37 protein-coding genes and 1 pseudogene (1 of these 38 running past the window's edge) are annotated in these 57,671 nt (G+C 72.3%); 18 read left to right on the top strand and 20 right to left on the bottom strand.

The features are described 5' to 3' along the window. The 8 genes and pseudogenes from ACH01S_RS33700 to ACH01S_RS46300 form a co-directional block, all read right to left on the bottom strand. Positions 1-456, bottom strand: partial view of an NAD(P)/FAD-dependent oxidoreductase gene (locus ACH01S_RS33700; protein ID WP_067901370.1) — the 5' end (the start) only. Its footprint begins 648 nt before the window's first position; 456 of the gene's 1,104 nt are visible here — the first part of the coding sequence; it begins with the start codon at positions 454-456; the stop codon falls past the left edge of the window. After that, the gene (locus tag ACH01S_RS33695) at positions 443-1,525 is read right to left on the bottom strand and encodes a hypothetical protein (protein ID WP_067901367.1); all 1,083 of its coding nucleotides are present in this window, start codon (positions 1,523-1,525) and stop codon (positions 443-445) included. Before ACH01S_RS33695 ends, ACH01S_RS33700 begins: the two co-directional genes overlap by 14 nt. Then, on the bottom strand, positions 1,522-2,751 hold the full coding sequence (locus ACH01S_RS33690; RefSeq protein ID WP_067901364.1) for a metallopeptidase TldD-related protein: 1,230 nt from the start codon (positions 2,749-2,751) through the stop codon (positions 1,522-1,524). Before ACH01S_RS33690 ends, ACH01S_RS33695 begins: the two co-directional genes overlap by 4 nt. Further along, the gene (locus ACH01S_RS33685) at positions 2,748-4,988 is read right to left on the bottom strand and encodes a lantibiotic dehydratase (RefSeq protein WP_067901361.1); all 2,241 of its coding nucleotides are present in this window, start codon (positions 4,986-4,988) and stop codon (positions 2,748-2,750) included. Before ACH01S_RS33685 ends, ACH01S_RS33690 begins: the two co-directional genes overlap by 4 nt. Then, the gene (locus ACH01S_RS33680) at positions 4,985-6,397 is read right to left on the bottom strand and encodes a hypothetical protein (protein WP_067901359.1); all 1,413 of its coding nucleotides are present in this window, start codon (positions 6,395-6,397) and stop codon (positions 4,985-4,987) included. The genes ACH01S_RS33685 and ACH01S_RS33680 overlap by 4 nt, the downstream gene beginning before the upstream one ends. Beyond that, positions 6,397-8,703, bottom strand: coding sequence for a lantibiotic dehydratase (locus ACH01S_RS33675; protein ID WP_218010488.1), 2,307 nt, complete (start codon positions 8,701-8,703; stop codon positions 6,397-6,399). Before ACH01S_RS33675 ends, ACH01S_RS33680 begins: the two co-directional genes overlap by 1 nt. After that, on the bottom strand, positions 8,700-10,475 hold the full coding sequence (locus tag ACH01S_RS33670; RefSeq protein ID WP_067901356.1) for a hypothetical protein: 1,776 nt from the start codon (positions 10,473-10,475) through the stop codon (positions 8,700-8,702). Before ACH01S_RS33670 ends, ACH01S_RS33675 begins: the two co-directional genes overlap by 4 nt. A 12-nt stretch (positions 10,476-10,487) precedes the next feature. Beyond that, positions 10,488-10,565, bottom strand: a pseudogene (locus ACH01S_RS46300) (Xan family putative trans-acting RiPP leader peptide); the annotation flags it as partial. A gap of 543 nt (positions 10,566-11,108) precedes the next feature. Here ACH01S_RS46300 and ACH01S_RS33665 point away from each other — a divergent pair. Together ACH01S_RS33665 and ACH01S_RS33660 are read left to right on the top strand one after the other, a co-directional pair. After that, on the top strand, positions 11,109-12,098 hold the full coding sequence (locus tag ACH01S_RS33665) for a YbgA family protein (RefSeq protein ID WP_246236826.1): 990 nt from the start codon (positions 11,109-11,111) through the stop codon (positions 12,096-12,098). A 73-nt stretch (positions 12,099-12,171) separates the two neighbouring features. After that, the gene (locus ACH01S_RS33660) at positions 12,172-12,792 is read left to right on the top strand and encodes a hypothetical protein (protein WP_067901355.1); all 621 of its coding nucleotides are present in this window, start codon (positions 12,172-12,174) and stop codon (positions 12,790-12,792) included. Positions 12,793-12,816: 24 nt separating this feature from the next. Here ACH01S_RS33660 and ACH01S_RS33655 read toward each other — a convergent pair whose 3' ends face one another. Both ACH01S_RS33655 and ACH01S_RS33650 read right to left on the bottom strand, forming a co-directional pair. Continuing rightward, on the bottom strand, positions 12,817-14,274 hold the full coding sequence (locus ACH01S_RS33655) for a serine/threonine-protein kinase (protein WP_148344496.1): 1,458 nt from the start codon (positions 14,272-14,274) through the stop codon (positions 12,817-12,819). Between the two features lie 7 nt (positions 14,275-14,281). Next, the gene (locus ACH01S_RS33650) at positions 14,282-15,751 is read right to left on the bottom strand and encodes a DUF4407 domain-containing protein (protein ID WP_067901351.1); all 1,470 of its coding nucleotides are present in this window, start codon (positions 15,749-15,751) and stop codon (positions 14,282-14,284) included. Positions 15,752-16,062: 311 nt separating this feature from the next. Between ACH01S_RS33650 and ACH01S_RS33645 the strand changes: the two genes are divergently transcribed. The 4 genes from ACH01S_RS33645 to ACH01S_RS33630 all read left to right on the top strand — a co-directional run bounded on the left by ACH01S_RS33645 (position 16,063) and on the right by ACH01S_RS33630 (position 22,350). Continuing rightward, positions 16,063-17,490, top strand: coding sequence for a hypothetical protein (locus ACH01S_RS33645; RefSeq protein WP_067901350.1), 1,428 nt, complete (start codon positions 16,063-16,065; stop codon positions 17,488-17,490). A gap of 67 nt (positions 17,491-17,557) precedes the next feature. Beyond that, the gene (locus ACH01S_RS33640) at positions 17,558-18,523 is read left to right on the top strand and encodes an ATP-binding protein (RefSeq protein ID WP_067901347.1); all 966 of its coding nucleotides are present in this window, start codon (positions 17,558-17,560) and stop codon (positions 18,521-18,523) included. Beyond that, entirely contained in the window at positions 18,520-20,571 is a 2,052-nt protein-coding gene (locus ACH01S_RS33635) for a hypothetical protein (protein WP_067901346.1), read from the top strand. The genes ACH01S_RS33640 and ACH01S_RS33635 overlap by 4 nt, the downstream gene beginning before the upstream one ends. A 24-nt stretch (positions 20,572-20,595) precedes the next feature. Next, positions 20,596-22,350, top strand: coding sequence for a hypothetical protein (locus ACH01S_RS33630; protein ID WP_148344495.1), 1,755 nt, complete (start codon positions 20,596-20,598; stop codon positions 22,348-22,350). A gap of 10 nt (positions 22,351-22,360) precedes the next feature. Here ACH01S_RS33630 and ACH01S_RS33625 read toward each other — a convergent pair whose 3' ends face one another. The 6 genes from ACH01S_RS33625 to ACH01S_RS33600 form a co-directional block, all read right to left on the bottom strand. Further along, positions 22,361-25,576, bottom strand: coding sequence for an SAV_2336 N-terminal domain-related protein (locus tag ACH01S_RS33625; protein ID WP_067901341.1), 3,216 nt, complete (start codon positions 25,574-25,576; stop codon positions 22,361-22,363). Continuing rightward, the gene (locus tag ACH01S_RS33620) at positions 25,573-26,523 is read right to left on the bottom strand and encodes an AAA family ATPase (RefSeq protein ID WP_067901339.1); all 951 of its coding nucleotides are present in this window, start codon (positions 26,521-26,523) and stop codon (positions 25,573-25,575) included. Before ACH01S_RS33620 ends, ACH01S_RS33625 begins: the two co-directional genes overlap by 4 nt. After that, positions 26,520-28,472: a hypothetical protein gene (locus ACH01S_RS33615; RefSeq protein WP_067901337.1), complete on the bottom strand. Its 1,953-nt coding sequence runs from the start codon at positions 28,470-28,472 to the stop codon at positions 26,520-26,522. The genes ACH01S_RS33620 and ACH01S_RS33615 overlap by 4 nt, the downstream gene beginning before the upstream one ends. Further along, a complete protein-coding gene (locus tag ACH01S_RS44940) occupies positions 28,469-29,920 on the bottom strand; it encodes a lipase/acyltransferase domain-containing protein (RefSeq protein ID WP_067901334.1) in 1,452 nt (483 codons plus the stop codon). Before ACH01S_RS44940 ends, ACH01S_RS33615 begins: the two co-directional genes overlap by 4 nt. 150 nt (positions 29,921-30,070) lie before the next feature. Beyond that, a complete protein-coding gene (locus ACH01S_RS33605) occupies positions 30,071-30,418 on the bottom strand; it encodes a hypothetical protein (RefSeq protein WP_067901332.1) in 348 nt (115 codons plus the stop codon). Between the two features lie 182 nt (positions 30,419-30,600). After that, positions 30,601-33,336 (bottom strand): tetratricopeptide repeat protein, encoded by a 2,736-nt coding sequence (locus ACH01S_RS33600; protein ID WP_148344494.1) that lies wholly within the window; start codon positions 33,334-33,336, stop codon positions 30,601-30,603. A 166-nt stretch (positions 33,337-33,502) separates the two neighbouring features. On the opposite strand from ACH01S_RS33600, the gene ACH01S_RS33595 reads away from it, so the two are divergent. Beyond that, entirely contained in the window at positions 33,503-33,853 is a 351-nt protein-coding gene (locus tag ACH01S_RS33595) for a hypothetical protein (protein ID WP_067901326.1), read from the top strand. 44 nt (positions 33,854-33,897) lie between these two features. On the opposite strand, the gene ACH01S_RS45530 is transcribed toward ACH01S_RS33595, so the two are convergent. Beyond that, the gene (locus ACH01S_RS45530) at positions 33,898-34,560 is read right to left on the bottom strand and encodes an SHOCT domain-containing protein (RefSeq protein WP_067901324.1); all 663 of its coding nucleotides are present in this window, start codon (positions 34,558-34,560) and stop codon (positions 33,898-33,900) included. Positions 34,561-35,386: 826 nt separating this feature from the next. Here ACH01S_RS45530 and ACH01S_RS33585 point away from each other — a divergent pair. Genes ACH01S_RS33585 through ACH01S_RS33550 form a run of 8 tightly spaced genes read left to right on the top strand, consistent with a single transcriptional unit; the run spans position 35,387 to position 48,550 of the window. Then, the gene (locus ACH01S_RS33585) at positions 35,387-35,854 is read left to right on the top strand and encodes a hypothetical protein (RefSeq protein WP_067901320.1); all 468 of its coding nucleotides are present in this window, start codon (positions 35,387-35,389) and stop codon (positions 35,852-35,854) included. 4 nt (positions 35,855-35,858) lie between these two features. Beyond that, entirely contained in the window at positions 35,859-37,880 is a 2,022-nt protein-coding gene (locus tag ACH01S_RS33580; protein ID WP_067901317.1) for an Hsp70 family protein, read from the top strand. Beyond that, on the top strand, positions 37,861-39,411 hold the full coding sequence (locus tag ACH01S_RS33575; RefSeq protein WP_067901315.1) for a tetratricopeptide repeat protein: 1,551 nt from the start codon (positions 37,861-37,863) through the stop codon (positions 39,409-39,411). Before ACH01S_RS33580 ends, ACH01S_RS33575 begins: the two co-directional genes overlap by 20 nt. After that, positions 39,408-41,102, top strand: coding sequence for a hypothetical protein (locus tag ACH01S_RS33570; protein ID WP_067901312.1), 1,695 nt, complete (start codon positions 39,408-39,410; stop codon positions 41,100-41,102). The genes ACH01S_RS33575 and ACH01S_RS33570 overlap by 4 nt, the downstream gene beginning before the upstream one ends. After that, positions 41,074-41,304, top strand: a complete 231-nt coding sequence (locus ACH01S_RS33565) for a hypothetical protein (RefSeq protein ID WP_067901309.1) — start codon at positions 41,074-41,076, stop codon at positions 41,302-41,304. Before ACH01S_RS33570 ends, ACH01S_RS33565 begins: the two co-directional genes overlap by 29 nt. A gap of 39 nt (positions 41,305-41,343) precedes the next feature. Then, positions 41,344-43,110 carry a tetratricopeptide repeat protein gene (locus ACH01S_RS33560; RefSeq protein ID WP_067901306.1) on the top strand — a complete coding sequence of 589 codons (1,767 nt, stop codon included), beginning with the start codon at positions 41,344-41,346 and terminating at the stop codon, positions 43,108-43,110. Positions 43,111-43,121: 11 nt separating this feature from the next. Then, on the top strand, positions 43,122-44,921 hold the full coding sequence (locus ACH01S_RS33555; protein ID WP_067901303.1) for a TIR domain-containing protein: 1,800 nt from the start codon (positions 43,122-43,124) through the stop codon (positions 44,919-44,921). Next, positions 44,918-48,550: a hypothetical protein gene (locus ACH01S_RS33550; protein WP_067901300.1), complete on the top strand. Its 3,633-nt coding sequence runs from the start codon at positions 44,918-44,920 to the stop codon at positions 48,548-48,550. Before ACH01S_RS33555 ends, ACH01S_RS33550 begins: the two co-directional genes overlap by 4 nt. Before the next feature lie 22 nt (positions 48,551-48,572). Here the strand turns inward: ACH01S_RS33550 and ACH01S_RS33545 are convergent, their stop codons facing one another. Beyond that, on the bottom strand, positions 48,573-49,082 hold the full coding sequence (locus tag ACH01S_RS33545; protein WP_148344493.1) for a RipA family octameric membrane protein: 510 nt from the start codon (positions 49,080-49,082) through the stop codon (positions 48,573-48,575). A 177-nt stretch (positions 49,083-49,259) separates the two neighbouring features. Here ACH01S_RS33545 and ACH01S_RS33540 point away from each other — a divergent pair, with 177 nt between their 5' ends. After that, the gene (locus ACH01S_RS33540; protein ID WP_246236823.1) at positions 49,260-49,745 is read left to right on the top strand and encodes a hypothetical protein; all 486 of its coding nucleotides are present in this window, start codon (positions 49,260-49,262) and stop codon (positions 49,743-49,745) included. A gap of 51 nt (positions 49,746-49,796) precedes the next feature. Here ACH01S_RS33540 and ACH01S_RS33535 read toward each other — a convergent pair whose 3' ends face one another. Beyond that, entirely contained in the window at positions 49,797-50,660 is an 864-nt protein-coding gene (locus tag ACH01S_RS33535) for a hypothetical protein (protein ID WP_067901297.1), read from the bottom strand. Next, on the bottom strand, positions 50,657-51,001 hold the full coding sequence (locus ACH01S_RS33530; RefSeq protein ID WP_067901294.1) for a PadR family transcriptional regulator: 345 nt from the start codon (positions 50,999-51,001) through the stop codon (positions 50,657-50,659). Before ACH01S_RS33530 ends, ACH01S_RS33535 begins: the two co-directional genes overlap by 4 nt. Positions 51,002-51,506: 505 nt before the next feature. Between ACH01S_RS33530 and drmD the strand changes: the two genes are divergently transcribed. Together drmD and ACH01S_RS33520 are read left to right on the top strand one after the other, a co-directional pair. After that, the gene (gene drmD, locus ACH01S_RS33525; protein ID WP_218010487.1) at positions 51,507-54,698 is read left to right on the top strand and encodes a DISARM system SNF2-like helicase DrmD; all 3,192 of its coding nucleotides are present in this window, start codon (positions 51,507-51,509) and stop codon (positions 54,696-54,698) included. Then, positions 54,698-57,671, top strand: a 2,974-nt coding sequence (locus ACH01S_RS33520) for an Eco57I restriction-modification methylase domain-containing protein (RefSeq protein WP_067901291.1), incomplete at its 3' end; no start/stop codon positions are given. The genes drmD and ACH01S_RS33520, both read left to right, overlap by 1 nt.

Raw genomic sequence — 57,671 nt, 5'->3', positions numbered from 1 at the left:
GTAGCGCGCGCCGTCCACCGCCAGGGCCGCCTTCTCCAGCAGGTAGCGCCGGTCGTCGGGCAGGCGGAGGTCGGGCGCCAGGTCCGCCGCCTGGGCGGGTGAGATCCACTGGGCCGCCGTGTCCGCCGCGGGCAGGTGCGGGGACAGCCGGTCGGCGTCCTCCGGCCGGAGCGCGTGCAGGATCGGCTGGGGGGCGCTGAACCGGTGGTGGACGGGTTCCAGCCGGTCGACGTCGTCCCGGAGGCTGTGCGCGGCCTGCCGGAGCCAGCCGTGGAAGACGTGGTCGGCGGCGTACCGCGGTGCGGGCGCGGCCGGTCCGGCGGCGCGGGAGGTGGCGTGGCCGGGCGCCGGGCCCGCGTCGAGGACGGTCACCGCGGCGCCGGTCGCGGCGAGTTCCTCCGCCAGGCAGGCGCCGACGATGCCGCCTCCCACCAGCGCGAAGTCAGAGCGTTTCAACGGCGCACCTTCCTTTCGCCGCGAGCTCGCGGGCGGTGGGCAGCAGCAGCGGCGGTGTGGTGACGTGGGCGTCGGCGCAGGCGACCGGCTTGGCGTCCGCGACCGCGCCCCGGACCGTCCGCAGGAGGGTCTGCGGGCGGGCGCGCAGCCGGACGGCGAAGCACCGCTCGGGCCGGTCGGAGGCGCGGGCGACGCAGATCAGCGAGAGGAGGCCGTCGGGGTCGTAGCGCCGCAGGCTCTCGATCGGCCACCGGAGTTCGAGCGAGGCGTCCGGCACGGGAGCGCGCGGGGCCGCCAGCCGGAGCCGGGTCTGCGGGGCCGGGTGCAGGGCCTGCCGGTCGTGGTCCCACACGGCGCGGCCGCGCGGCGCGCCGGACGCCGCCTCGATCCGGAGCGGCGCGAGCACGCCCTCCTCGACCAGCCGGATCGCGTCGGCGGGGTGGCCCGCGTCGTCGGCGGCCGCCTCGGGATGCGCCGAGGGCAGGTCGGTCAGGGTCAGCGTGCCCAGGAGGCGGCGGCCGTCGAGGCGGTCCGTCCGGGCGCGCGCCGCGCGGGACGCGAGCAGCAGCGCGGTGCCCGCGGCCGGGACCGCCGCCACCGCCGGGCGCATCACCAGGGGGAGCGCCCGCCACCCGTGCGGCGGTTCGCCGGGGCGCACGTCGTACGGCGGGACGGCCAGGCCGCCCGGCACGTCCGGCCCGCGACCGGCGGCGACCGCGCCGCACGGGGCGGCGAGCCCGGTGAACAGGGGGCCGAGGGAGGTCTCGATCCGCGCGAGGACGCGGAGCTGCCGCCACCCGCGTCCGGGCAGGTCCCGCACCTCGGCGAGCACGCTCTGGACCGGCGCCCGGGCGAGCGCGGACACGGCGGCGGCGAGCAGGCCGCGGGCCGCGTCCACCGCCGTGTCGACCGCTGTGTCCCCGCCGTCCTCGCACGAACGCCGGGACGCGCGGACCGCGCCCGCGCCGTCGCGGGTCACCGACACCTGGTCGGCGGACAGCCGCAGGTTCGGCCCGCCGGGGCCCGGGCTCAGCGTGCCCCGCGCGAGGACGACGAGTTCGTCGCTCATGGCCCGGCCACCTCGATCGAGACCGTCCCGGCGGGCAGCACCATCCCGGCGTTGGCGAAGGTCACCGGCAGGGGGAACTGGCCGAGCTTGCCGCAGCCGCGCCGGGCCCGGGCGTCCTCGACGACCGTGGGGTCGGCGGGCCGCAGGGCGGCGAGCGCGGTGCGGGCGTTGCCCGCGAGCCGGAGCCGGGGCAGCCGCAGCGGCGGCGCGTCCGGGCGGTGCAGCGTCGGGGCGAGGGCGAGGAAGGAGAAGTCGCCGGTCGCCGGGTTCACCGTCTCCGGCCGGAGGCCGTACGGCTCGATCCACTCGCGGTCCGGCGGTTCGGCGGGCGCGTCGGCGAACGCGCAGGTGTGGGTCATCCGGGGGATGGCCGGGTGCCGGTAGTCGAGGCGGCGCCCGTGGCCGGTCGGCCGGAACCGCGCGTCGAATCCCGCCGTGACCCGGTCGGTCATGGCCCGCGCGACGACTCCCCGGCGGATGAGGACGGCCTCGGTGCAGGCGCTCCCCTCGTCGTCGATCCGCGCGCGGAAGCCCGCCGCCGCCCGCACCGCGCCGTCGGCGACGGTCAGCCACTCCGGGCCCAGCCGGACGCCGGGCCGCAGGTAGACGACGCCCGAGCGCAGCACGTCGGCCTCCATCGGGTGCCCGACCAGCTCGTGGAAGAAGGCCCCGGCCCGGCCCGGCGCCAGCAGCACGTCGGCGCGTCCCGGGACGGCGTCGGCGCGGCGGCGGGCGGCGCGGTCGCGGAGCCGGTCCACGATGCGCTCGGCGCCCGCCAGCGCGGAGGTCAGCGGGCCGGTGAGGTCCCAGGGCGCCGCTTCGGCGAGCCCCTGCTCCAGGACCGCCTCCACCGCGCACATCCTGCGCTCGTCGGTGCCGCCGCCGCCCTCGGCGCCCGCGGCGACGTGCTGGTGCAGGCCGCTGAGGACGAGCGTGACCCGCGCGTCCCGGCTCAGCTCGCGCAGGGCCGCCTCCGCCCGCGGCCCGACCCGCGCCAGCGGGCGCTCCAGCACCCGCGCGGCGGTCTCGGCGGTCTCGGCGCTGAACCGGCGGCGCGGCGCGCGCAGCAGCGCGTCGCCGTCGGCGAAGCGGTGGCGCACCTCCCCGGCGCCGCGATGCTCGTCGAAGCAGGCGCCGCGCCGCGTCACGGCCGTGCGCCGGACCTGCCCGTCCGGCCGGAACCGCAGGCTGAAGCGCAGCGAGTGCTCCGCGAAGGTCACGATCACGGCGCGTCCCGACCGATCGCCTGGACGCGCAGTTCGCAGACGTAGCGGCGGCCCTCGGCGTCGCGCAGCCACAGCTCGTCCGGGCCGGGGACCATGGCCTCGGCGGTCAGCGTCCCGCCCGGCGGGGCCACGTGCCCGAGCAGGTCGGCCGCCAGCGGCGACTCCAGGTCGATCAGGTACGGCTTGCGCTCGCGGCGGCTGCGCACGAACACGAACCGGCACCCGGTCCGGCGGGCCAGCCGCCGCAGCGTGAGGAAGCGCGCCTCCGCGGTGGCGGCGGCCGCCTCGGCGGCGCCGACGTGCCAGCGCGCCCGCTGGACGACGACGTCCGCGACGCGTACCTCCTCGTCCCGGCCGTCGAGGCCGGAGGCGAACACCGGGTGCTGCACCTGCGGGTGGGACAGGGCCGCGTACGGCGGGTACTTCGCGAAGTCGCTGAGCGGGAGGTAGGCGCGCAGTTCCCGCTCGTCCGGGCCGGTCAGCCGGACGCCGTCGCGCTCGACCCGGACCGTCAGCTCCTCGGCGCGCAGGAGGTCGTCGCGGCCGGCGTCGGTCCAGGACGGGGCGCGCAGGGCGACCTCGCGGCCCGGGAACCGGTAGTAGCCCTTGTTGCGGCGGCCGAAGTCGAAGCCCACGAGCCGGTCGCCGTGCTCGGCGAGCCAGGCCGCGGCCTCGGCGGCGAAGCTCGCCGGGTCGGGGTGCATCACGTCCAGCCAGCCCGGGATCTGCAGGTGGTGGTGGATCCTCGCGACGACCAGCCCGGCCGCCGGGAGGCCCGCGACGTCCCCGGCCCGCGGGCACAGGTCGATCAGCGCGTAGCGGTCGCCGTCGAGGGTGGCCGCCTCCCGCAGGAGCCGGTGCAGGTCGTCGGCCCCTCGGTAGCGCGGGGCGTGGTCGGCCTGGAAGGCGCTGCCCCGCGGCTGGAACAGCTCGGTCGTGCGGTGCGCGTAGGCCGCCAGGCTCATCTCCGACGTCCCGTCCGGCGAGGGGTCCTCCGCGCGGATCGCGGTGGCGACCTGTCGCGCGGCCTGCCGCTGCGCGGCGTGGCCGTGGACGGTGCAGACCTCCAGAACCGGGCCGAGCCGCCGCTCCCAGTCGCGCAGCAGGTCCTCGCCCACCTCAAGGGAGAAGTTGGAGGAGCACTCCTCGTACACGATCGCCCGGTCGGCGTAGGTACGGCCCGCGCCCCGCCTGGCGGACACGCCGGTGCAGGTCTCGAACAGCCCCTCCAGCTCCTGGAGGATCCCGACCTTGGCGGGGAACGGCTCGGTCTCCAGCGCGGCGCGCAGCCGCTCCAGTTCGCGGAGGCGCCGGAGCCACAGGTCGCGGGCGGGCGCGGCGGGCAGCTCGCCGAGCTGCCGGGCGAGCGCGCCGAGCGGGTCGAGGTCGTAGGGCCCCGCGCCGAGCGCGACGTCCAGGACGCCGGCCGCGACCAGTTCGCGCAGGGCGCGGGCGGCTTCGCGGGCGGGCAGGCCCGTCTCCCGGCACATGCCGCGCAGCGTCCGGCCGTCCCGTCCGATGGCCGCGAGGACGGCGGCGGAGGCCGGTCCGGCGGCGTCGTCGTCGGGCCCGTCGCCGTCGGGACGGGTGAGGTGGAACCGCAGGTCGGGCAGCAGCCGCGGGTCGCGGGCCAGCGCCCGCGCCAGCTCCCTCGCGGCCCAGGCGGCGACGAACACCCGCCGGGCGCGCGGCCGGTCGGTCCGCAGGACGGCGCCGCCGCCCGCCCGCGCCCCGCCGTAGGCGATCGGCCCGAAGAAGCTCACGGTCTCGCTCTTGCCGCAGAAGCGCTGGAGGTAGGTGTAGAGCTGCCGCCGGGCGCGCCGCCTGCGCGCGTTGAGCGGGCCGGCGGCGCTCAGCAGGGGAAGCAGCATGTTCCGGTAGACGGCGGGGTTCGACAGGAACACCGCCTCGCCGACGAGCGGGTTTTCCAGCACCGGCCGCAGCCGCTCGGTCGCGCGCTCGTCGGCCTCCCGGTAGAGGTCGCGGAAGCGGCGGGCGCCGTCGCGCCATGCCGCGAGGTCGGTCCGCTTCGCGGGGAGCCGCTCGGGCGCGCAGGCCGCGATGGCGTCCCGCACGGGTTCGGGCAGGTCCCGGACGTCGAGGGACCGCTCGACGTCCAGCAGGTCGTCGGCCGCCCGCAGCAGGTCGGGTGACGCGCCCAGCCCCTCCAGCCAGTCGAACGGCATGCCGCTGTGCCGGAGCACGAACACCCGTCCGAGACGCCATCGTCGGCTCATCGCCAGCTCCCGACCGCTCCGGCCTGCCGCAGGTGCTTCATCAGCCGGGCCCGTGACTCGCCGGACAGGGCGTCCAGCGCCCCCGGTTCGCGCGCGGCGAGCCGGCGGACCACGGGCACGAGGCGCGGGTGCAGCCGGAAGGCGCGTCCCCAGCGCAGGTTCACCAGGTGGGCGCCGTCCGGGCCGGTGACGATCTCCGCGGAGTCGTCCCACCGCAGGTCGGCTCGCGGGGCGCCCGCCGCGGGCCCGGTGAGGACGCAGGCCGCCAGCCGTCCCGGGTGCAGGTCGGCGTGCGGGGCGAGCCGGTCGAGCCAGGCGGTCACCAGCTCCCGCGCCCGCGCCGGCGCGAGGGTGCGCGGCGCCTCGAACCGGACCCACCGGGCGAGGTCGTGGGACGGGTCGGGGCCCAGCCGCCGCACCCCGCCCGCCCAGGCGGAGCCGCACTCCATCCGGTAGGGCCGCAGCCCCGCGAGGCGATGGCCGCCGTCGCCCGCGGTGAGCGCCGCCACGGACCGGTCGACGACCGGCTCGTCCATCCCCGGCGCGCCGACCACCAGCTCGAACGACACCGGCGCGGCAGCGGGGAGGGCGTTCAGGACGGGACGCAGGTCGACCTCCGCGCCGTCCATCCCGGTGGCGGACGCCGGGGAGCCGAACCGGGTCACGGTGACCGTCAGGCCCCGGCACCGGTCGAGGACGTCCCGGGGCAGCGCCGCCGCGCGGTCGGCGTCCAGCCAGCCCGCCCACGGCCCGGCGGGAGGCGGCGTGCCCGTCCCCGTCACCCAGGCCGCCCGCTCCCGCGCGCCGGGCGGTTCGGCGGTCTCCAGCGGGCGCACCACCCGGTCCGGGGACCAGGCCCGCAGCTCGGCGCCGCGCAGCTCCGGGATCCGCCGCAGCGCCTCGGCGTGCGCGGCCACGAACCGTCCGCAGAGGGTCGAGCGGTCCGGACCGAGCCGCCGGACGAGCCGGAACGCGGCGGGCAGGGCCTGGTCGGCGTCCACCAGGACCCGGACGCGACCGGCCCCGGCGGCGCGCTCGGCCGCGTCCAGCTCCGGGTCGAACAGGCGGCAGGCGGACGCGGCGTCCAGCACGTCCCGGCTGCTCTGGGTCGTGCCTTCGGCGAGTTCGAGGTCGTCCAGCGTCAGCCGGACGGCGGGGTCGTCGGCCAGCCGGAGCGCGATCCCCAGCGCGCGCAGCCGACCGGCGCCGCCGCCGCGCTCCAGCCGGGCCGCGGCCGCCCGCGCGAACAGCGCCTCGGACCCGGCGAGCCGTCCCGCCCGGTCCCTGAGCGGGACGGGGTCGGCGAGGCGGGCCGCCATCCGCGCGTTGAGGTCGAGCACCTCGGTGTCCGGCGGCGCCACCACCTCGGTCGTGAAGTCCGTGAGCGCGGGCACGACGAGAAGCCCCATCACCCGGCTCCCCGCAGGTAGACGCAGCGCAGCTCGGCGGCGAACCGGTGCGGCCCGTCGCGGAGCCAGCAGTCCCGGGGGCCCGGCAGCGCCTCCGACACCGTGATCCGCTCCGCCGTGCGGGCCAGCCGGACCAGCCCGTCGAGCAGGGCCGGGGAGCGGGCGTCGACGTAGACCGGTTTGCGCTCGGCCGGGGAGGAGGCGAAGAAGCGGGCGGGCAGGCCGCGGTCGGCGCGCAACCGCGCCATGCCGATCAGCCGGTCGGCGTCCGCCGCCTTGGCCAGCGGGGCCGTCTCGGCGTCCGCGAGGCGCCAGCGGCGGCGGGACAGCACCACGTTCCCCCACGTCAGCCTGGGGACGTGCGGCAGGTCGGGCAGGCGCGGACGCCGCACCCGGGGCAGCGCGAGCGCCGTGTGGACCGCGCTCTCCAGCTCCCCGTTGTGGAACAGGAGCGGCCCCGCGATCCCCTTCGCGCGCAGCGTGACCCGCTCGCCGTCGCTGTGGACGGTGAGCCGCTCCAGGCCGATCCGGCGTCGGTCCGGCTGGGCGGACGTGCCTCCCAGTTCGAGGACGGGTCCGGGGAACTCCAGCGGCGGAAGGCCCGTCCTGCGGCGGGCGACGACGTTCAGCGCCGTGCACCCGGTCAGCGCACGCTCGATCGCGGCGTCGCGCTCGCGGATCGCCTGCTGCGCGCCGGGGTGGAACTGGAGCGCCCACGGCGTGAGCAGCGCGGCGTCATGGATGTCGCCCAGGACGAGCGGGGTCGCCCCCGGCCGGTAGCGGTCCAGGTCCGGCGCGGCGACCATCACGTCCACCGAGCACAGCACGGGCTTGCTCGGCGGCTCGGGTTCGTCCAGGAGTCCGGCTCGGGCCAGGTCGACCGAGGCGGTGCCCGCGGGCAGGGTTTCGAGGACCTCGGCGATGCGCCCGGTCAGACGGGCGCTGTACTGGACGTGCAGCCCGGTGCCCGCGCTCAGCGCGTCGCGCAGACCGAAGACGCCCCGGCCGAGCCGGCGGGCCAGGTGCGCCCCGGTCAGCCGCCGGGTCCGCTCCGCCTCCGCCGCCAGGTGGGCCAGCGCGCGCGGGACGAGACCGGTCAGGTCGTCGGCGACAGCGCCGCCGACGGCGACCTGGAGCGTGCCCACGGCCGCCTCGTGGACGGCGACGCGGTCGTTGTAGAAGCGCTCCCCGGTGCCCGCCGGGGCGTCGCCGCCCGCGATCTCGGCGACCCGCGCCTGGAGTTCGAGCTTCTCGTCCGGCGGCGCCGCCGGATACCGGGCGAGCAGCGCGGCGGTCTCGTCCGCCGCCCGGGACAGCGGCGCCGCGGCGTCGCCGCGTTCGCGGAGGCGCTCGCGGAGCCGGCCGAGCGCGTCGGGGACCGTCGCGGGCGGGCACAGGTCGTGGGTGAGCAGGCCGCGCCGGACGGCCGCGACGATGTCGGCGGCCGCCCGCTCCGCCTCCGGCTCCGCCGCGCCGCCGATGTCGGCGACCGTCCGCGCGCCGTCGCAGCATCCGACGACGTTCGCCGCGTCCCGGACGGGGGCCGTCCACGTCTTCCGCCGCGGGACCAGCCCGGCGACCAGGGCGGGATCGTCCAGGACCCGGTCCACCAGCCCGTCGATCACGCGGGCGGCGGGAAAGGCCCTGCGGACGCATTCGCGGTGGCCCGACCAGGCGAAGCCGGTCGCCCCGGCGGGATCGACCCGCCCGTAGTTGATCGGCCCGAAGAAGCTCATCGTCTCGCACTTGGCGCAGAGCCGCTGGACGTACGAGGCGACCTGGCGCCGCAGCCGGGCTCCCGTCCTGCCGCGCCGCAGGTCCCGGTAGACGCCGGGTGAGGAGCAGACGACCGCGTCGAGGAAGCGCTCGTCCGCGACGATCCGCTCGAACGCGTCGCGGACGAGGCCTCCCTCCCCCTCGATGGCCTCGGCGAGCCGTTCGCGCGCCTGCTCCAGGCGGGACGTCGTCCGGTTCCACGCGGCCAGCCAGTCGTCCGGGACCGGCGCCTCGGGCGGCAGCGGCCGCAGGTTGCGCAGCCTGCTGAGGACGCTCCGGTTCGGCCGTCCCGCGTCGGCGGGCGGCGCGGCCAGCAGGTCTCGCGCCGCCCGCTCCAGCCCGACGACCTCCTCCGCCAGCTCTCCCGCCTTGGGATAGGAGATCTCCGCCGCCAACTCCCACGGGAAGGCCGCGCTGCGCACCACCAGCGTCGGCAGCAGCTCCCACCCGGCCGCGGCCTCGCGCGCCTTCTCGGCCACCGCGCCGACCCGCCGGGGCTCCGCGGCCGCCGGGGACTCCCCGCCCGTCACGACCGCTCCTGGAAGTTGACCAGGTCGAACGGCCGGTTCAGCTTCGTGCGCGGAGTGGGCAGCAGCGCGCGGACGTCCCGGTCGGACGCGAGGCTCTCGCGCAGCCGCCGCGCCTTCGCCCGGTTGGCCAGGCTGAGGTCGGCGAGGCGCGCCACCTCCGCGTCCAGCGGGGAGTCGGTACAGACGGCCTGACCGGCCTCCGCCAGCGCCATCCGGTACGGGTCGCCGAGCCGCGCCGCCGCCGCGGCGGCCGCGGCGAACTGCGCGGCGCCCGGCCCGCTCTCGCCCGCGCCGGCATGCAGCCCGCCGAGCTCCAGCCGGATCTCGCACTCGTGGAAGTCGTCGCCGAACTCCTGCGCGCAGACCAGCGACCGGTCCAGCTCGTCCAGCGCGACGCCGCGATCGCCGCACAGCAGGGCGAGCCCGGCGGCGCGGTAGGCGTGGTGCTTGCCGAAGGCCGTGTTGGACGAACCCGCCGCCCGGTTGAACCGGTCCCACGTGCGCGCGGCCTGCCGGAGCCGTCCGGCCTTCTCCTGGAGCACGCTCACGTTGGACAGCAGGTTGATGCGCAGATGCACCGAACTCGGATCGGCGAGCCCCTCGATGCAGGCGAGCGCGAGCTTCTCCTGCTCAAGCGCCGGGCGCAGCTCGCGCCGCGCGAAGTGCGTCAGCCCGCGCAGGTTGTGCAGCCAGCCGCGCTCCCGGCGCACGCTGTCCGGCTCGCCGGGCCGGGACGCGACGACGGCGAATCCCTCCTCCAGCTCGCCGATCGCGCCGTCGACGCGGTCCAGCCGCTTGGAGAGGGTGAGCGCGCAGTAGAGGTGGGACTGCGCCCGCAGCTCCGGCAGCAGCCGCCCGTCCCCCTCGCGCATGGCGCGGAAGTACGTCAGGGCCTCGTCCTGGCGTCCCCGGAAGGACGCCTGGACGCCGAGCACCTTGTACAGGAAGGCGCGCAGGTCCGCGGCCGTCTCCAGGGAGCCGGGCTCGAACTCGATGGCCTCCGGCTGCCCGTCGGCGTCGCGGGCCTCGTCCAGCAGGCCGGGCACCCGGGCGTCGGCGAGGCCCTCCACCAGCGTCAGGGCGGTACCGGCGACCACCGCCGAACCCTCCCAGTTCGCCGAGAAGAACGCCGCCCGGCAGTACGCGAGGGCCGCCGCGAGATCCCCCTCCAGCGCCCGCGCGTACAGCTCGCCCTCGCGCGACGCCGGGGCCACGGCGGACGCGGGCAGCACGGCACGCAGATCCGCCGTCTCCACCGGCAGGCCCATGCCCCGCAGGCAGCGCGCCCGCTCCGCGCGCAGATCGGCGGCGGCGCCGAGCGGAGGCCGTACTTCTTCGGGCGCGTGCGCCACGATGTCGACCCCGTCCGGCACGGTCCGGGCATGCTCGGCCGCGCGCATGAACCCGCGCAGCGAGGGGAGGTCGGCGCCGCCGACGCCGTGCAGCACCAGCGGCCGTCCCACCTGCGCGCACCCGCCGCACAGCGCCGCGGCCGCCGTCGAGAGGACCCGGAACACCTGCTCGGACTCCCGATGCAGCCTCCGCTCAGACGGAGCCAGGGCGATCTCGGTGAGCGCGGGCTCCGCGCCGCCCGCCGTCCCGGGGAACAGCTCGGCCCACTCCGGACCCCGCGCCGCCTTCACGCGGTCGAACGACGCGCCCGCCTCGCCCAGCGCGGTCAGCGCCCTGCGCAGCCCGTCATACGCGGCGGCGGGCCCGACGTTGACGTCGACCTCGACTCCGACCGAACGCGAGACCCCGGCCCGGACCATCTCCGCCGCCCCTCAGGCCAGCGCCAACGGAGCGATCTTGTCCTCGACCTCTTCGAGGTCGAAGTCCAGATCGTCCAGATCGTCGAGGTCGTCGTCCTCGACGCCGTCGGCCACGACCGCCTCCGGATCCGGCCGGGCGCCGTCCTGGACGTTCTCCGCGTTGTCGCTCCGCATTTCCGCCTCCCGAGACAGAGTGGACCTTGAATCGAATGGACACTTTTCGCGTCTAGAACGCATCCCGGCCGACGCTTCCCCGCCTCTCGGCCGATCCTCTGCGCTCTGACGTCCCCTACGATGTCCCATCGTAAATAGATCATTACCGTCCGTGACATAGCGTTGAAGCTATAGTGCCCTGGCCGACCGCAAACAACGGCCCCCTACCCAACAGGTAAGCCCGCCGCGAAACTCGATTAGCGCCCCACCCGAAACGCCAATTCGCAACAGCGAAAATGCGCGACACAGCGCCAATAAGAACACTTAGAAAGATCGAATGCCGCCCCGGCAACACACGATCGCGAAAAGTCCTGCCCCGCTTACGCGGTCAAGGGTGTTTTGGAGGGGTTTTCGTGGGGGAGGGGTGGGGTCTATGACTTCGATCCGGCGCGTGGCCTGGCCTTGGAGGACGCCGCCAGAGTGCCCGCCGGCACCGGCGCCGTGACCACCGCGCATCCGCGTCCCCGGCTCGCGGTGTCCAGCTGCCTGCTCGGCGCCCCCGTCCGCTACAACGGCGGCCACAGCCGCGACCGGTTCCTCACCGACCTGCTCGCGCCGCACGTCGACTGGGTGCCCGTCTGCCCGGAGATGGAGATCGGGCTGGGCACGCCCCGTCCGACCCTGCGATTGCACACCGGCGGGCGCATCGTCACCAAGGACGGCTCCGCCGACCACACCGAGGCGATGACGGCGCTGGCCGCGGACCGCCTCCCCGACCTCACCGGCCTCGACGGGTACGTGCTCAAGTCGCGCTCGCCGAGCTGCGGGCTGATGGGCCTGCCGCGCTACGCCTCCGGACGGCCCGGCGAACGCACCGACGGCCAGCCGGTGGACCGCCGCGGCCGCGGAGTGTTCGCCGACCTCGTCACGAGGGCCCTTCCGGACCTGCCCGCCGAAGAGGACGGACGGCTCCACGACCCCGTCCTCCGCGAGAACTTCATCGAGCGCGTCTTCGCGCACGCCCGGCTCCGCACCTTCTTCGCCGCCGACTGGCGCCCTAGCGAACTCGTCGCCTTCCACAGCCGCCACAAGCAGCAGCTCCTGGCCCACGACCCGTCCGCCTACCAGGTGCTCGGCCGGATCGTCGCCGAAGCGGGCACCCGGCCGCGCGACCTCCTGGAGACCGACTACCGCCGCCACTTCGACGAGGCGTTCGCCACCCGTCCCAAACGCGGCCGCCACGTCAACGCGCTGCAGCACATCCTCGGAATGCTGGGCGAGCACCTGAACGACAGCCGCAGGCACGACATCCTGGACGCCATCGAAACCTACCGGCAGGGACGGGCGCCCCTCAGCATCCCCATCACCCTCCTACGCCACCACGCCGAAGGCGAGAACCTCGACTACCTGGCCCAGCAGACCTACCTTGACCCCTACCCGGCCGACCTCGTCCTCCGCCACCACGTGTAGACGTCCGGCACCGCCCTCCAGGTAGGGACATGCTCAGCCCAACCCCACCCGCCTGGTCGGGGAGAATGGGGGCATGACCATGCTGGACGGGCGGCGCGTGTATACCCGCGGCGACCTGATGGAGCGCTACGGGCTGGGGCGTAGCACGCTGGAGAAGCTGTATCGGGAGCAAGAGGCCAACGGTCATCCCGAAGCGGTGGGGTCGGTCGGCTCCCAGCTCGCCTGGGACGCCGAGGAGTGGGACCGCTGGTACGCGGCGCGCCGGTCGGGCCGGAAGGTCCCGGCCGGGCTGGTCACGCGGGACGAGTTGGGCGTCCGGTACGGGCTCAGCCGCCATGCGCTCAAGAAGCTGTGGAGCGAACGCGAGAGCAACGGGCACCCGGACGTGGCCCTCCAGGTGGGCAAGGCCCTCTACTGGGACGAGAAGCAATGGGCCGCCTGGTACGAGGGCCGTGAGGAAGGTTCCGCCGACAATGGCGATGCCGATCCCGAGGCTCTGGTGACGTTGGCCGAGGCGGGGCGAATCCTGGGCCTTGCCCAAAGCAGTGTCACGGTCTATGCGAAGCGTCCACCCGCCGGGTGGCCCGAACCCGTCCGCCAGGAGGCTCTGGGCGGTGGCCGGGTCCGCCGTCTCTACCGGCGGGGAGACGTCATCGCCTACGCGGAGACCAGGGCCGCCCCTCGAAACCGATGAGTTCAAACCGCTGAAGCCGGAGCGTCACGCGTCGTTGGCGTGGCGCAGCACCTGGGTGCGGACGGGCGAGTTCAGACCTTGCAGGATCTGGTCCGCTCGCCCGTCGGCGCAGGCGCGCAGGAGAGCCGCCGTGATGACGGGCGGGACGTGGTTGAGGACCGCGCAGGCGCGCTGGACGGACATCACCTCCAGATACCGGGAGGCGATGTCGGGCGGAAACGTGCTCAGGATGTCGGCCGCCACCCGCTGGTCGGCCAGGCGGAGGATCCCGGCGCCCTCCTTGGCGGACATCGCGGACAGGGCCGCGGCGGCCTTCGTCCGTTCCATGTAGGGGATGGCGGCGGCGGCGCGGGCGGCGGGCATGCCGCGCATGACGGACGAGGCGGCGCGAAGGTCCGCGGCCAGGGCATCGAGCAGCTCGCCCATGTGGCGGGGTTCGCATTCGGCCACGGCGTGCGCCGCCTGCGGGACGGGCAGGGCGCGGAGCACCCGAGCGGCGAGGGCGCGATCCCGTCCCGCGATGGCGTCGCGGATGGCGGCGGCGGGTGGTCGCGGCGGCCGTGCCGCTTCGTTCGCGGGGGGCGCGACCACCGGCGCGGGGGGCGCGGGCGGCTCGGGGGCGCCGTTCACGCGGACGGGCGCCGTGAGGGGGCCCTTCGGACGCGCCGGGGCGGGCGCCGCGACGGAACGCAGGACCGAGGCCAGGGCGTCGGCGCGCGGGCGGGCGGCCGGGTCGCGTTGGAGGAGGCCCATGATGGCGTCGGCCAGTTCCGGGCCGGCGCGCGGCGGCTCGGGCGCGGCGTGCAGGATCGCCCACATCGTGGCCGCGACATGCCGGTCGCCGGAGCGCTTGAACGGGGTGCGGCCCTCCAGGGCGCAGTAGAGGGTCACGCCGAGCGACCACAGGTCGGCGGGGGGACCGGCGTCGTCGCCGACGAGCCGCTCCGGCGCGAGGAACTCGAGCGTGCCCAGCACGGCGCGGCTCGCCGTGACCGAGGTCGCGCCGCTGACGTGCGCGACGCCGAAGTCCACGAGGAAGACCTTGCCGCCGTCGGTCACGATGATGTTGGACGGCTTGACGTCGCGGTGCAGCACGTCGGCGCGGTGGGCCGCGTCGAGGGCGCTGAGGACCCGGAGCCCGATCCGGGCGGTGCTGCGCTCGTCCAGCGGGCCGTCGTCGATGAGCTCGGCGAGGGACCGGCCGCGGACGTACTCCATCACGATCCACGGGTCGCCGTCCTCGACGAAGACGTCGTAGACGCTGACGATCGAGGGATGGTCCAGCCGGGCCAGCGCGCGCGCCTCCCGGACGACGCGCCTCCGCCCCTGGTCGAGGTGCTGGGCGCCGCGGTCGTTGATCAGCTCCTTCAGCGCGACGCGGCGGCGCAGGACCAGGTCCTCGGCCAGCCACACGCTGCCCATGCCGCCGCGCCCCAGCGACGCCAGCAGCCGGTAACGCTCGCCCAGCACCCGGTCACGCACGCGCGCCTCAGAAGAAGTCGTCGTCTTCGTCGTACAGCTGGATCTTGTTCTGCCGTTCCGGCGGTTCCGGGATCTGCGAGGTGCGCGTGTCCTTCATCCCGCGCAGCGCCGCGTCGTCGATCGAGTGGGGCTCGCCGTTGACGGCGGCGGCCTCGGGCCCGGGCGCCGGGTCGGTCATCGCCTCGGCCGGCTCCGAGGGGGGAGCGGGGGCGCGGGAGGCGAACGGGTCCTCCGCCGACATCGAGTCCTGGTTGTACCAGATGTCGCGGATCCCGGAGTCGAACGTCGTGGCCTGGCCGGCCTGGTCGGGGGCGGGGGCCCGGCCCGGGGCGTCGGCCCGGCCGGGCGCCGCGGCCCGGTCGGGCGCGGGCCCGGACCGCTGGTACCCGACTCCGTAGGCGCCGCGCGCCTCCCACATCTCCTGGTCGGCGGCGAGCTTGAGGATCTTCTCGTAGTTGCCCGGCCGCATCATCAGCTTCACCGCGACGGGCAGGCATTCGATCATCAGGAAGAGCAGGAACAGCAGGGCCTGGGCCGCCTGCAGCGTGGAGTCACGGCCGGAGACCTCGTTGAGCGCCTGCAGCCGGAGGAGCAGGCCCTTGTTGGCCTCGTTCCGGGCGTCGAAGCTGCGCTGGAGGTCGTTCTGCCGGCGGGTCGCCGCGTCCAACTGCGCCTGCGCCTTCGGCAGCTCCGCGCGGGCCTGGTCGTACCGGGCCAGTTTCGCGTCGTCGTCGTCGAGGGTGAGCTGCCGCTTGCGCTGCTCGATCTGGGCGTTGAGGGCGTTGACCTGCGCCCGGGCCTTGCGGTAGGCCTCCTCGCTCGCGTGGGCGAGCGGCCCGTCGCCCTTGCGGGTGCAGCCGTCGCCGCCGTAGAGCTGGCACTGCCATTCGCGGTAGCTCGTGTCGGCCTGCCGCTGCGCCGTGTCCCGCTGAGTGGTCAGGCCCTTGATCCGCGGATCGGCGGACGGGTCGAGGGGCACGTCCCCCTTGGAGGTGACCACCCGCTGCAGGTCCGTGACGGTCTTCCGCCAGGCGGCCACCTGCTGGCCCACGGAGCTGCGGTCCTGGCCGCGCAGAAAGGTGTCGACGCGGCGCTGCTTGATCTCGACGATCTGCGCGTCGATCTCGGCGTGGAAGATCTGTAACACCAGCGGGGTCGAGATCACGGCGCCGAGCAGCAGCGCCATCGCCACCCGCGGCGCGGCGAGCTTCCAGCGCCGGGCGCCCTCCGCCGGGATCGTGCTGACCAGCCAGCGGTCCAGGCTCATGATGATGAGGCCCCAGACGAGCGCGAGCGGGACGGCCACGATCCGCTCGACCCCGACGGCGGAGGTCAGCGCGAACCACATGGAGAGCGTCGCCAGCACGCTCGTGGTGAGCACGGCGCCGCCGATGCCCTCGAATTTGACTCGCTCGGAGGAGCACCGCTTGAGGACGTCCGGCCTGGCCCCCGACAGGGAAACCAGAAAGTGCCTCATTGGCTCCCCCTCCAGATATATAAGTGCTACCCCGCGTCTCGCGGCCGTGCGAAGGGCGCAAGTGGGCTCAGCATAGGGGAAGATCGGGCACCAAGCCGGAAATGATCCAATTATGTGGCCCCATGTGGCCTATCCGAGCCGTTAGTGTCTGGTGACGCAGAAAGATCGATAATAATGCTGCAGAGTTGGAGAGTTGATCCGGGGCTCGGTCCGGTGAAATTCGATCTTCGGTGCGGTGGAGATCGAATTCGGGAGGCGCACACTACTGTTCGCTCGCGGCCGCGATCTTAGAGGGCGAGGGAGGGGCCGGGGTGCCGAGGGATTCCCGCGAGTTACGCGAAGTCCTCTCCGCCGCGGTGGCCGAACTCGACGGGCGCGGCTGGCTGACCGTCGTCGACCTCGGCCGGGACGGCGTCGCGGTGTGGGAGCTCTACCGCGACGAGGCCGGCACCCCGCGCGGCGAGCTGCGCTGGACCGCGTCCTGGAGCGCGCTGCCCGCCGACGACGCCGCCGTCGACCAGGCCGTCGTCGACGCCGTCGGACCCGTCGCGCACGCTCCTCCGCTGCTGGTCGCCACCAACGCCCGGGAAGGCCGCGCGGACAAGGCGCTGGAACGGCTCGGCCGCCGCTACCCGCGGGCGGCGACGTTCACCGGCGAGCACCCGGTCGACCGCGTGCTGCGCAAGGTCATCGCGCGGCAGCCGCTGACGCGCTTCTACGAGCTGGTCGCGCTGCGCCGCCGCGCCGCGGGCCGGCTGGAGCTCGTCGGCTGCCAGCTCTTCCCGATCGGGGCGCGGCGCGGCGACGTCGGCCGCGTCCGGGTGCGCTGCCTGCCGAGCGACGACCGGGGCACCGTGTTCGCGGTGGCCGCCTACTCCCCGGACACCCGGTTCCAGCTCGTCTCCGCGCGCGCGGTCAAGCTTCCTCCCGGGGTGTACGACCTCACCGCCGAACTGCGCCGCCCCGGCCTCGTCCACTTCGCGGGGCTGCCCGAGGGGTCGGCCTTCGAGCCGGAGCGGCGCGCCTGGTCGGCGATCGTGTCCGCGGTCCCGGAGCGGCTCGACCGCTCCGGCGTCGTCGGACACCTGATCTGCGCCGTGGAGGTCAGCGGCCCGGCCGACCGCGTCGAACGGCGGCTGGCGGCCGCCGCGCGGATGGTCGAGGAGACCGCCGCCGAACTCGCCGGGGGGCTGAAGGTCAGCCTGCTCTCCTACGGGCCGCACGCCCACCACCGGAACGGGGAGGACGTGCCCGTCAGGTTCGACGCCTGGGCGGCGGAGCCGGGCCGGGCGCTCGCCGCGCTGCACGGGCTCGCCGGGCAGGGGCCCGCGCCCGAGGGGTATCCGGGCGCCGCCCGGATCGAATGCGTGCTGGCGGAGGTCGCCGCCCGGCTGGAGGCCGCCCCCGCGCCCGGACGTTCGGCCCTGCTCCTCGTGGGCGCCCGGCCGCCCTGCCCGCCGCGCTCGGACGTCTCCCAAGTGCTGCCGTGTCCCCGCCGCAATGACTGGCGGATCGGGCTGGCGAGGCTGCGCCGCACCGGCGTCGTGCTGGCGGCGGTCCGCGACCGCGCCGTCCGGACGGCGCGCGCGGACGACTTCCCCTGGCACGAGCTCGGCGGCGGCCCGCCGGTCGACCTGGACGACCTGGACGACCTGGGCGTCGCCGGCCTCGGCGCCGCCCTCGGACTCCTCCCGAAGAAGGGCGGGCACGTGCCCCTTCCGCTGCTGGAGCCCTGGTGAACGGGACGGGAGCGCCGGAGCCGCGGCCCCGGACCCGCCGAGCGGTCCGCCGAGAGGAGAGCGCACGATGAACCCCCAGGAGAGGGCCGGGCAGCAGCCCGGGCACAACATAGCGATGTGGGGGACACCGGGCAGCGGGAAGACGACGTTCCTCGGCGCCCTCAGCATCGCCCTCAGCCTCCAGGACCAGGGCTGGAAGCTCGTGGGCGGCGACCTCCCGTCCACCGACGCGCTGATCAAGCTGGCCACCGACCTGGCCGGGCAGCGGAGGTTCCCCCGGCCGACCCAGGGCATCGAGCGGTACCGCTGGAAACTGGTCGGCCCACCGCCCGGACGCAGGCGGCGGTGGCCCTGGGGCGGCCCCGCCCCGGAGGCCGTGCAGATCGGGCTCGACCTCCGCGACCCGACCGGGGAGGTGTACGCGTTGAACGCGGCCAGCGAGGACCTCGTCGAGCGCCTGGTGAACAGCCGCGGGATCATCTACCTCTTCGACCCGGTGTGGGAGTTCGTCAAGGGCAACTCGTTCGACTACCTCTTCGGCGTGCTCCACCGGATCACCCAGCGGATGCTGGACGCCGGCGAGTTCTCCGACGGCTGCCTGCCCCACTACCTCGCGGTCTGCATCACCAAGTTCGACGATGTCCGCGTCCTGGAGACGGCCGAGAAACTGAGGCTGGTGACACCCGACACCGAGGGCCCGCTGGGATTCCCGCGGGTCAGCGACGACGACGCGCGAGCCCTGTTCCGGTGGCTGTGCGACGTCTCCCGGTCGGGAAACGCCGAACTCGTCCTCAATCACATCAGGCAGTTCTTCCACAAGGACCGGGTTCGCTACTACGTCAGCTCCTCGATCGGTTTCTACGTCGATCCGGAACTCCGCCTCTTCGACCCGGACGACGTGCAGAACCTGATTCCGGATCCCGACAATCCCACGCAGATGAAGATCCGGGGCCCCGTGTACCCCATCAACGTCACCGAACCGGTGACGTGGCTCGCCCGGGAACTGGCGGCGCAGGATCGGGGGCGGCGATGAGCCGGGCGAAGGCCGCGGCCGTGAACGTCACCGTCGAGTGGGCGGTGTGGGGCAAGGAGCCGGGCGGCGAGAAGTACAAGATCCTCCGGTGCAGCGACGGGCGGCTGGACGTCCAGGACTTCGAGGCGATCGTGACCGGGTACGCGATGGCGGCGCGGCCGGACTCGCCCCGCGAAGTGGCGATCAGCCGGTTCCGTGACGGCTCGGACACCTACCTCGGGCTGGCCGTCCAGAGCCCCGGCGAGGTCGACTGGACCGGCCGCCCCTCCGCCGAGACGCGTTTCTACGCCATCCCCTTCGAACCGCTCACGCGGGTTCCCGTCTCCTACGAGGGGATCTGCGGCTACTTCGCCGAGTACGAGCATCCGCCGTCCGACGAGGTGATCAACGCGAAGCTGCCGGCGCTCGACCCGGCGTTCCTCGCCGAGCACGTCGATGACCACACCCTGCGCACCTGCGCCCTGGTGCTGACCAACAAGCCGGTCTGCGTGGTCGGGGCGGCGCACGTCCCCATGCTCGCGCGGCTGCGCTACCTCGACGCGGTGGCCGCGCTGCTGCCGTACGGCATGCGCCGGAACTTCGCGGCGGCGACCTGGACGAGCAGCACGGCCGACCACAAGTTCCGGCTCTACTTCGCCGGATCGGCGCCCCCCGAGGTGTTCAGTGTCGTCTGGGAGCAGCCGACCGAGTTCCCGACCGACCCCGTCGCCTACCGCGCCGGCCACTACTTCGAGCTGCTCAGCGCCCACCGGGGCCACCTGACGGACCTGATCCGGCAGCTCTCCCTGGACACCCGCGAGATGAGGTTCAGGGACCTGGACCTCCAGCGGTTCGCCGCCCTCCTGAACACGCGGCCCACCCCGAGGAGCCCGAAGGGCGGGGAGCCGACACGTGTGCTCGAAGCCGACCGGCCGGAGGGGACCGCGGCGGAGCTGCTCGTCGAACTCGGAGACGCTCTCGGGCGGCAGGACGGCGGACGCGTCGACGATCTCGTGCGGCTCCTCCAGGACCTCGACCCGCCCGCGGAGGAGCGTCCCGCCATCCAGGCCGTCGTCAGGGACAAGCGCCTTCTCACCGCCGACCGCGTCACCCGGGAAAACCAGTACAAGGTGTTCGACGTCGTGCTGCGTTGCGCGTTCGGCCCATCGGTCGAGCCGACGCAACTCCCACGGATCAAGGAGCTGGCCGGCGGCCTTCATCCAGCGCTGCGAGAGATACTGCGGTTCCGCTCCCGGGCCTTCCTGCTGGCGATCAGCGCGGAGCAGCGCCCCGACATCTTTCACCGGACGGTCGCGAACTTCGCGACCCCGGAGCTGGTCGGGCTGGCGGCCCAGGGTGTCCTGCCCGCGAACGTAGTGGTCATCGTCTGCGCCTTCCTGTGCGACCACCGCCGTGGACCGGAACTCGCGGCCTGCCTGCGGAGTAAGCACTTCCTCATCCCCGTGCTGGCCCGGGCACTCAACGATCAGCAGGAGCAGTACGACGTGCTCTCCCGGCTGTTCATGGCGGCGTACGGAGGCGATCCCACCCCGGAGGCCCTGACGGAGATCGTCAAGCACTGGTCCCGGCACATCCCGCTGTGGGGCGTCCTCCAGGCCGCCGCGGCGAGGCTCTACGGGCGGCCCGGGACCTTCGACGTCCTCTCCGAGCTCCTCGTGTCGGACCCGATCGAGGAGACCAAGCTCAAGCGGAAGGCCAAGGGCGAACTCGCCGCGCTCAGGGAACCGGCTCCCCCGATGCCCGTGCCGTCCACCGCCGTGGAGCCGGTGCGGAAGCCGCCCGGTGGACGCCATCGCCGGAAGGGATGGCGACGGCTGGTCAGACGAATCCTGGGCCGGTTACCCGCCGACGACGCGAGCGCCCCGGCGGAGACCAAGGAGATGCCCTCGCCCCAGGACAAGCCGTGGGAACAGCCGAAGTCGTGGGGGTCGCCGGATCGGCCGTCCCAGCTGGAGGAGCGAGCCTCGGCGATTCTCACCCTCCTCGCCGTCTTCATCCTCGGCCTGGCGGGTCTCTGGGCCCTGATGTGGCTGTTCGGCATCCGATGACGGCGAGCAGAGGAGGGTGTGGCCGTGGCTGAGACCTCCGCCCCCCGCGACGTGGTCGTCCCCGTCGAATGGGCCAGGCAGAGCCGCGAGCCCCGCGGCGACAGCGACGAGCGGATCCTGACGTCGAGCGGCGGCGCCCTCACGGGCGCCGGGCTCCTGAAGCTCCTGGAGCGGTGCCAGGCGGGCACCCCCCGGGAGCTCCCCCAGGTGATCATCGGACGGGCGGGCTCGGGCGACCGGACCCGGATCGTGATGGCCTTCCAGGAACGCTCGAACGTGCCGGACTGGCTGGGCCGCCTGTCCATCGACACCCACATCTTCTGCGTGCCCTACGACCAGGTCGCCCTCGGCCCGGTCGGCTACGAAGACCTCTATCGCGCGCTGCGCGGGCTGAGGCCGTCCGAGGGCGGGCCCCGCGACGTCCGCCTGCCGGTGCTGCGCCCGGCCGACCTCGCGGAACGCGTGACCGAGCGGGCGAGGTTCACGGCCGCGCTGCTGACGACCGGCACGCGCGTCTGCCTGATCGGCGCCGAAGCGGTCGATCTCGTCGAACGGCTCCGCTTCCTCGACACGGTCGCCGCGCTGCTGCCCTTCGGGATGCGGACCAAGTTCAGCGCGGCGACCTGGGCGGGCAGCACCGCCGACCACGGCATCCGGCTGTCGTTCAGCGACGGTCCGCGCGACGACGCGCACAACCTGCACTGGGACCGGGAACTCGCCGAGGCGGAACTGCCCGGGAACGCCGCCGCCTACCTCGACCTGCTGCGCCGGTCCGACGATCCCGAAACGGCGGTCGCGCGGCTGGCCGCCGCCGTCGAGCCGCTGTCGTTCGACGACCCGGACCGCACGCTCGCCGCCGCCCAGTCCGCGCTCGGCGGGGAGACGGCCGCCGACCAGCGGGCCTCGGCGGAGGTGGACGCGCTGCTGACGAGCATCGCGGACGCGCTGGACCGCGGCCGGAGCGAACTGCTGGAGCCGCTGGTGGGACGGCTGGAGGCGGTCACCGCCACGGGACTCGACCTGAGCCGCCGGACGCGCCACCAGCGGACGATCGCCGAGCGGCGCATGCTCAGCCCCCGCCCGGCGCTTCCCGACGGGATCGCCGTCCGGCTCTACCAGGCCGTGCTGTGGCCGGCGTACGGGCCCGCGCTCACCCTCGCGGACGCGCGGGACGTCCTCGCCACGCAGTCCAGCCCGTCGACCGCGCTGACCGAGGCCCTGCTCCGGATGCCGCACGACGATCCGCGGGTCGTGCTGGAGGTCGGCCGCCAGGTGGGGCCCGGCGGCACCGCCCGGGTCCTCGACAAGGCGTCACCGGCGGACCTCGTCGGCTGGGCCTGCCTCACCCCGCTGGACCGCGAGCTGGTCGAGCTGGTCAGCGCGGAGCTCGCCCGGCGCGGCGCCTCAGGGGGAGACCCCGAGGTCGCCGGGGCGCTGCACGACCGCGACTACCTGGCGCCCGTGCTCGCGCGGCTGTTCCCACGGCGGCACGCCGACCAGGTGAGCCGGCTGACGCGGCTGCTGACCGCCGCCTACGGCGGCGAGATCGACGAGGCGACCCGGGATCGCGTCCTCGACGTGCCCTGCGCGGTCGAGTACCCCGCGCTGCGCACCGCCGTCGAGCTGTGCGCGGCGCGGCCCGAGGAGGAGCCCCGGTCCGAGCCGGAACCACCGGCGGACCAGGACGAGGTCCCCGCGCCGTCCGGCGTCCTCTCCTGCCTGGTGGTGATCGCGTTCTTCGCGGCCGTGGGCCTCCTGCTGTGGCTGCTGTTCAAGTGAGGTGAGTCCGTCACACGTCCTCGGCCATCGGGAACGACGGGTGCGCGGGCATGGCGAAGGACAGCTCCAGCTCCCGTAGGAACTCCCGGACGTCCACCGCCTCAAGGTGAGCCGGGGGCCCGTCGCTCAGCGACCGCCAGGCGCGGTCGGCGCGGTCGGCGGGCAGGTCGCAGATCGCGGCCAGCCTCATCCCGGGATCGGTGCGCAGCTCGCGCAGCAGGTGCTCGTAGTCGAACCGCCACGGGCACGGCAGGATCTGCGAGCGGTGCCGGGTGGGCGGGTGCGGCCGCCGCCCGCCGATCGTGAGGAGCACCGTCCGGGTCTCGGGGGGCGAACCGCGGAGCTTCCCGACCACGGCGTCCAGCATGTCCTCGACCATCGCCGCGGCCGGGTAACCGGCGCCGCGCCCGGCGGGCTCGTGCTCGAACTCCGTCAGCCCGGCGAGCACCGTGTGCGCCGAGTCCGCCTGCCAGACGGAGAACCGCAGGGGCCTGGCCTGCCGTCGCGCGGAGACCCTGTCGAAGGAATGCTCCCCGTACCCGATCAGCGAGAACCGGAAGATCCCCGGGGGCGCGTCCCGGTCGAGCGCCGTGAGGATCTGCCGGACCCTGCCGAGCCGTTCGGCGACGCGGTCGGCCGGCCCGGCCACCTCCACCGCGCAGATCACGTGGGCGCGGCGGGACGCCGGGATCGGGCCGTGCGGCAGCCGGGCGACCAGCTCCGACCAGGACCGTAGGTCCGGAACGGTGTTCAGGCCGCGGAACGAGACCCGGCCCGGACCGTCGAGCAGGGCCACCAGCGTGTGACGTCCCGGTGGGAGCGGCGCCCTGACCTGCTCGACGAGCGTCGTCCCGCCGTCGCGCGTCGTGACGATGGTGAGGACGGTGTCCTCCCCTCCGCTCGGCTGGAGGTTCACGGTCGCCGTGGCGGTGTCGCCGCGCCGCGCGCCCGGCCTGAACAGCGGGACCGTCCCGAGCCGCAGCGCCCCCGTCCGGGCGTCCCGCCGGAGCACCACGAGGTCGTAGCGTTGCTGGAGGGGGTCCTCGATGATGGCGGCGCGCAGCAGCTCGTCGACCTGGATGCCCGGCTCCGCCACGGCGGGCGCGTCGGGGACCGCCTCGCGGAGCATGCCCATCGCCCGGCTCGCGGTCGCGTGCTCGGGGTCGGAGCAGACCAGCAGGTTCGACGCCTCCGGCCGGAGCCGCGCGGCCCCCACCACGAGGTCGCGGGACGGCGTGGCGCCGCCGAGGTCCGACCAGGGCACCGGCCGGAAGGGACGGGAGAAGGGGGCGCCCCGGTCGTCGCGCTTCACGTCGGTGACGGCGATGCCGATCCGGCCGACGTCCACCACGTTGAGCGGCGGGCCGTCGAGCGCGGCGATGGCCTCGGCGAGGACGTCGCGGGCGGGCCGCGCGGGCAGCGGGGGGCGGCCGGCGGCCGGGAGCAGGTCGGCGGCGGTGCGCCGCTTGGCGGCGGGGGGACGCTGGTGACCCGGCGTCTCGGACGCCGCGGGCTTGGACAGCGACACCGGCTTCGCCAGCGACACCGGCTTGGCCAAGGACACCGGCTCCGGCACCGGCTTCGACACCGGTGGCGACGCCGCCACGCGGGACGCGTCCTCGCGGGGGAGCGCGCCGTCCGCCGGGAAGCCGAGCCGGCCCGCGAGGCGTTCCCGCATGGCCGCGAGCGGCGCGTGCCGTTCGTCCAGTTGGTGCCGGCCCTGCGGATGCGGGGCCAGCACGGACAGCCCGCGGCCCAGCTCGCCGTGTTCCTCCAGGTACCGGGTGATGGCTTCGAAGATGTCCCACTGCTCGAAGACGGTGGCGCCGTCCTGGAGCGCCTCGGCCGCCTCGGGCGTGAACCTTAGGCCCGCGGACGTCCTCTCCAGGAGCCCGCTGACGGCCAGCTCGGCGCGCTCGCCGATGCCGGTGCCCGGCACCACCTCCGCCTGGATCACGTCCATGATGACGTCGTCGAGCACGGGCGCGGCCGCCAGCGCCTTGGCGAGCCTGATGCCCCCCGGGGACGCGCGGGAGAGGAAGGTGCGCACCAGCTCGCCGTGCCCCAGCTCGCGGTTCTCCGCGGTGGGCGGACGGTCCGGCAGCGGCGGGACGGTGGTGATCCCCTCCGTCCACGCGGTGCCGCTGACCGTCGCCTGCGCCCAGTGCTCCAGCCCCTCCGGCGACAGGGAGACGATCGGGAGCGGGTGCCCGCGGGCCCGTCCCGCCCAGACCGCGCGGCGCGTCTCGTACTGGCTGTTCGGCGCGCCGCGGTGGGGCGCGCGGGCGATCACGTACGGCCGCCCGATCGCGGTGTGCGCCCAGTAGTCGCGCGCGAGGATCTGGAGGATCGCCGTGGGCATCGAGCTCGCGAGCCTGTCCAGGGCCCGCCAGATCCGCGCGCCGTACCACCCGTCGCCGACCCCGTCGGTGGCGATGATCACCAGCCGGGAGCCGGACGGGTCGACCAGGCGGCTGACCGGGTGCTTGCGCCCTCCCGCGTCCTCCAGCCGGACGCGGTCCTCCCGGCAGTCCAGGGACCACCGGGAGACCGTGCGGAAGGCTCCCACCTGGGCGAGGACGAGTTCCAGTTCGTCGAACGTCCGGTCCCAGACCCGCATGGACGGCCCGGAGTCCACGACCAGGGCGAGGTCGAGGGCCCGTTCGGGCGGCCGGGTCATGACAACGACGAACCGTCCGGCGGCATGGGCGGTGGCCTGGACGCTGGCGTCGATGTCCACCTGGGGGCGGCCCGGATGGGTGACCTGTTTGAAGCGGCGCAGCGCGCGGGTCAGTTCGAGGGAGCGGGGGAGCGCCGGCGGCGGCCGGATCCCGATGCCGCTCGCCGGGGTCTTCGGACCGGCGTCCGCGGGCGTCCGCCCCGGCCGCGCCGGTGCGGGGGGAGACGCGGACGGCAGGTCCGGCACCGTGTCGAGCAGTGGGGCGCCGACCGGGGCGCCGTCCTCGGAACGGGTGGCGTCGGCCGCCGTGCCGGGGAAGCGGTAGAGGGGGATCGAGAGGGCGCCGTCGCCGTCCGGGCCCGCGGTCGGCGGGTCCCTGCGATGACCGGGCGGGTCGGGACGGGGGGCCGGCCGCTCCGCGCCGCCCGGCTCGGACGCGAGCCAGGCGGGGGCCAGCCGGAGGATGTCGGTGATCTGGTCGGCGGTGAGCGGCTCCCCGTCGCCCTGACGGAGCCGGGCGAGCGCCCGCGCCAACTCGCCGATCATTTTCCGGCCAGCGGCTCGAGCAGGATCTCCCTCACCTCGTTGACCTGGTCTGGCCCGAGCCGGTGGCTGGTCACCAGTTCGACCAGCTCGATGAGCTGGCTGATCGCCACCTCCTGCCCCTCCCGCAGCCGGCGGGCGAAGTCGCCGATGATCTCGCGTTGCCGCGCGTCGACGCCGCCGAGGTGCTCGGTCACGATCGTGGTCAGGAACTCCTCGTCGGGCGGTTCCATCTTGTACCGGACGCAGCGGCGCAGGAACGGCGCCGGGAACGTCCGCTCCTGGTTGCTGGTGAACACGATGACCGGATAGTGCTCGGTGCGCACCATGCCGCCGCTGACGAGGTAGTCCTCCCGGCCGTCCGCGCCGCGCACGAGGTGGTCGCGGTCGGCGTCGGCGCGCACGGTCCGCCACAGCGGGGTGATCTCGAACTCCCCGGCCTCCAGGACGTTGAGCATGTCGCCCGGCAGGTCGAGGTCGCTCTTGTCGATCTCGTCGATCAGGACCGCGCGCGGCTTCTCGCGGTCGGCTAAGGCCGTGCCGAGCGGCCCGAGCTTGACGAACCTCTCGATCGAGCTGTCGGGGTCGTTGTTCTGCGTCGCGCGGAGGCGTTCGAGGGCGTCGTACTCGTAGAGCCCGTCCTGGAGGGTGGTCTTGGACGTGATGTGCCAGCGCAGCACGGGCGCGACGCCCAGCTCGGCGGCGATCAGCTCGACGACGGTGGACTTCCCGGAGCCGGCGGCGCCGGTCAGCAGCAGCGGCCGGCGCAGGTTGAGCGCGGTGTTGACCGCGGCGGTCAGGCCCTTCGGCATGGCGAACTTCGGAGCGGACCTGTTCCGCTTGCGCCATTCCGGGAGGTCGGGGAGGTCCCACGGCCGGGGGTCGGGATTGTCGGGGCTGGGAACCGGCCGCCTGGGCCGTCCGGTCCCCTCGAAGAGGTCGAAACTCATGAGGTCCCTCCCAGCGGGCCCTCGTGCGGGGCCTGCAGTCGCCCTGCCACCAGTCTAGAGTCGCCCCGCCCCGACAGATCGTTCCAGATCATGACGGGATAGGGCGCGGGAAGCAGGTCGAACACCCGGTCGGGCAGGTTCGCGCGCCGGTACCGCTCCCCGCCCACCAGGCCGTCCCACACGTGCTGGACGGACGCGGCCGCGCGCTCGTGGTTCGAGTCGTACCAGAGGATGAAGCCGTGCCCCTCGTCCAGCATGCGCAGCAGCGGGTCGCACGAACTCCTGGTCCGGCCCGCGATGAGGAAGGGGCCGCGGCGCGCGTCCGTGGTGCCCAGCCACTTCTCAAGCCTGGCCAGGTCGCGGGTCGCCGCCGCGGGCACCAGGGTGGGCGGCAGGCGGTCCCAGTCGGCGCCGTCGTCGCGGAACCGCTGCCGGTCGCGGCCGCGCCTGTCCTCCAGGTGGTGCAGCCAGCGCACCCTCGGCTTGTACTGCGGGCTGAGCGGCTGGAGCCTGCGCCCGTTCGGGACGACGTCCCACCGTTCGATCCCCCGGGTGAGGAGGTGGTACGGGGCGACGAGGTCGACGACGAGCCGCGAACCGTCGTCGGGGAGCCTGTTGAGCAGGCGGTCGAGCAGACCGCTGAGGGAGGCGCGCAGCTCCTCCTCGTCGGCGGGGTCCCATTCCGCCTCAAGCGGGTCGGTGACCGACAACGGCGGATCGACGACGATCCGCAGCTTCAGCTTGCGCGGCTGGGCCCCCTCCTGGATCTCGTCCCCCAGGTAGATCAGCGCCCAGTACGTGACGGCCCGGCAGGAGCGCCGGTAGTCGCGCACGTCCTCCTTCTGGACGTCCTGTCCCCTCAGCCAGCGGTTCAGCGCCGCCTTCGCCTCGGGGTCGAGCCGGCCCCGCTGGGACGCCGCCACGCCGATGACGAACCGCACCAGGCGCGGAAGGTGGTCCTGGCGTCCTTTGATCGACGCGGCCTGGACCAGCATGACCTCGGGGGACTCCGCTCCGGTGTCGTTGCGCGTCGCGCGGTGGTAGATGGTCTGGAGCCTGCTGACGCCGGGTTTCCGGCCGCCGACGGCCTCGAAGGGCCCGAGGGCCTGCAGCGCCTCCTCAAGGGCGAGGCGGGTGTCGTGGGCGCGGGTTCCGGGCTGGGTCGGGAGCTTGCTGATGTGCAGCAGGTCCCAGACGGGCGGCTCGTATCCGAGGCCGGCGCGAAGATCGGCGCCGAACCGCTCGGCGACGTCCCGATGGAAGCGCGGATTGCCCGGGAAGTGGCCGAACAGGCTGATCGCGTCCTCGTCCGGCGGCCAGTCCTCGATCGCGTGCAGGTGAAGGGGGTCGATGACAGCGGTCACCGAGGACGCCAGGCGTATCGTCTCGGCGGCGTGGGCGCAGGCGTCCCGGAACGGCAGCCTGCCGAGCAGGTCGGTGGCCACCGTCAGGTCGACCGGCACCATCCGCTCGTCCGTGAGCGTGCGCGCAAGCTGGGCGGGTGTGGGCTCGGCCTGCCCGTCCTGGAACGGCAGGGCGTCCCAGACGTCGTACTCGCTCGCCTCGGCGAGGAGCCGCGAGACCAGGACGAGGGTGTGGAAGTCGCCCTCCCCGGTCCGGAGCAGGACGACCAGCGGGCGCAGGAGCGCGGCCGCGCACTGGCCGGCGTAGAGCAGGGAGAGGTCGAGGCAGTTGGCGACCCCCTGGTTCTCCAGGATCCCGACCGGCTGCCGCACGGTCTGGCGGCCGCGCAGGTTCAGCGGCTCGCGGTCATAGCGGATGCCCTCGTCCCGCAGCAGCTCGTAGAGCCGTCCCGCCAGCGTGAACGGGTGGTCGTCGCGCAAGGCCCTGATGTCCGGGGGCAGGAGCCGGTGGGAGATGAACAGGTGCGGGACGACGAACCGGGCGAGCTGCTTCGGGTTCTCGATCCGCCATTCCCAACTGCTCATGCGACCTCGATGACGTCGCTGAGCAGCGCGGGCTCGGCGGGCGCGTCCGCGAAGGCCAGATCGTAGAGCCCCTCCTCCAGGTCGCCGAAGTCGGCGGTGAACGCTCCGTCCTCGGCGATGCGGAGCTCCTGGACGCGGCCGATCGTGTCGAGCCGGGCGAACAGCGGGCGGCCCTTCGCCCACTCCCGCACCCGGCCGGTGATCACCACCGGCCGGTCGGCCCGGTAGCAGTCCGCCACCGTCGCGTACACGGCGGCCTGGTGCTCGGGCACTCCCCGGTCCAGGCCGGACGGGGTACGCGGCCCCAGCGCGGGATCGTGGGTCAGCAGGTCGTCGAGGACCTCGTGCACCGCGAACCAGAGCTTCTTGAGCGGCGACTTGCCCGTCACCATGCCCATGTGGCTCTGGTTGTCGTACCGGACGGTGACGTTCTTCGCCCCGCCCGGCCGCGCCGACAGCGCCGGGACGGTGCCGTCGCCCCCGCTGACCGAGTACTCGCCGGGAAGCAGGTCGGCCCGCTCGGAGACGACCAGGCGTCCGTCGTAGAGCTCGGCCTGCTGCGCGGTCCCGACGCCGTAGCCCACCAGCGGCTGCAGCCGCCGGGCGCGCTCGTGCGGCTCGTTCAGGGCGCGCAGGAACTCCCGGGACCGGCGCACCCGCTCGACCTGCTCGGGCTCCAGCCCGAGCGCCTCCACGACGTCGACCACTCGCTGCGCCGGAAGCGGCACCGGGTTCCTGCGGTCGACGACCGTCCGGTAGATGGGCAGCAACTCGTACAGGGCCGGGACGCGCCGCATCGCCGCGGCGAGGGGGCGGAAGCGGACCGGTCCGAGCTTGGGCCCGTTGACCAGGTAGTCGAGCGCCTTGACCGAGCCGCGGAACGGCGTGCCGTGCGTGATCACCCGTTCGCAGTCCGCCGCGCCGTCCAGGGCCTGGAGGTAATGGCGCGCGACCAGGCCGCCCATGCTGTGCGCGATGATGACGACCTTCGCGCCGGGGCGCCGCCGCCTCAGCGCTCGGAGCCGCCCTTCGATCTCCTTGGCCAGGAGTTCGGCGCTGTATTCGACCGGCCGCCGCCAGTCGTAGCAGAATTCGGTGTAGTTGTGCTCGCGAAGCACGAAGTTCGCCGCGAGCATGGTCCGGACGCTCTGGTAGGCCCCGAGTTTGCGGGTGAGGCCCGGGATCGGGACCGCCATCAGCCCGCCGGGTCGCACGCCGTCGTCGTGGCCGGGGTCGAACAGCCCGGTGGACGGACCGGCCAGCCGTTCGACGACGCGCACCGGTTTGTCGACCATCTCGCCGGACAGCCCCCAGATCAGGGTTCCGTCCGCGGCCCTGAGTTCGCTGCCGCCGATGCCCGGTACGAACACCAGCAGGTGCGGCACCGAGCGCGGCGCCGGCTTCGCCCCCGCGGCCCCCGCCGGATAGTAGAACTCTCGCTTACGCATCCCGCCGCCCCGGTTGCCAGTTATGCGTCGTACGTCAAGGTGCACCATAAATCAAGGCGAGGTGCCGAGTAGCGCAACTACCGGATTGGGCCACATCTCCTTTCGGCAGGTGATTCAATGCCGGTTTTACGCCTGACCGAATCGGCCGGATCAGCTCTCTTCGGTCGCATTCAAGATCTCCACTGTGATGCGGAACAACAGGCTTGCGAGTGCGAGCACGAGACCGCCGAGCACGAGCCCGCGAAGCCAGCCGCTGTCGTGCAGAACCCCCGCCAGAACGAACACGCTCAACCCGGTGTCGAGGATCACCACGGACGCGACCGCGATGCTGTATCCGCGAACTCGGGACTTGGTCCAGAACCGCACCCCGCCTACGGGATCGGTACCGCGGGACCGCCGCTCCTCGGCGCGCAGGCCCTCCAGATACCGCGACTCCCATATCAGAGCCAGCAGCATCAGCGGCAGCACTTGCGCCATCGTGGCATAGAAATCGCGCATTCGATCATCTCCGGGGAGGCAATGCCGATCGGCGAACGCTATCGGGCACGCCTCCTTCGGACCTCAATTACCGGACGAATCGCCACTTCCGGCCGCGTTGGGATCGTTTGCCGCCCGCCGGGCATGTCGATGGGCGGACGGGCCGGGCCCGCCATCGCGATAGGGCATCGACGCGTGAATGGTCAGCGGTCGCCCTCGGCGAGCACGGCCTCCGCCTGCTGCCGGGCGTGCCGCGCCTCGGCCGCGCGGTCGTCCTGCGCGAGGGCTCTGCCCAACGCGTTCCAGGTCCGGCTTCTGGCTTCCGCGCCGCCGCCGTGCTCGTAGAGCGCGAGGGCGCGCCGGTAGGCGGCGACGGCGGTCCTGACCCGTCCCGCCTCGTGCAGGGTGAGGCCCAGGTTGTGCCATGCGGCGCCTTCGTTCACCCGCTCGCCGAGGTCGCGCCAGAGGGCCTGCGCCCGACGATGCGCCTCGATGGCGTCGTCCAGCAGGGCCTCATGGAAGAGCAGGATCCCGTACCCGTGCCACGCGGCGGCCTCGCCGGCCCGCGCGGGCGAGTCCTGGTGGACGGCCAGGGCGGTGCGGTAGGCCTCGATCGCCTCCCGCGACCGTCCCAGCTCTTTCAGCGTCTCCGCGAGCTCGCGCCACGCGAGGCCCTCGCCGTCCCTGTTGTCGATGTCGCGGTACGCGGTCTGCGCGTTGCGGAAGGCGTCCAGGGCCTCGTCCCGCCGCCGCGCCTCGCGCAGCGTGCGACCCAGATGGTTCCAGGCCCGGCCTTCGGCGTCCCGGAAACCGGTGCCGCGGGAGAGGTCCACGGCGCGGCGGTACTCGGCGATCGCCTCGTCGAGCCGTCCGAGGTCGCGGAACGCGTTCGCGAGGTTGGTCGAGACGCGTGCCTCCTGCTCCCGGTCTCCGTCTTCCTGGTAGAGGGCCAGGGCCTCCTCGTGCGCGTCGATCGCCTCGTCGAACCTCTCCATATCGACCAACACGAGCGCGATGTTGCTCCACAGCATGCCTTGGCGATTGCGGATGCCGAGGTCCTCCCACAGCGCCAGCGACTCGCGGAGGATGGAGAGGCCCTCCTCATGCCGTTCAGCTCTGTACAGGGCGAGGCCCAACAGGTTCAGAGCCCCGGCCCGGCCGCGCGTGTCACCGATTTCGGTCGCGGCGGTGCAGGCGTTACGTGCGACGGCCAGCCAGTCGTTCACGTCGGCCGCCCGCCGTTGCAGATGCTTGGAGATCGGCACCGCCAGCTCCAAGGCCACCGACTGCCGGGCGCTGGTCGCGGCCAGCGCGACCGCTGCCACCAGGGTGGCCTGGTGGGTGTCCAGCCACGCCTCCGCCTCCAACCGGCCGGGGAACGTGGTGAGGCCCTTCCGCCGCGACGGGGGGAGGAAGTGGTCGTCGGCCGCGGCGACGCTGGTCTGGTAGAAGTCCAACAGCCGGGTCACGGCGGCCTGGTGGTCCTCCCCCTCGGCGTGGACCATGCGAATGTGCACCCGGACCAGGTCGTGCATGCGCCACCGGCCGTTGCCCGCATGGAGCAGGTGGGCCTGGCGCAGTGCGCGGAGCTGCGCGTTGACGAGGGGCTCGGGCGCGTCGGCGAGTGCCGCGGCCGCGGCGGTGGAGATGTCGGGGCCGAGGTCGAGGGTGAGCAGGCGCAGTAGCCGCGCGGCGCCCGGATTCGCCTCCCGCAGGTGCTGCCAGGACACTTCGATCACACCGGCCACCGCCGCGCCGCCGTGCCGCAGGACGTCGAGGCGGGTGGCGGCGTCGGCGAGATCGTCGGCCAGTGCCGCGGGCGTCAGCCCGGGGTCGTCCGCCATCAGCGCCGCGGCGATTCCGACCGCCAGCGGCAGCCGTCCGCACGCCTGGACCAGCCGCTCACCGGCGGCGCGGTCGCCGTCCACCCTGGTGTCGCCGGGATGGTGCCGCCGCACCGCCTGGCGCAGCAGCGCCAGGGATTCGCGGCGGCTGAGGACGTCGAGCTCTATCCGGCGGATGCTGGGCAGGGTCAGGGTGTCGCGGGTGGTCACCACCGCCCGGTGTGCCTTCTGCCGGGGTAACAGGTCGAGCACCTGTTCGGTGGTGGAGGCGTTGTCCAGGACGAGGAGCACCGGCCGTTTCCGTCTGGCCAGGTCCGCCAGGTGGTGGTGGTACACGGTGGCCTGCTCGACCGTCGTGGCCGGGATCCGCTCCGGCGCCATGCCCAGTGCGTACAGGAGCGGCGCGAACACCTGCCCCGGCCGGATCCGCCGGTCGGCGGGGTCGTAGCCGCGCAGGTTGACCATGACCGCGCCGCCGGGAAACCATCCGCGGTCGACGGCCGCCGACGCGGCGTGCTGGGCCAGCGTGGTCTTGCCGATCCCACCCATGCCCGCGACCGCGGAGACCACCACCGCGCCGGGCTCGTCGGCCTTCCGGGCCGACTCGCGCTTGTCGGGGGCCAGGCTGTTCAGCAGGGTGCGCAATTCCCGGGAGCGGCCGACGAACAACTCCTGCGCCGCCATTCGCGTCCCGACCACGGGAACCACGACCGTTTCCGCGGACGGTTCCGGCGCGGGCAGATGCACCTCGCCCGCCTGCCCCGGGACGGCTCCGAGCGTCCGCTCGACCCAGGCCTCATGCTCTGACTTGATCGCCCGCAGGCGTGCGGCCGTGTAATGCTGAAACTGGTCGTCGACCTTCTTGTGGTCGATTCCGCACAGCAGGATCAGGTTCTCGTAGCCGTCCACCGCGTCAGGACGGCCTTCCCCGAAACGGGGACCACCCGGCGAGCGCGCCCCGATGTGGGCCTCTTCCCCGACGATCGCATCGTCGTCGACCGGCGTCCGTTCCGCGACCAGGATCCGGCGGCACATCGCGCACCGGTTACCCGAACGGCCCCAGAGGATCTTGCGATCCTTGTCGCTGATGCTCACCCGGACATGATGCCGAATCATCCCAACCGCCGCTGCCGGTGAAGTCGCCGCCGACGGTGCGGATCGAGCCGAGGCCGTGCGGGGGCTTCCTTCATGTCGAGACGACGTGGCAGGTGACGGAGAATGGCTACCGGCTGACGACGCTCATTCCCCGTGGAGGCCCCTGATGGACCAGTTCGAAGTTCCCGAGGACGCGGAGATCCTCGACGTCCTGGGCGTCGAACCGGAACTGTCAGCCTCGGAGGAGATGACGCGAATTGTGCGCCTCCCTGGCGGGGAAGGCGAGAGCCTGACGCTGTCATACGACATCCCCGGAAGATCCGTAAGGCTCCAACTTCAGCGACAACAGGAATTGCTGCTCGACCTCTTCCGCGAAGGAGCCGAACGCCTCCGACTGCGCTCAGACGCCAAGTCGACCGCCATCGAGGTCGATTTCCAGACGGAATCAACTCGCGGCACGCTCGACATACAAGTCCGCCCCGCCATCCTCATCAAGGACAGGACCCTCTTGGCCTGAAGTACCAGCACGGTGGTGTCCTCGGAGGCCGAACTAGGGGCGTGTCAGAGGCGGTCGAGGAGGTCCTTCTTCTTGGCCTCGAACTCCTCGGGGGTGACCACACCGGCGTCGCGGAGTTCGCCGAGTTGTTTGAGGAGTGCCATGACCTGTTCGGGTGTGGTGGCCTGAACGGCGGGCGCGGCTTGGAGGCTGTTGGGCTGCTGCACCGGCAGGGCCGGTGGGAACTGCCCGGCCGGTGGCGCCACCTGGGGGTAGCCGCCGGTGCTGTAGCCGCTGGGCATCCGCGGGCCCTGGCCCGTGTGCTCGAAGCGGTGGACGCCGAGATCGCGCGCCTCGTCGACCTGCCGCTGGTGGGCCGCGATACGAACCTGGTGGACGGTGTGGTTGATCAGGTCGCGTACCTGTGACGGTTCGAGGATCGAGTCGAGGACCGCGGTTTCGCGCTGGCCGGTCGGACGAACGATGTGGACGAGCACGTTCCCGATGCCCTGCCGCTTCTGCAGGAGCGTCTGGGAGATGTCGACGTCCTGGATGTTGATGAGCGGAACCTGTTCCTGCTTGGTGAGGCCGATGCCCCCAGTCTCGAAGTACAGGTAGTGGGTGCTGAGCCGGTAGTGCAGGGTGAACCGCCCGCCGGTGGCGCGGGCGGTGACGTTGCGGGACTCGCCTTCCCAAATGATCTGTTCGTGGCCGGAATGGACGGTCATCGGCTACCTGTTCGGCACGGGCCCATCGCAGGGCGAGACGGTGTTCGCCCTGGTTGGACGCGTTCACGCTCGCCGCGGTTGACACGAGGAGGCGGCCGCGTACCCGGCGTTGGGGGATGAAGGGGTCATATCGGTTTGAGGATCGTGTGATCGAAGTGGGATTCGGTCTTCTGGTATCGGCCGTCGCTGAGTTGGTCGTGCGGTGCCGTGCTCGTGAGGTGGCGCCTCTCTCGGGGTGAACATGACTGCGCGTAGTAATGGCCTGGTCGGCGCTGTCGTTTCCGTTCCGCCCGGGGTGGCTAAGGTGTCGGTCGGGGGAGGGTTGATCACTTCCGTGGTTGGGTGAGGGAACGCGACATTTGGGATTATGGCCATACCCATAGGTGCCCTTGACCTCGGCGTTCGTGTGGCGTAGTGGACGGATATCCGCGAAACTTCCCGCGAGCTCCAATTTGGCTGCGTTATGCTCTCGCTACGGCCGCGGTCTCCAAACTCGGGCGGGGTGCCGAGCGAGTTCGTTGATCAGGAAGATGGTCGGCAAGGGGCTGCTTCGGCACCATTCTTCCAGGTCGTGGCGATGCGTGCCGTCACGCCGGTGCCTGTGATCGGGGGGAATGTACACGTCCACCCGCTTTCTCGACTCCGGCGTGGCGTGTGGGTCTCGGGCTGACCTTCGCCTGTACCGGGAGGGGTCCCGGGGTGGGCGGTCACAATGCTTGTCTGCCGTTTTTCGTTAAGGGGGAGCCGCAGGCCGTCGCCATAGATCGCTCGCGCAAGCGGAGCCCTGGGGAGGGTGATGACAGCGACATGGAATGAGGGGGCATTCATGCGGGACGCCGTTTCCTCAGGTCACGAGGTGCGGGGGCGTGTCACATCGCTCTTCGCCCTTCCGCTCGTGTTCCCTCGCTCGACCCAGTACGCGCGGCTCGGCGTCGCGCCGGAGGCGACGGCCGGGGAGATCCGCGCGGCGACGAACAGGCTCGCCGCCCGTCTCAAGGCGGGCGGCGCGGACGAAGAGACGATCTCCGAGATGACCGGCCTCGACCTGGAGAAGGGCGAGGCGAGAGAGGCCTACGACGCGCAGCATCCGCCGCTGCCGTTGATGCGCCTGGAACCGGCCTGGGCTCCGGTCTTCGACGACCGGGCGGCGTGCCTCGCCGCCCTGCGCCGGGAGCTCGAAGCCTTTCTTCTCGATGCCGGGGAGACGGTCTATTTCCCGGACGACACCACCCGAACCGATTTCACCGCAGATTTCACACCGACCCCCTTGCTCGACTCCCCGGAGTTCGACTGATCCCGTGAAAAGCCTCGCCAAGGACGACGACAAGAGCATGGACGCCACGAACCCGAACCTGCACCGAGTGATCGGCATCGACCTGGGCACGACGTTCTCCGCCGTGGCGGCCTTCGACACCGAAGAGCTCAGCGCCAAGATCATCACGGACGACTCGTTCGACGTGCCCGCCGACACGACCCCCTCCGTGGTCGCCTTCGACCCCGCCACCCGGCGGATCGTCGTCGGCGCCGCCGCGAAGGAGGCGATGAGCCTCCCGGGCCGCGGCCGGGAGACCATCATCGAGATCAAACGCGAGATGGGCGAGCTCTTCACCGAAGAGACGCTCGCGAAGTTCGGCGCCAAGGGCACGTCCTTCCAGAAGGACGACCCGCTGCGGGTCCGGCTGCACGGCGAGTGGCTCCGGCCGCAGGAGGTCAGCGCGCTGGTCCTCATGCGGGTGAAGGAGGTCGCCGAGCGGAGGCTCGGCGGAGAGGTCCACGACGCGGTCGTCACCGTTCCCGCCTATTTCACCGAACGCCAGAAGAAGGCCACCGAGGAGGCCGCGCTGCTGGCCGGGCTGCACCCCCGCCAGCTGATCCCGGAGCCCACGGCCGCGGCGATCGCCTACGGGGTGGACCGGGAGGACGAGGAACCCAGGATCTATCTCGTCTTCGACCTCGGCGGCGGCACCTTCGACGTGTCGATCATCGAGACCCGGGAGAACCAGATCAACGTCCTCGCCACCGCGGGCGACCCGCGGCTCGGCGGCGGCGACTTCGACGCGGCCGTCGCCGAATGGCTCAACGAGAAACTCGGCCGCACGGCTCCGAGCGAGGACGAGCGACTGCGGACGCTGGCGGCCGCGGAGAAGGCGAAGATCGACCTTTCCCGCCAGGAATCCACCACGATCTCCCTCGGCGACGGGACGGAGCCCATCGCCCTCGACAGGGCCCAGTTCGATTCGCTGATCGAGCCGACGCTGAAACGGTCGCTGGAGAAGGTGGACGAGGCCCTGAGAATGGCGGGCGGCGGCGAGGACGCGCCCCCGTTGGACGTCGACGCCGTCCTGCTGGTGGGCGGCTCGACCCGCATTCGCCTCGTGCGGGACATGCTGATGGACCGGTTCGGCAAGGACGGGGACTTCGTCCGCGCCGACGGCGACCCCGACACCCTCGTCGCCCGCGGCGCCGCGATCCTCGCCCACCGCTTCGAGCCGTCGGAGGGCTTCGACCTGAACAGGCGTCCGACGGCGGAGCGTCCAGCCGACGAGGACGACTTCGACATCAGGCTCATCACCGAGCACACCCTCGGAGTGGGGGTGGAGGAGCACCGGTTCAGCCCCCTCATCCCGCGCGGCGAGAAGATCCCGACCCAGCGCAAACGGACCTACACGAACCAGAAGGACTCCCAGAACGTCGAGATCCCCATCTACCAGGGCGAGTCGGACGTCGTCTTCAACAACACCCGGATCGGCTCGATCCTCCTCGACGAGATCGAGCCCCGCCCGGCGGGCTTCCACCAGTTCGACGTCATCCTCACGCTCGACGTCAACGGCCTTCTCGAAGTGAAGGTCCATCACGTCAACGTCGACCGCGAGTACGAGGCGACCTTCCGCCAGAGCACCAGCATCGGAAGGATCGACATGCTCGCCGAGAGCCGCCTGCGGCTCCAGCGGTTGAGGACCACCCAGGCGGACGAGGAGGGACCGGCCGGGAACGAGGACGCGGCGGCGACCGGAGAAGCGGACGCCGTTCCCGAATTCGCCGTACCGCCCCCGGTCGACGCGACTCCCGAGAAGGGCCCCGCGCCCGGGCCGGGCCTCGCACCCGAGGACGTGCCCCGGATCGACCCCGACACCGTCCCGGCCGAGTACCGGCGAATGGTCCGCAAGGTGATCGGGTGGGTCTCGAACCACGGGGCGCCGGCGGAGTTGTCCGCCGCGCTCGGGGACTTCGCGGCCGCGGTCCGCTCCAACGCCGCGGCCGACGCGCTTGAGCCCCTCGCCGACCGCCTTGAGGACGCCTATGACAGCGCCCGCCGATGAACCCGTCCAGCGGATCGCCCGGGATCTCGACGCGGAGTACGTCGGCGTCGGCCGCCGCGGGACCCTGTACCGGGCCCCCGAGCGGCAGCGCTGCTACCGCCTCATTCCGCGCGCCGAGCTGAGCGCGGACCACCGCGACGAACTGAAACGCTGGCAGGGCCTCGCGCGCCGTCCCGGCCTCGCTCCCGTGGTCGCCGCCGGCGCCGGCGGCGACCAGCAGCATCTGGGCGGCCGCTGGTACCAGGTCGTCTGCTACGAGACCCGCGGGCGGCGCAGCCTCGCCGACGCGCTCGCCGATCCCGCGCCCGCCAACCGGGTGGACGCGGTCATCGTGGCGCTGCGCGCCATGACCCGGTGGTGGAGTTCGCTCGGGCCCGGCATGATGCCGATGCCCGCCGACATCGTCCTCACCGACTCCGGCACGCAGCTCCTGCCGCTGCCCCGCTGGGGCGTGCCCTCGTTCACCGAGCTCATGACCGGGCCCGAGCGCGTGCTGCACCTCGCCCCGAACCTGGCACGCGGGCAGGCCGAGGTGGGCCGGGCCGAAGACCTGTACGCCCTCGCGGTCGCCGCGCTGCGCTGCTTCGGCGCCGTCTCCGACGCGGGTCCCGAACGGCTGCTGCACCGCGCCGCGTGCGCCGTGGCGCCGTCGGGCGAGCGTCTCGACGGCAGGCTTCCAGGCTGGATGCGACGCGTGGGCCCGATCAGGTCCGTCCTCGACGAGCTGCGCGAGCTGACCAGCCCGGCCGCCATGGCCGAGGAGCGCGGGGACGACGACGTGGCCTGGCTCGTCGACCGGCTCGAACGCGCCAGGGACGCCATGGACCCGGTCACGGCCGTGCGGTCCCTGCGCGACGCCGGCGAGCCGCACGAGGCCCTCTCCCTCGCCCGCGCCATCCTGGTCGACGACCCCCACTACGACGTGCTGGTGCTCGCCGCCACCATCGCCTACCAGGACGCGGGCTCGCCGCTCGAAGCCCTGACGCTGCTCGACCGCGCCGTCCAGACCGACCCCGAGCGGGTCGAGGCGTACGCGGAGCAGATGTCCGTCATCGGCGACCTGTGGACGACCGTCCTGACGCTCCTCTCCGAAGCCATCGACGACTCCTTCGCCCGCAGGCTCGACACCACCCTGCGGGCCGCGTTCCACCACCTGCCGCAGGCCGAGCGGCGTGCGCACGCGACCACGATGGCCGGTCACCTCATCCGGCAGGGGAGGCTGCGCGAGGCCAACTCGTTCGCCCACCGATGGCTTCATGGCGAGGACGGCCTGATGTGGTGGCGGATCGACCTGATGATCGTGTACGGGACCACCTTCCTGCTGCTGGACCGCCTGGACGAAGCCGAACAGATCGCCGGCGTGATCAGGAAGGGCTTGCGCCGCGTCACCGCCAACAAGTCGATGGACGCGGCCACCATCGAGCTGCACGGCCTGCTGCTCGCGCAATTCGAGGAGGAACTCCGGAATGCCCGCGAGGCAAAGCGGGGCGAGCGCGAAAAGGGCGGGAATGGTGCGGAGGGGGAATCATGACCACGGTGCTCACGGCGGCGTGCGCCTTCTTACTGGTCCTGTGCGCGCTGGGCGGCTGGTATTTCCTGGTCGTCGTACCGCGCCGGTGGCGGGTGCCGCTGCGCGAGGCGCTCGCCCTCCTGGAGAAGGACGGGAATGAGCGGGCGGAACTCGAAACCGCCGACCGGCTCCTCGAAGAGGCGGTGAGCGCCGGTCCCCGCGGACGCGCCCTGGCCGACGCGCGCTTCGCTCACGCGTTCGTCCGCGCCATGCTGGGCACTTTCCAGCCCGACCAGTACTGGGTCGCCTCCGCCACCGTCGACGGCCTGGCGGCCGCGGCCGACGAGGACCCCGCCACCGCGCATCTCGCGGTGTGGCTCCAGCACAAGCTGGAACGGCACGAACGCGCGGTCGAGCTCTTCCAGCGGCACGCCGGTTCGCTCTCCGCAAGGCCCGCCGCCCGGCGCGCGGCCGCGGCGTCGCACCTGCAACTGGCGGGCGCGCACTGGCGGCGGCGCGAGACCGATGCGGCGATACGCCATTTCGACCGGGTCCGCGAACTGGGCGAGCTCACCGCCGAGATCCCGAAGGCGGCGGACAGCCTGCACGTGCTCAACGGCATCCAGTCCCATTTCGACCAGCGGCCCACCGACGCGCGCACGGCCTTCGTGACGGCGCGCGAGCGTGCCGTCGCGCTGGGACGGGACACGACCGAGGCCGAACTCGGGCTGATCGCCTGCGACTGGACGGCGGGCGTCCCCGACGAACTCGACGCCCGCCTGGCCCAACTCCTCGAACGCGTCCCGGACGTTCCCAAGGCCGGTGCGAAGAAGGCGAAGACGGCGCGGGCCGATCGACCGGAACGGACGACGGACGCGGCCGAGGAGTACCGGAGGCAGCTCCGCGCCGTGATCGCGCTGCTCCGGCTGGTCGCGCTCCTGCGGATGTGGCGGGCGCGTCCGCTCTCGGGCGAGCTCGCCGCGCGGGATCGGGCGGAATTGATGAAGCGCGCCGACATGTTGCGCGAAGCCGACCCCCAACTGGGCGACGCGTCCCTGATCGAGGGCCTGATCACCTATTACTTCGCGAACGGCGAGGAGCAGCGGGAGGCGTCCCTCGCCCTCCTGGAAAGCGGAATGCGGACGGCCAAGGGCATCGTCGTGCCCGAAGTCCTCGATCTCGTGGAGAAGGAACGCGCGCTCGGGAGCCAGGGCGACGCGGTTTCCCGCTTCCTCCGGCTGGTGCACGAACTCCTCGCCGATCCGACGGCCTCGGCGCCGCACCGCGCCGAACTCCGGAAACTGCGCGACCGGTTCGCGTTGTACGGCGACGACCTCGGAGACGATCTGGTGTTGCCGCACCGGCCCGCGTCCCCGCACGAACTGCAGCAGCGCATCAACGCGATGCGCCGCCGCATCGACCTGATCGTCTATCCCCGGCTGCGGGATCTGCCCAAGGACGCTCCTTCCCACGTCCTCATGCGAGAACGGCTGACCGAGCTGGACGACGTCGCCCTGGCGTTCACCGAGCAGGCGGAGGCGCTGCACCACAGCGAACTCGAAATCCTCAAGGCGACCGGAGAACTGCTGCTCCCCCAGGAGGAATTGGACGATGACGAGCCGGCTATCGCCGCACCATTCCCGGCCGAACCGAGCGGGCCTTTGGGCGGCGTGGAAGCGACGGATGACGCCCTGGGAGCGGCCGACGCTTGACCGCGAACGGCTCGTGCGGCGGCTGCCGCCGGTGGAATACCACCGCTCTCCCGACGAGCAGCAGCTCTTCGATGAAGCGTCCCTGCCCGCGTCCCTCCCGCTGATGCTGCGACTCGACCAGGAAGCCGAGTACCTGCTGTGCCGCGAGATAGCCGAAGAAGCCCTCGGCGCCGTACCCGACCCAGATGATCTGCCCGGCTGACGTCCGCCGCGCGCCGCGGACGCCGGGGAAGGGACACCGATGACCGACGAAGACCGAGCGGCCGAAGGCCGGGCCGCGGAATCGGCGCGGCCCGGCTCGCTGGCCCTGCCGCACGCGCCGCCGCGGCTTCCTGACCTGCTGTCCCTGCCGTTCCTCGGCGGCGCGGAGTTGAGCGAGCATTTCGGCCGGCTGGAGGAGATCGGGCGGCGGCGGCCGGAACGGGAGCCGGCGCTGCCCGCCCTCGTCCTGCCCGGTCAGGGCGACCGCGGCGCCGAGGACTCCCTCGACCTCGGCGAGAACGGCGAAGACCTGCTTGAGGACGCCCGCGGCAACATCGCCCAAGGCGAATACTCGGTCGCGTTGGCGCAGCTCGCGGAGTTCCTCCAGATCTCCCCGGGACATCCCGAAGCCCGTTATCTGTCGGCGTACTGCCATTACCAGTTGGGCGGGGCGGGCCTGATGACCGCGCTCGGCGTCCTGCGCCCGATGCGGGACGAGCCGCTGGACGACCCCGAACTGCGCACCGGTGTCCGGGACCTCCGCGCCAAACTGCGCGCCATTCTCACCCAGCAGGAAATGGCGGCGTTCCTCGACGCGTCCCCGCGGGACCCGCACGCCGCCGCCGACCGGCTGCGGCGCTTCATCGAACTGGCCCCCGAGGAACCGGAACCCCCATACCTGCTCGCCGTCACGCAAGCGCGGAACGGTGAGTTCGAATCCGCGCTCCGCACCGCGAAGGCCGCTTTGCGGCAGGCCGAGGGGGACACCGGCCAACTCCGCGTCCTGGCCGACGCACTGGAGGCGGCGGTGGTGCGGACGGTCGCGGGGCCGGCCGTCCGCGCGCTGCGCGACGGCGCCTACCGGCGGGCCCGCGAGGAGCTGGCGAGGGCCGACCGCGAATGGCGCGAAACCGAGGTGCTCCGCGACCTCGACACGTTTCTCTCCGGCCTGTGCGAACGCGACCATCCGCCGGCGGAGCCGCTTCCGGAGCCGCGCGGCCCGGCCGACCGGGTGGCCCGGCTCTACGCGCTGATCTCCGAGGAGGACGGCCGCGAATCCGTCCGGCTGCTGATCGACGGGCGTTTCGCGGAGGCCGAGCGCGTCCTGGCCGGACTGCTGCACGTCGTTCCGCGCTTCCCCGTGGCGAACTTCATCTATGCCATCTGCCTGTGCGTCCAGGGACGGGAACCGGAAAAGGCCATCGCGGCCGCCGAGACAGCCGCGGGCGACCCGTCGCTGCCCGACACGGAACGGCTGCTGCGCACGGCCCGGGAAATGCCGCAGGTCCTCGCCATCAACGCGGCGGTCGAGGAGCACAACGCCGCCGTGGAAGCGGTGTCCGACAAGCCCACGCGCCAGGAACTCGCCGACTTCCGGCGAAGAATGCGCGAATTGCGGCAGCGCCTGCCCGAAGTGCGGTCCATGGCGACGACCAGGCAGAGCGCCACCCAGGTGCGCCAACTGACGAAAGCCGTCGACCAGCGGCTCAAGGACGTCGAGCGGGCCATGGAGAGCGTCGAGGTCTCCGAACTCGTCCAGCGGTTCAACCGTTGGGCCGAGCAGGTGTCGACCGTCCAATCCCTTGTCGACCGCGCGATGCTTGAGTCTCGCCGCCTGGACGGGCACCGGTCGTCGAGCCGGCACATCCGCGGCGGCTATGGCGCCGACAGGGAGACCTTGCTCGGCATGGACGAGTTGAGATCGATCAACCGGGAGGCACGGCGGGTACTGAGCACGGCGGCCGACCCGCGCGCCCGGAAGACGCTCCAGGATCTGCTGAACGCCACCGACCGAATCATCCGCTGAAGGGCGGGGGGATGACCGAGCCCGAGACCCACGACGGATGGGACGTCTTCATCAGCTACGCGCGCGAGGACTACCGGAAGGCCAGGGACCTCGCCGACGATCTGCAGAAATGCGTCACCGCCAAGGGCGTCCCACCGCGGATCTTCCTCGATGTCGATCGGGACGGCGGGACGCCGGTCGGGGTCGACTGGGTGCACTACCTGGAAAAGGCGCTGCGCGGCTCCCGATATATCGTCGCCCTCTACACGCCGCGCTATTTCTCCAAGGGAATCTGCCTTTCGGAGTTGCATGAGGCCGTCCGGCTCACCGACGCCAAGAAGGCCCAGCTCATCCCCGTTCTGATGGACGAGGCGGCCCAGGACAGCATCGCCTTCACCGCGAACAGGATCAACTGGCTTCCGGTCACCCACCCGAAATGGTTCGACCACCTGCGCGACGCGCTCGACCTGCGCCCGGCCGCGAGCGGCCGGAGGCTGCGCTTCGAGACCGCCGTCCCCGACGCCGTCGTCAACCGCACCCTCCCGACCGTCCGCGTCACGGTCGTCGGCGCCGACGGCACGCCGGTCCCGGAGAGCGGGGAGCCGGTCGCGCTCACCGTCGTGCCGCCCGATCCCGGCCTCAACGGCACCCTCGTCGCCACCACCGTGCGGGGCGCGGCTGACTTCGCCGACCTGTCGTTCCGCGTGCCGGTCCCGTCCGTCCGGCTGGTGGCCGAGGCCCCCGGCTGCGAGTCGGCCGAGAGCCCGCCGATCCGGGTGAGCCCGCCGCCGCGGCCCGCCCGGGCGCAGCCCGCCGACCAGGACCGGGAGCCTCCGTCGATCATGACGAGCGGCCGTCCGTTCTTCTTCTCCGACGCCCCCGCCCTGGTGGTCCTCGACGATGACCGGTTGACCGTCCACGGCTTCGAGCGGCGATCGCGCGGCGACGGCGCCGTCCGGCTGGCGTCGCCGCCTCGGCTGTGGGCGCGCGGCGCGCGGCGGCTGGCCGTCGCCGACTGGACCGGACGGGTCGTGGTGGCCACGCCCGACGGCCATACCCGCGCCGTGGACCTGGCCCGCGCCCCCGGCCTGGCCGTCCCCGGGGCGCTGGCCTTCGACGGGGGCACCCTGCTCGTCGGCATGTGGAACGGCACCGTCTGGTCGCTGGCCGAAGACGCGGAGCCCGAGGTGCTGATCGAGCATCCCGCGGGCGTGCAGCACCTCGCGGTCGACGGCCGGGGCCGCTGGGGCGAGGGCGGGCGGCTTCTGGTCGCCGACCTGGACGGCGCCCTGACGGTGTACGAGGGGGGCCGGGCGGGGGCGAAGCACTCGCTGGAGCGGCTGCTGCTGGGCGTCCATCGCGGGCCCGGACACACGATCATCGTCGGCGAGCGGCACATCTACCGCCTCGACGACGGAGCCTCGCGGCCCCTGGTGGCCGAGCTGCCCGTCCAGCCCGTCGCCGACGCCCTGATCGGGCCGGAGCTGTCGATCGCGCTCAACGACGACGGTGTCGGCGTCAGCTTCGACACCGAACTGGGTGTTCACCTGGGCTTCCGCACCGTCCCCGGAGCCCGGCCGGTCTGCGCCACGCACGACGGCCGACTCGTCGTGTTCGAGTATCCCGACCGTTCGCACGTCCTCATGTGCGACGGCCGCATCGGGGTCACCTCGGCCTACCCCCTCGCCATCTCGCAGGACGGCCGCACGGTGGCCACCTCGGACGGGCACCGCATCTTCATCCTGCCGACGGAGGAACTCGATACCGGCGCCGCGAAACCGGAGCCCTCGCCGGAGCTCTCGCCGGAGCCCTCGATGGAGGAGACGACGTGACGACCACGGTCGGCCTAGAGACCCGGCCCGAGAAGCTGCACGCCATCGCCGACCGGCTGTGGGACCGCTTCGAGCAGGGCCACCGCCTCCGCCCCGAGGAGACGGACGCGCTGGCGGAATCCTGCTTCCGGCTCGCCGTCCTGCCCGGCACGGAGCCCGGCCAGGCCGTGTCCCTCCTGGCGCGGGCCCACCGCGTCGATCCCGTCAATCCCAAGCACCCGTACCACATCGGCCTGATCCACCTTCGGCACGGACGGCTGGACGCCGCATTGGAATGGCTCACCGCCGCCGCCGAGTCGGCGCCCGCCAACCACCGGATCTGGGCGCACCTGTCGATCGTCCACCAGGACCTGCACGACCGGCGCCGGGGCGGCGGCGGGCGGGACCCGCGGTCCAGGGAGATCGCCGCGGCCGTCCGGGCCGGACGGGACGACCACGTCGTCCTCGCGCGCTCCGAAGCGCCCGACGACTCCGCGGCGCCACCGCCCGTCCCCGAGGGGCCCGTCGCGTCGGTGCTGCGGCCCGGCCGGTGCCGCTGGTCCGGCATGCACGACATCGACGCCGGGTTCGACCTGCGGCGGCCGACCAGCAAGCGGACCCGGGACCTCGTCGCCGAGGCGCTGGAACGGACCGCCCGCCTCGCTGCCCCGCGCACCGGGGGCACCTCGGCGTTCGTGATCCTCGCGGTGCAGTGGATGGTCCACGGCTACCCGTCCGCGACCGTCAGGCGGCTGGCCGGGGCGCTCCCGCCGGAGGACGGGCCCGCCCGCCGGTTGCTCGACCTCGTCTGCGAGCTGTTCGAGGCCGACGAGGAGGCGCTCCCCGGCCGGCTCGCCGCCTGCCTGGCCGAGAAGCGCCTCCCGGACCTGCTCATCGCGTTGATCCACCAGCGGCGCCTGTGGTGGCGTCCGTTGGCCCTGCCCGACCTCGGCGCCTACACGGCGGCGCGGTGGTTCGCCGAGGAGGGGGGTCAAGACGATCCGACGCCCCACCTCAACGCGATGAGGTCGGCCGTGGTCGCTCTCGCCGCCCGTCCGGAGCCGCTGACCGACGTGCCGGTGCGGGGCGGCGTCGACGCGGGCACGGCCGAGGAGCGGCTCGCGGCGCTCGAACGGGACGCCGACCTCGTCAGACGGCTCAGGGAGCGCGCCATGGGCCTCGCCAAGCAACTTCGCGGCGCGGACGTGCGGGACCCCGACCGGCACGCACGGGCCCGCGCCGATCAGACGCTCCTGAGCGACATCGCGCGGCGGCTTGAGGCGGCCCGGGTCGGACGGCTCCAGAAACTGCAGGAACTCAGGACCGAAACCGGGACGCTCGCGCCCTCCGCGGACTTCGACGCACGCCTGGAGCGCTGCGAGAAGTCCCTTCAGCAACCGATCGGGCTGAAAGCGGTCATCGCCAAGGTCGGGAGAAGGCTGCACTCCGCGGGGAAGGAGTTCGCGAAGGAGGCGGCGGCGCCCTCGGCTGCGGCGGCGGGGCCTTCAGCGGAGGCGGCGGCGATCGGCGCGGACCTCGCCGTCCTCGAACCAGAGCCGGTCCCGGCGGCCGTCCCGCCGCCGGACACGGGCGTACCGGACGCCGGGCCGCGGTCGTCGGCGGAGACCGTGGCCGAGGCGGTCGAGGCGGCCGAACGCGCCCTGGCGCACAACGCCGACCGTGCCCTGCGGACGCTCGACGCCTACCCGCCGTCCCTCCGGCGCCGCTCCGCGCTCGTCCTGCTGAGGTCCTACCTCGACGGGCGCCTGGCCGAGACCTGGCACCGGATGGGCCACAGCGTCGAGGCGCGGCGGCATTGGCAGGCGATGCTCACCGAGAACCCGATGTCCGCTCCGGTGCTGCACAACCTCGCGGTCGCGCACACGGGGGCCGGTGACCTGCCCGCCGCGGCCCAGGCGTGGCGCCGCTACCTGGAGGCGCTCTACCTGGAAGCCTTGGTGGCGGGCACGCCCGCTCGCGGCGCGGCCGAACGCGCGAGGGTCCACCGCGTCCTCGCGGGCTCCTTCGGCACCGCCGCGCTGTGCGGACGGCCGCCCGCCGAGGACGTGCCGGACGAGCGGCCGCGCGGCGTCCCGGCCGAGCTGACCAGCCCGGCACGCGCCGCGCTGGCCGTCGCGCACCTGCGGCTGGAGGAGCTCAACCGCGCGCTGTCGTACCGCGGCGCGGTGCCGCGCCTCGGCGTGGCGCGCTCGGTCCTGCGTCCGGAACTCGACGCGGCGTTCGACGCCCGGCTGGAACTCGTCGCCACGGCCTGCGCCCCGCTTCCCGAGCGGGTGCGCGCCCCGTTCGAGGAGCTGTGCCGCGACGCGTTCCGGGCCGCCCACGAGGCGGCCTGCGATCCCGGCGGACGCACCCGCGAGGTGACCGACCCCGCCGAGGAGGAGGCGCACGCCGCCTGGGCGCGCGAGCGGATGGACTGGAAGGAGCGGATCGCCCGCGAGCTGACCGGCGCCGCCGACTGGCCCGTCACCGAGAGCTCCGGGGAGGTCATCGCCGGCCTGCGGCTGATCGACGGGCTGCGCCTCGACCCGCGGGACGAGGCCCTGCGGCGGGCCGCCGCGCGGCTCGGCCACGCGGATCCCGCGAGACACATCGCCCTGCTCAACGACCTGTCCGGCCTGGCCGCCGACTTCGCCGTCCAGAAGATCTTCCAGGCCGCCGAGCGGCGGCTCGACTCCTCGACCGACTTCCCGGACCGCTACCTGCGCATCTGCCTGGCCTGGCAGCGCAACGGCGTCTCCGACCGGCACCTCGACCTGCTGGACGACCCCCAGCCCGTGTACCTTCCCTCGGTCCAGCCGGCCATGGCCCTGCTGGAGGATGCCGGGGTCGCCGATCCGGAGGTCCGCCGCGCGATCCTGGCGGCCGTGGCGGACATGGAGCACTGGGTCGCGCGGTTCCGCGGCGCCTCGGGGCCCGCCGCCATGCTCGGCCGGCTGCTCCGCGCGGTCGGCGAGGAGGACAGGGCGCGGCCGCTTCTCGCCGAGGCCGGCGCCGTCGCCTTCGCGGGGGCCTCGACGGCCCGGGTGTGGCTGGCCATCGAAAGCGATGACTTCGCCGACGCCGCGGCCCGCCTGGGCGGGCTCGCCGAGAAGCACGCTCCTGGAGACCCGGACTGGACGGTCGCCCGCGGAATGATGATCGAGACGTACGAGCGCTGGGTCGTCTCCGACGGGCCGCTGCCCTCGGTCGCGCGGATCCGGGACGACATCCGGCGATGGCCCGGACCCCAGGCCGAGCACGCCGTCCAGAGGCTCGTCGTCGATGTGACGATCAACAGGCATCGGCGGCGGCCGGGCGACCTGGACCTGGAATCGCTCGCCACCAGCCTGCGCCGCCTACTGGTAGAGGACGCGGGGAACTCCTTCGCCCGCTACCACCTCGACCGGTCGCTCTTTCAGCAGGCCGTCGAGGTCCGCTTGCGGATGAAGAAGTCCTTCGGACCGTCGCGTGACGCTCTGCGCGACGAACTGTCCCGGATCTGCGGGGAGTGCGCCTCCCACGCCGCGGAGCTGCTTGACCAGGTCGGGGACTCCCGACCTCCCGACGCCTACCACGTGCTCGCCGATCCCGCCCGCCGAGCCGAGATCGAGACCATCTTCGCGAAGGTCCGCCGCTACCTTCCGTAGGCTCCCGCCCTTCCTTGCCGACTCAGAAGGCCAGCACGAGGAATCCCAGGGTGTAGGCGGTGATGAAGATCAACGGAACCCATCGTTCGACATGCGTCAGCGGAAGATATACCCGCCAATCCCGGCCTTCGCCGAGTTCCATCCACTCGGTGGGATAGAACGGCCGCGCGGGAAGGCGTTCCTCCAGCGCGCCGATGACCGCGAACTTCCCCCTGTTGAGTTGCCGGTAGGAGCGCACCAGCATCCACCAGGCCGCGCAGGCCGAAACGAGGATCATCAGCGCCGGGAGGAGCGTCCACACCGACAGCCGCTCCCGCACTCCGGGCAGCATGGCCGAGAGGAAGGTGACGATCAGGGAGTTGAAGGTTAAGAAGAACGTGTTGGCCAGATTGCGCCGCGCGCTGACGCGGTCCGCCATCTCGACGAACAGCTTGTACTGCTCCAGCACGGCATTCTGGTACTTCTCTCCGGGGTCCGTGTAGGAGGACGGATTGATCGACTCGTTCCAGAGGTGCTCGCGCAGACCGGTCATGCCTTCGATCATTGCGGAATCGCGTCCGCGGTGCGCGGGATATGCTTGATCAATGGAATCGCCGAGTTGGCCAAGCGTCGTCAGGCGGGGGAAAGGCTGCGGGGGATCCTATTTCAGCGAGTCAGGAAACTCCATCGCGGGAGGGACGCCGTGGCGACTCTCGCTGTAACCGGTCACATGGATCTGACGGAGAACAGCGTCCCCCTCATTCGCGAGAGCCTCGACGAACTGCTCAAGCCCTATGCGCGCGCCGGACTCACCGGCGTCTCCTGCATAGCCCAGGGCGCCGACTCCCTGTTCGCCGAGCGCGTCCTCGCCGCCGGGGGCAGGCTGGTGGCCGTGGTCCCCTCGAAGGACTACCGGCGCACGACCGTCCCGGACGATCACGCGGAGACCTTCGACCGGCTGCTCGCCGCCGCCGCCGAGGTTCGCGTCATGCCCGCCCCGACCGCGAACCTCCAGGCCTACGAAGCCGCCAACACCATGCTCCTGAAGCTCGCCGAACGCCTCGTCGCCGTCTGGGACGGCCGCACGGGCGAGGGCGGCGGAACCGCGGACGTGGTGCACCAAGCCCGAGCGTCCAACATCCCGATCGACATCATCTGGCCGCCAGGGGCAGCGCGCCTGACCCCTCACGCAACCCGCCCGCCGAAAACACCCTGACGGTTCCAGAGCCTGGCGACCGAACCAACCCCGCGACGGTGTGTTCGGGGGCTATTGCGGATGGCGCGGTTCGGGGACGGGATGGGGTCGCCATGCTGTCGCGGCCATGGCGAGGAGCAGTCCGGTGAGGGTCAGCCAGTAGCCGAGGTCCTGTGCGCTGGACGGCGGGTTCGCCAGCGGGGAGGTCACGCCGGGCAGGACGTAGATCGCCGCGGCCACTGCCCAGCGCGGGGTGCGCGCGACCGCGGTGGCCAGCACTCCGGCGACCAGGAGGACGCTCTCGGTGCCCGCCCTGACCAGCTGCCATGCCTCGCCGTACTCCCGGGCCCAGGGCAGATAGGTGAGCACCAAGGCGGCCGCGGGGATCGCGAACCACCACAACGGCCGCGCCCGCAGCCTGCCGGTTCCCCCGGCCGCGAGCGCGATGGCGCCGATCGCCAGCACGCCGTACGGGGCCAGCGACACCCAGTTGTGGTACGCGGGCCCGAAGACATGCGACGACCAGCCCGTCGCCTCGGCTCCCACGAGCATGGCCCGGCCGGTGGAGAACGCCACGGCCAACGCGAGGGGCAGGGCCACCAGAGCCCAGCCGCGCAGCAACGCCAGGACGAGCAGTGCCGAGGCGGCCAGAAAGGTCAAGGAGGCGTGGTCGCCGATGCCGTAGGCCAGATTGGCCAGCGCCAGCATCGACAGGCCGAGTTGCGTGCCGTCCGCCCACCAGGGCCCGGTGGTCGCGCGGGCCCTGGCGGCCAAGCCCGCGGTGAGGAGTCCGGCCGTCTCCCGCGCCGACGGGACGCGGCGCGGGGTGTCGTCCATCAGCGTGCCGAGGATCTCGGCGCCGTACTCGGCGCGGTGACCGGGCGGGAACGCCCGCAGGAACAGCCGGTACCAGCGTTCGGTGAAGACTCCGCTCATGCTCCGGCGTCCCCCGTCAGCGGGGAGGTGCGGCCGGTGACGACCCGGGCGGCCTGCTGCAACCGCAGGGCCTCCCGGGTGACGGCCGAGCGCCCGTCCTCGGTCAGCCGGTAGTAGCGGCGCGGACGCCCCTGGACGGTCTCTTCACCGTCCACGACGATCAGCCCGTCACCGGCCAGCCGGTCGAGCGCCCCGTACAGGGTGCCGACGGCCAGGCGGACCCGGCCGTCCGACAGCGCCTCCGCCCTCTTGATGATCCCGTAGCCGTGCACCGGCCCGTCCAGCAGCGCGGCCAGCACGAAGTACGCGGCCTCGCTCATCACCGTGGCTCGTTTAACCATACGCGAGACGATACATCGCCCAACGAAGTATCAAAAGAGGCTCCGCCCCCTGTAGCCCCACCGACCACCCCCACGTCGCGGACCGGCCGACCGTCTGTCACCCCGCAGAACCAACCCCGCGTGCGCGGGGCCGATGCCCACGACCTTCAGATCGTTCGCCGCAGCCACGTCCGGCTCCGCACGCGGGAATCGTCCCCCAACATCGGCCTAACCCGCCCAGCCTCCGCTCCATCCGTCGCAGATTCAACGCCTAATCCTGGCGGATATCCCCAGCATGGCGATGAGCCAGTGCCGCAGGGGGCGCAAGAGGTTAAATTCCGTTTTCGCCGCTAACGCGCGGTCTTGGCGAGTGTTCGCCGCAGGCGCCGTCGGCAACGAGGCGCCCGTGCCCTAACCGTCCGGATGTGGACGCGGGCTTGTTCGCCCGGCAATAGGCAGGCTGTCTTGGTCTACGTTTGGGCTTTCGCGTCGCAAATGTCGGACCAGCATGGAAAGATTTCTACCTGTGACTGAGGTCGAATTTGTCGCACAGGCTGACGAGCGTGTGGAGAACAGTTGGTCGGCCGTGCCGACGCTTCCTGAGCCCGGGCAGGTCGTCGAGGTGCGGGGGGCGATGTGGGCGGTCGCCAATGTTCAGGCTCAGGGTCTGCCCCGCAGTCCGGCTGACGAGGCGACCGCGCAGCTTTCCCACGTGGTCGAACTCCAGTCGCTCGACGAGGATCGGCTCGGCGAACAGCTCTCGGTTGTGTGGGAGCTTGAGGTCGGCCACACCGTTACTCCGGCGCAGGGGCTGCCGGATGTCATCCATGCCGATGCGTTCGACGAGCCGGTCACGCTCGCCGGGTTCATCGACGCGATGCGCTGGGGGGCGGTCACCAGCGCGGACCCCAACCGTTACCAGGCACCGTTCTGGTCGGGAGTGAACGTCGAGGCGTATCAACTCGAACCGCTCCGGCGTGCTCTAGGTGCTCCGCGAGCGAACCTGCTTCTTGCTGACGACGTCGGCCTCGGCAAGACGATCGAGGCGGGCCTGGTGATTCAGGAGTTATTCCTACGTCACCGAGCCCGCACCGCTGTGGTCGTCTGCCCGCCGAGCCTTTCGTTGAAGTGGCAAGACGAAATGCGCGAGAAGTTCGGCCTGGAGTTCACGATCGTGAACTCGGAGTTGATGGCGCAGATCCGGCGCACCCACGGACTCCACGCCAACCCGTTTCAGATGTTCCCACGAGTGATCGTGAGCATGGCCTGGTTACCCAGAGTCCGCGCTCAGCGCCTGTTGCGCGACGTCTACGCCCAGGCCACCAACCCTAAAACCGGCAGGCGTTACGCCTTCGATGTTCTCGTGGTCGACGAGGCTCACCACGTTGCCCCGTCGAGCCCGTCGGTCATCGCCGGAGGCCGCGGCTACGCGGTGGACACCCACCGCACGATCTCGGTCCGCCACCTCGCGGACAAGTGCGAGCACCGGCTGTTCCTGAGCGCGACGCCGCACAATGGACACCCAGAGTCGTTCACGGCCCTGATGGAGATGATCGACCCACGCCGATTCGCTCGTGGTGCGAATCTGGACTCCGCTGCCTTGAAGGATGTTACGGTTCGCCGCCTCAAGACCGACTTAGCCGGCAAAGGCTTTAGGCAGCGTAAGGTCAAGACCTTGGACGTCACCCCGTCCGATTCCGAGCAGAAGATGTTCTCTCTGCTCGACGAGATCGTGACCAAGAGCGCGAAGCTGAACGGCACCAAGCCGGGCGGTGACATCGTCACGATGCTGCTGAAGAAGCGGTTCCTGTCCAGCCCGTTCGCGTTCGGCATGACCCTGAGCCACTACCTGTCGTCCAAGGCCGGCCGTGGTCTGTCGGATGAGGAGTACGACGACATCTTCGGCGAGGGCCAGTCCGACGACGAGGAAGGACTGTGGGAGCAGGACGAGGCCGAGAGACTTCGCGATTCCAAGGGCTCGGACCCGCTTGTAGCAGCCGACTCTGGTCAGCTCGAAACCCTGATGGAATGGGCGCTGGGCTATGAGAGCCTGCCCGACTCGCGTCTGGAACGCCTCATCGGCTTTCTTGACGCTGTGTGCCGTCCCGACGGGAAGACCTGGTCCAACGAACGCGTTGTGGTCTTCACCGAATACGCGCACACCGTCGACTGGCTCGCCCGAGTCTTAAACCAGCGCGGCTACAACGCGGATCGCCTCTCCGTGATCCAGGGCTCTACACCGCCCGAGGAGCGTGAGTACATCCGCTCGCAGTTCACCGCTGATCCCTCCAAGGAGCCGGTGCGGGTGCTGCTCGCCACCGATGCCGCAGGTGAGGGCATCGATCTGCAGTCCTATTGCCACCGGCTGGTGAACTTCGACATCCCGTTCAACCCGTCCCGTCTCGAACAGCGCATCGGCCGCATCGACCGCTACGGTCAGACCGAAGAACCCCAGGTATTCCATTTCGTTCCCGTGATCGGTTCCTCCACCTACAGTGCCGACTTGAGCTTTATGGAACGCATCGCTCGCAAGATCGCACAGGTCGAATACGACCTCGGGTCCGCCAATCAGATCGTCGGTGCGGAAATCCAAAGCCACTTCGGAAAGCGGCCTGCGGCCAAGGCCAAGTCGAAGGGCGTCGACACCAACGAGGTCATCAACACCGCGTTGGCCGGCGGTATGGAGCTCAACGCCCGCTTGACGCAGTTGGAGCAGGGCTACGACGAGTCGCGCACGGATATGCATCTGGATCCAGGCAACCTCCGCCGCGTGGTCGATACCGCGTTACGCATCAACCACCAGGCGCCCCTGATCGAGAACCACGACTTCGCTCAGGACACCGACGCCGAGGTCTTCACCGTTCCCACCCTCACGGCCGGCTGGCACGGCACTTTGCGAGGTCTCGACACGCGCCTCAACCCCGGACATCCTCGTCCGATCACCTTCGATCCCGAGGCCGCCGACGGGCGTGCTGACCTGGTCTATGTTCACCTCGGCCACCCGATCGTGCAGAAGGCCCAGCGGCTCCTTCGACGCGCGCTATGGAGCGTCGACTCACCGCTGAGCCGCGTCACGGCCGTTGTGGTCGACGATCTCGAAGAGTCGTTCGTCTCCGCTGTCACCCGCATGGTCCTCGTCGGCCGCGGAGGCGTACGTCTGCATGAGGAGGTCTTCCTCGCCGGGGTCCGGCTCAAGGGACGCCGGGCGATGGCGGAGGAGAAGGCCGAAGCCGCGTTGGACAAGGCACTCGACCGAGAACGGCTGTCGGTCGCCGATGAGCGCGTCCGCGACCAACTCTGTGAGCTGTGGAACGTCCCGGACGCGCCCTTGCGTCTTCGGCTAGAGGAGTCCATGCGGGCCCGGGCCGACCGGCGGCACGAGTTGGTCCTCGGGCAGCTCGCCAGGAGGCAGGCCGCGGACGTGCAGCGGGCGAAGGAGATCTTCGCCGCGTTCCGCGCCAACCTGCGTGATTCGCTGACTCGGCTGGAGGCCGAGGAGGAAGAGGCGCGGGGCCAGTTGTTCACCGATCCTGATCAGCGGCGCCAATGGAGGCGTGACATGGATGCGATGAGCCGCCGACTCGACGAGCTCGACGACGAAGAGGCCCGCGAGATCGCAGCCATCACCGACCGGTACGCGGATGTCAAACCGCACACTACTGCGGCGGCGGTCGTGTTCGCCCTGACCCGCGACGACGCAGATGGGTGGGCTGAGTGATGGCCCGTCCCAAGAGCCGCGCGACGTCCCGTAGCCGTAAGACGATCAACGCCGCCGACCAGCACCGGGCCTGGCTCGAACTCGTCGACACCGAAGGACCGTTCCTCGCCATCCCTCCGCTCAAGCGGGTGTGGCCGCAAGGGATGCCCCGCCTCACCGATGAGCGGAAGGCTGCGCTCACCGATGCCCGCAAGGATTTCGAGGCCGCCTGGGAGGACCTCGATCAGTCTCCGGATTCCGACAGTGTGCTCGACACCTACCGCGTGGCGCGCGACAAGTGGGTCGAGGTCGTCCTCCGCGATGTTGCCGGTTGGGCTGAATCGCTCGCCTGGGGTGAGGTTCCCGGCGTCCGGGCACAGTCCCCCAACCGCGCTGTGACGATCCAGGCACAGGCGTCTCTCAACGGCGCCGACGGCATCGGTGCGATCGTCTACGTCATCGACCCCGTCGATTCCCTGCGGCAGACGCCGAGTGATCTGTGGGCGGCGAATCCGGTCGACCGCGTCGAGGTGATGCTGCGGGAGAACAAGATACCGATCGGCATCGTCACCGACGGCCGCTGGTGGGGACTGGTGTGCGCACGCGAAGGGCTGATGGCGGCGTCCGGCGTCGTTGACGCGCTCACCTGGACCGAAGAGCCCCGCACCCGCGATGCCTTCTTCGCGCTGATCGGCCGTCAGCACCTCATCGGTGGAGACCCGGCCGAGCGCCTGCCCATCCTGTTCGAGCAATCGGTAGCCGCCGCCGAGGAGATCACCGAAGCCCTCGGAGCCCAGGTACGCCGAGCCGTCGAACTGCTGATCCAATCGTTCTCCGAGTCGGCCGCCGAGGCCCGTCGCCGAGGTCTCCCTGACCCGCTGCCCGACCGGACCCACGACATCTACGAAGCGGCCGTCACCGTCATGATGCGCGTCGTCTTCCTCCTCTTCGCCGAGGAACGCGGTCTGCTGCCATCCGGCGAGCTCTTCGATCAGGGGTACGGCATCGCCCGTGAGCTCGAACGCCTCATCGCACGTGAAACAGAGGAGAGCGAGGAGGCGCTCGACTCCACCTCGCTCGCCTGGCACCGGCTGCTGGCCACCAGCCGGGCTCTCTATCAAGGAGCCACCTTCGAGAACCTCCGCATGCCCGCGTACGGCGGTTCACTGTTCGACCCGAGCCGGTTCCCATTTCTCGTTGCCACCAACGAACAGGGCACCCTCGCGGTAGCCGTCTCGGATCGCGTGATGCTCCACGTCCTCCGCTCCGTCCAGATCGCCGACATCAAAGGCGAAGCGCGACGCATCTCCTTCCGCGACATCGATGTCGAGCAGATCGGCTACATCTATGAGGGCCTCCTCGGCTACACGGCTGCCGTCGCCACCGAAGTCACCGTCGGGCTCAAGGGCACCCTCGGCGAGGAGCCGGAGATCGGGCTCGCGAAGCTGGAGGCGCTCGCCGCCGAACACCCCGACCCGAAGAAGCTCGCAACCGCGATCCGTGCCTTCGTCGAGAGGGACCAGCCCTCGGCCAAGCCGTCCTCAGCGGCGGCCATCGCCAAGGGCGTCAACGCCGACGTCGAGCCAAGCGTCGTCAGCGCTCTGAGCCAAGCTGTCGGCGGCGACCATGCGCTGCGCGATCGGGTGAAGCCCTGGCTTGGCCTGGTCCGGCTCGACCTTCGCAAGCGGCCCTTCATCGTGTTGTCCGGCGGATTGGTCGTCAAGGAGACACCGTCCCGCAAGAACGCCGGCGCCCACTACACGCCGAAGTCGCTGGCCGAGGACGTCGTCCTCCACGCCCTCCAGCCGCTCTGCTACTCGCCTGGCCCGCATCAAACCTCCAGCGAAGAGGACTGGACGCTCAAGGACTCCGATCAGCTCCTGGAACTCAAGATCGCCGACATCGCCTGCGGCTCCGGCGCCTTCCTCGTGGCTGCGGCGCGTTACCTTGCCGAGCGGCTGGTTGAGGCGTGGACGAGAGAAGAACCCGCCAACGCCACACGCAAGGACCTTTACACGCGCGGGATCCGCAAGGTCGTCGCCACCTGCCTGTACGGCGCGGACATCAACGACATGGCCGTCGAGATGTGCAAGCTCTCGCTTTGGCTGGTCTCACTCGACCGTGACCTGCCGTTCTCCTTCGTCGACGACAAGATCTTCCACGGCAACTCCCTCCTCGGCATCACCAGCCTTGACCAGCTCCGTCGCCTCCACATCGACCCGGCAGTCAAGACCCAGATCGAGCAGTACTACGCCTATGACGTCGACATCGACGCGAAAATCCAGCGGGCGATCGAACTGCGTCGCCGCCTCCTCACCGAGATCGACGAGAACGACCCGGCACGCACGAGCGCTGCGAAACGCCGCCAGCTCAACGAGTCGCACAAGGTGACGTCAGACCTGCGCACGATCGCGAACGGCGTGATCGCAGCGGGCCTTCCCGTCGGCGGAAAGCCGGGCAAGGCGCTCAACGCCTTGTACGAGAACCTCCGTGTCGCCGTCCGCGCCGCTTACCCCGACAACGACGAACCCGACAGCACATTCCTTGAAGCGCTCATCGATGGCGGCCTCAAGCCGACCGTCGCCACCGACTACGAGCGCTGGAAGCCGTTGCACTGGGTCATCGAGGCTCCCGACGTCATAGTCGACCACGGCGGCTTCGACGCCATCGTCGGCAACCCGCCCTTCCTCGGCGGCCAGAAGTTGACCGGTGCGATGGGCACGAACTACCGCGACTGGCTCGTCAACACCGTGGCGAAGGGGCGCCGGGGCAGCGCAGATCTCGTCGCCTACTTCTATCTCCGTGCGACCTCTCTCTTGCGAAAGAACGGCACTCTGGGCTTGATCGCCACGAACACGGTGGCCCAGGGCGACACCCGCGAGGTCGGTCTGGACGCGATGGTCACCGACGGCCTCACCATCACCCGCGCCATCCAGTCCCGCTCCTGGCCCGCCGCCACCGCCAACCTGGAATACGCCGCAGTCTGGGGCACAC

Origin of the sequence: Actinomadura chibensis NBRC 106107, assembly GCF_001552135.1 — a bacterium.
GTDB lineage: Bacteria > Actinomycetota > Actinomycetes > Streptosporangiales > Streptosporangiaceae > Spirillospora > Spirillospora chibensis.
The sequence above is the reverse complement of the archived record's forward strand: the minus strand, read 5'-3'. Positions and strand labels throughout refer to the sequence as shown.

Coding starts and splice junctions, on each gene's coding strand:
- ACH01S_RS33695 (WP_067901367.1), bottom strand. CDS start 1,525: ATGAGCGACGAACTCGTCGTCCTCGCGCGGGGCACGCTGAGCCCGGGC.
- ACH01S_RS33685 (WP_067901361.1), bottom strand. CDS start 4,988: ATGAGCCGACGATGGCGTCTCGGACGGGTGTTCGTGCTCCGGCACAGC.
- ACH01S_RS33680 (WP_067901359.1), bottom strand. CDS start 6,397: ATGGGGCTTCTCGTCGTGCCCGCGCTCACGGACTTCACGACCGAGGTG.
- ACH01S_RS33670 (WP_067901356.1), bottom strand. CDS start 10,475: ATGGTCCGGGCCGGGGTCTCGCGTTCGGTCGGAGTCGAGGTCGACGTC.
- ACH01S_RS33660 (WP_067901355.1), top strand. CDS start 12,172: ATGACCATGCTGGACGGGCGGCGCGTGTATACCCGCGGCGACCTGATG.
- ACH01S_RS33650 (WP_067901351.1), bottom strand. CDS start 15,751: ATGAGGCACTTTCTGGTTTCCCTGTCGGGGGCCAGGCCGGACGTCCTC.
- ACH01S_RS33640 (WP_067901347.1), top strand. CDS start 17,558: ATGAACCCCCAGGAGAGGGCCGGGCAGCAGCCCGGGCACAACATAGCG.
- ACH01S_RS33635 (WP_067901346.1), top strand. CDS start 18,520: ATGAGCCGGGCGAAGGCCGCGGCCGTGAACGTCACCGTCGAGTGGGCG.
- ACH01S_RS33625 (WP_067901341.1), bottom strand. CDS start 25,576: ATGATCGGCGAGTTGGCGCGGGCGCTCGCCCGGCTCCGTCAGGGCGAC.
- ACH01S_RS33620 (WP_067901339.1), bottom strand. CDS start 26,523: ATGAGTTTCGACCTCTTCGAGGGGACCGGACGGCCCAGGCGGCCGGTT.
- ACH01S_RS33615 (WP_067901337.1), bottom strand. CDS start 28,472: ATGAGCAGTTGGGAATGGCGGATCGAGAACCCGAAGCAGCTCGCCCGG.
- ACH01S_RS44940 (WP_067901334.1), bottom strand. CDS start 29,920: ATGCGTAAGCGAGAGTTCTACTATCCGGCGGGGGCCGCGGGGGCGAAG.
- ACH01S_RS33605 (WP_067901332.1), bottom strand. CDS start 30,418: ATGCGCGATTTCTATGCCACGATGGCGCAAGTGCTGCCGCTGATGCTG.
- ACH01S_RS33595 (WP_067901326.1), top strand. CDS start 33,503: ATGGACCAGTTCGAAGTTCCCGAGGACGCGGAGATCCTCGACGTCCTG.
- ACH01S_RS45530 (WP_067901324.1), bottom strand. CDS start 34,560: ATGACCGTCCATTCCGGCCACGAACAGATCATTTGGGAAGGCGAGTCC.
- ACH01S_RS33585 (WP_067901320.1), top strand. CDS start 35,387: ATGCGGGACGCCGTTTCCTCAGGTCACGAGGTGCGGGGGCGTGTCACA.
- ACH01S_RS33575 (WP_067901315.1), top strand. CDS start 37,861: ATGACAGCGCCCGCCGATGAACCCGTCCAGCGGATCGCCCGGGATCTC.
- ACH01S_RS33570 (WP_067901312.1), top strand. CDS start 39,408: ATGACCACGGTGCTCACGGCGGCGTGCGCCTTCTTACTGGTCCTGTGC.
- ACH01S_RS33565 (WP_067901309.1), top strand. CDS start 41,074: ATGACGCCCTGGGAGCGGCCGACGCTTGACCGCGAACGGCTCGTGCGG.
- ACH01S_RS33560 (WP_067901306.1), top strand. CDS start 41,344: ATGACCGACGAAGACCGAGCGGCCGAAGGCCGGGCCGCGGAATCGGCG.
- ACH01S_RS33555 (WP_067901303.1), top strand. CDS start 43,122: ATGACCGAGCCCGAGACCCACGACGGATGGGACGTCTTCATCAGCTAC.
- ACH01S_RS33545 (WP_148344493.1), bottom strand. CDS start 49,082: ATGACCGGTCTGCGCGAGCACCTCTGGAACGAGTCGATCAATCCGTCC.
- ACH01S_RS33540 (WP_246236823.1), top strand. CDS start 49,260: ATGGATCTGACGGAGAACAGCGTCCCCCTCATTCGCGAGAGCCTCGAC.
- ACH01S_RS33535 (WP_067901297.1), bottom strand. CDS start 50,660: ATGAGCGGAGTCTTCACCGAACGCTGGTACCGGCTGTTCCTGCGGGCG.
- ACH01S_RS33530 (WP_067901294.1), bottom strand. CDS start 51,001: ATGGTTAAACGAGCCACGGTGATGAGCGAGGCCGCGTACTTCGTGCTG.